This is a genomic window from Streptomyces sp. NPDC126497, assembly GCF_040302425.1.
Taxonomy (GTDB): Bacteria; Actinomycetota; Actinomycetes; order Streptomycetales; family Streptomycetaceae; genus Streptomyces.
The window spans coordinates 158,028-214,931 of the sequence record NZ_JBEORT010000001.1 but is presented as its reverse complement, the minus strand read 5'-3'; the positions used below and the strand labels follow the sequence as shown (position 1 = coordinate 214,931).

Annotated in this window: 50 protein-coding genes and 1 pseudogene (1 of these 51 cut by a window edge); 17 read left to right on the top strand and 34 right to left on the bottom strand. The window is 72.7% G+C overall.

Translation table 11 applies throughout. The annotated features are described in order from the left end of the window. The 12 genes from ABTY20_RS00885 to ABTY20_RS00830 form a co-directional block, all read right to left on the bottom strand. A protein-coding gene (locus ABTY20_RS00885; RefSeq protein WP_351994871.1) for a histidinol-phosphatase crosses the window boundary here: on the bottom strand, nucleotides 1–580 show its 5' portion. It extends 236 nt beyond the left edge of the window; 580 of the gene's 816 nt are visible here — the first part of the coding sequence; the start codon lies at nucleotides 578–580; its stop codon lies beyond the left edge, outside the window. A 4-nt stretch (nucleotides 581–584) separates the two neighbouring features. Continuing rightward, nucleotides 585–1,373: an SDR family NAD(P)-dependent oxidoreductase gene (locus ABTY20_RS00880; RefSeq protein ID WP_351994870.1), complete on the bottom strand. Its 789-nt coding sequence runs from the start codon at nucleotides 1,371–1,373 to the stop codon at nucleotides 585–587. Beyond that, nucleotides 1,370–2,371, bottom strand: a complete 1,002-nt coding sequence (locus ABTY20_RS00875; RefSeq protein WP_351994869.1) for a nucleoside-diphosphate kinase — start codon at nucleotides 2,369–2,371, stop codon at nucleotides 1,370–1,372. Before ABTY20_RS00875 ends, ABTY20_RS00880 begins: the two co-directional genes overlap by 4 nt. Then, entirely contained in the window at nucleotides 2,368–3,558 is a 1,191-nt protein-coding gene (locus ABTY20_RS00870) for a methionine adenosyltransferase (protein ID WP_351994868.1), read from the bottom strand. The genes ABTY20_RS00875 and ABTY20_RS00870 overlap by 4 nt, the downstream gene beginning before the upstream one ends. A gap of 49 nt (nucleotides 3,559–3,607) precedes the next feature. Continuing rightward, nucleotides 3,608–4,624 carry an NAD-dependent epimerase/dehydratase family protein gene (locus ABTY20_RS00865; RefSeq protein WP_351994867.1) on the bottom strand — a complete coding sequence of 339 codons (1,017 nt, stop codon included), beginning with the start codon at nucleotides 4,622–4,624 and terminating at the stop codon, nucleotides 3,608–3,610. Continuing rightward, nucleotides 4,621–5,067 (bottom strand): type II toxin-antitoxin system RatA family toxin, encoded by a 447-nt coding sequence (locus tag ABTY20_RS00860; RefSeq protein ID WP_351994866.1) that lies wholly within the window; start codon nucleotides 5,065–5,067, stop codon nucleotides 4,621–4,623. Before ABTY20_RS00860 ends, ABTY20_RS00865 begins: the two co-directional genes overlap by 4 nt. A gap of 67 nt (nucleotides 5,068–5,134) precedes the next feature. After that, entirely contained in the window at nucleotides 5,135–6,304 is a 1,170-nt protein-coding gene (locus ABTY20_RS00855; RefSeq protein ID WP_351994865.1) for an acyl-CoA dehydrogenase family protein, read from the bottom strand. 222 nt (nucleotides 6,305–6,526) lie between these two features. Then, nucleotides 6,527–7,180 carry an HAD family hydrolase gene (locus ABTY20_RS00850; RefSeq protein WP_351994864.1) on the bottom strand — a complete coding sequence of 218 codons (654 nt, stop codon included), beginning with the start codon at nucleotides 7,178–7,180 and terminating at the stop codon, nucleotides 6,527–6,529. A gap of 44 nt (nucleotides 7,181–7,224) precedes the next feature. Beyond that, entirely contained in the window at nucleotides 7,225–8,010 is a 786-nt protein-coding gene (locus ABTY20_RS00845) for an ABC transporter permease (protein ID WP_351994863.1), read from the bottom strand. Beyond that, entirely contained in the window at nucleotides 8,003–9,004 is a 1,002-nt protein-coding gene (locus ABTY20_RS00840) for an ABC transporter ATP-binding protein (RefSeq protein ID WP_351994862.1), read from the bottom strand. Before ABTY20_RS00840 ends, ABTY20_RS00845 begins: the two co-directional genes overlap by 8 nt. Continuing rightward, complete coding sequence (locus ABTY20_RS00835; RefSeq protein ID WP_351994861.1) at nucleotides 8,994–9,554, bottom strand: hypothetical protein; 561 nt, start codon at nucleotides 9,552–9,554, stop codon at nucleotides 8,994–8,996. The genes ABTY20_RS00840 and ABTY20_RS00835 overlap by 11 nt, the downstream gene beginning before the upstream one ends. Then, entirely contained in the window at nucleotides 9,551–10,591 is a 1,041-nt protein-coding gene (locus tag ABTY20_RS00830) for a hypothetical protein (protein ID WP_351994860.1), read from the bottom strand. The genes ABTY20_RS00835 and ABTY20_RS00830 overlap by 4 nt, the downstream gene beginning before the upstream one ends. Before the next feature lie 239 nt (nucleotides 10,592–10,830). On the opposite strand from ABTY20_RS00830, the gene ABTY20_RS00825 reads away from it, so the two are divergent. Both ABTY20_RS00825 and ABTY20_RS00820 read left to right on the top strand, forming a co-directional pair. Further along, the gene (locus tag ABTY20_RS00825; RefSeq protein ID WP_351994859.1) at nucleotides 10,831–12,105 is read left to right on the top strand and encodes an aspartate aminotransferase family protein; all 1,275 of its coding nucleotides are present in this window, start codon (nucleotides 10,831–10,833) and stop codon (nucleotides 12,103–12,105) included. Nucleotides 12,106–12,169: 64 nt separating this feature from the next. Then, nucleotides 12,170–13,096: a class I SAM-dependent methyltransferase gene (locus ABTY20_RS00820; protein WP_351994858.1), complete on the top strand. Its 927-nt coding sequence runs from the start codon at nucleotides 12,170–12,172 to the stop codon at nucleotides 13,094–13,096. Between the two features lie 29 nt (nucleotides 13,097–13,125). Here the strand turns inward: ABTY20_RS00820 and ABTY20_RS00815 are convergent, their stop codons facing one another. The 11 genes from ABTY20_RS00815 to ABTY20_RS00765 form a co-directional block, all read right to left on the bottom strand. Beyond that, nucleotides 13,126–13,854 carry a helix-turn-helix domain-containing protein gene (locus ABTY20_RS00815; protein ID WP_351994857.1) on the bottom strand — a complete coding sequence of 243 codons (729 nt, stop codon included), beginning with the start codon at nucleotides 13,852–13,854 and terminating at the stop codon, nucleotides 13,126–13,128. A 98-nt stretch (nucleotides 13,855–13,952) separates the two neighbouring features. Next, the gene (locus tag ABTY20_RS00810) at nucleotides 13,953–15,239 is read right to left on the bottom strand and encodes a DegT/DnrJ/EryC1/StrS family aminotransferase (protein WP_351994856.1); all 1,287 of its coding nucleotides are present in this window, start codon (nucleotides 15,237–15,239) and stop codon (nucleotides 13,953–13,955) included. Further along, a complete protein-coding gene (locus tag ABTY20_RS00805) occupies nucleotides 15,236–15,763 on the bottom strand; it encodes a P-loop NTPase family protein (RefSeq protein WP_351994855.1) in 528 nt (175 codons plus the stop codon). The genes ABTY20_RS00810 and ABTY20_RS00805 overlap by 4 nt, the downstream gene beginning before the upstream one ends. Beyond that, nucleotides 15,760–16,731 (bottom strand): phosphoenolpyruvate carboxykinase (ATP), encoded by a 972-nt coding sequence (locus tag ABTY20_RS00800; protein WP_351994854.1) that lies wholly within the window; start codon nucleotides 16,729–16,731, stop codon nucleotides 15,760–15,762. The genes ABTY20_RS00805 and ABTY20_RS00800 overlap by 4 nt, the downstream gene beginning before the upstream one ends. After that, nucleotides 16,728–17,762: a phosphotransferase enzyme family protein gene (locus ABTY20_RS00795; RefSeq protein WP_351994853.1), complete on the bottom strand. Its 1,035-nt coding sequence runs from the start codon at nucleotides 17,760–17,762 to the stop codon at nucleotides 16,728–16,730. The genes ABTY20_RS00800 and ABTY20_RS00795 overlap by 4 nt, the downstream gene beginning before the upstream one ends. Next, nucleotides 17,755–18,867 carry an inositol-3-phosphate synthase gene (locus ABTY20_RS00790; protein WP_351994852.1) on the bottom strand — a complete coding sequence of 371 codons (1,113 nt, stop codon included), beginning with the start codon at nucleotides 18,865–18,867 and terminating at the stop codon, nucleotides 17,755–17,757. The genes ABTY20_RS00795 and ABTY20_RS00790 overlap by 8 nt, the downstream gene beginning before the upstream one ends. 505 nt (nucleotides 18,868–19,372) lie before the next feature. Further along, on the bottom strand, nucleotides 19,373–20,152 hold the full coding sequence (locus ABTY20_RS00785) for an SDR family NAD(P)-dependent oxidoreductase (protein WP_351994851.1): 780 nt from the start codon (nucleotides 20,150–20,152) through the stop codon (nucleotides 19,373–19,375). Nucleotides 20,153–20,176: 24 nt separating this feature from the next. Continuing rightward, the gene (locus ABTY20_RS00780; RefSeq protein ID WP_351994850.1) at nucleotides 20,177–20,659 is read right to left on the bottom strand and encodes an NUDIX hydrolase; all 483 of its coding nucleotides are present in this window, start codon (nucleotides 20,657–20,659) and stop codon (nucleotides 20,177–20,179) included. Continuing rightward, a complete protein-coding gene (locus tag ABTY20_RS00775; RefSeq protein WP_351994849.1) occupies nucleotides 20,656–21,750 on the bottom strand; it encodes a hypothetical protein in 1,095 nt (364 codons plus the stop codon). Before ABTY20_RS00775 ends, ABTY20_RS00780 begins: the two co-directional genes overlap by 4 nt. 710 nt (nucleotides 21,751–22,460) lie before the next feature. Beyond that, complete coding sequence (locus ABTY20_RS00770; protein ID WP_351994848.1) at nucleotides 22,461–23,714, bottom strand: RNA polymerase sigma factor; 1,254 nt, start codon at nucleotides 23,712–23,714, stop codon at nucleotides 22,461–22,463. Next, nucleotides 23,711–24,073: a YciI family protein gene (locus ABTY20_RS00765; RefSeq protein ID WP_351994847.1), complete on the bottom strand. Its 363-nt coding sequence runs from the start codon at nucleotides 24,071–24,073 to the stop codon at nucleotides 23,711–23,713. Before ABTY20_RS00765 ends, ABTY20_RS00770 begins: the two co-directional genes overlap by 4 nt. Nucleotides 24,074–24,458: 385 nt before the next feature. On the opposite strand from ABTY20_RS00765, the gene ABTY20_RS00760 reads away from it, so the two are divergent. Beyond that, a complete protein-coding gene (locus ABTY20_RS00760; RefSeq protein ID WP_351994846.1) occupies nucleotides 24,459–26,366 on the top strand; it encodes an SMI1/KNR4 family protein in 1,908 nt (635 codons plus the stop codon). Between the two features lie 28 nt (nucleotides 26,367–26,394). On the opposite strand, the gene ABTY20_RS00755 is transcribed toward ABTY20_RS00760, so the two are convergent. Continuing rightward, nucleotides 26,395–26,730: a hypothetical protein gene (locus ABTY20_RS00755; RefSeq protein ID WP_351994845.1), complete on the bottom strand. Its 336-nt coding sequence runs from the start codon at nucleotides 26,728–26,730 to the stop codon at nucleotides 26,395–26,397. A 122-nt stretch (nucleotides 26,731–26,852) separates the two neighbouring features. On the opposite strand from ABTY20_RS00755, the gene ABTY20_RS00750 reads away from it, so the two are divergent. The 7 genes from ABTY20_RS00750 (at nucleotide 26,853) to ABTY20_RS00720 (ending at nucleotide 43,918) form a co-directional block, all read left to right on the top strand. Further along, nucleotides 26,853–33,215: a protein kinase domain-containing protein gene (locus tag ABTY20_RS00750; RefSeq protein WP_351994844.1), complete on the top strand. Its 6,363-nt coding sequence runs from the start codon at nucleotides 26,853–26,855 to the stop codon at nucleotides 33,213–33,215. Nucleotides 33,216–33,272: 57 nt separating this feature from the next. Continuing rightward, complete coding sequence (locus ABTY20_RS00745) at nucleotides 33,273–36,230, top strand: DEAD/DEAH box helicase (RefSeq protein WP_351994843.1); 2,958 nt, start codon at nucleotides 33,273–33,275, stop codon at nucleotides 36,228–36,230. Continuing rightward, a complete protein-coding gene (locus ABTY20_RS00740) occupies nucleotides 36,230–40,354 on the top strand; it encodes an Eco57I restriction-modification methylase domain-containing protein (RefSeq protein WP_351994842.1) in 4,125 nt (1,374 codons plus the stop codon). The genes ABTY20_RS00745 and ABTY20_RS00740 overlap by 1 nt, the downstream gene beginning before the upstream one ends. A gap of 220 nt (nucleotides 40,355–40,574) precedes the next feature. Continuing rightward, nucleotides 40,575–40,937 carry a hypothetical protein gene (locus tag ABTY20_RS00735; RefSeq protein WP_351994841.1) on the top strand — a complete coding sequence of 121 codons (363 nt, stop codon included), beginning with the start codon at nucleotides 40,575–40,577 and terminating at the stop codon, nucleotides 40,935–40,937. Nucleotides 40,938–41,005: 68 nt separating this feature from the next. Beyond that, a complete protein-coding gene (locus tag ABTY20_RS00730; protein WP_351994840.1) occupies nucleotides 41,006–41,536 on the top strand; it encodes a PASTA domain-containing protein in 531 nt (176 codons plus the stop codon). A 34-nt stretch (nucleotides 41,537–41,570) separates the two neighbouring features. Then, entirely contained in the window at nucleotides 41,571–42,059 is a 489-nt protein-coding gene (locus ABTY20_RS00725; RefSeq protein WP_351994839.1) for an excalibur calcium-binding domain-containing protein, read from the top strand. Nucleotides 42,060–42,268: 209 nt separating this feature from the next. Beyond that, complete coding sequence (locus ABTY20_RS00720; RefSeq protein ID WP_351994838.1) at nucleotides 42,269–43,918, top strand: OmpH family outer membrane protein; 1,650 nt, start codon at nucleotides 42,269–42,271, stop codon at nucleotides 43,916–43,918. Nucleotides 43,919–43,988: 70 nt separating this feature from the next. Here ABTY20_RS00720 and ABTY20_RS00715 read toward each other — a convergent pair whose 3' ends face one another. Next, complete coding sequence (locus tag ABTY20_RS00715; protein WP_351994837.1) at nucleotides 43,989–44,174, bottom strand: DUF397 domain-containing protein; 186 nt, start codon at nucleotides 44,172–44,174, stop codon at nucleotides 43,989–43,991. Next, nucleotides 44,171–45,061 carry a helix-turn-helix domain-containing protein gene (locus ABTY20_RS00710; RefSeq protein WP_351994836.1) on the bottom strand — a complete coding sequence of 297 codons (891 nt, stop codon included), beginning with the start codon at nucleotides 45,059–45,061 and terminating at the stop codon, nucleotides 44,171–44,173. The genes ABTY20_RS00715 and ABTY20_RS00710 overlap by 4 nt, the downstream gene beginning before the upstream one ends. 322 nt (nucleotides 45,062–45,383) lie before the next feature. Here ABTY20_RS00710 and ABTY20_RS00705 point away from each other — a divergent pair, with 322 nt between their 5' ends. Together ABTY20_RS00705 and ABTY20_RS00700 are read left to right on the top strand one after the other, a co-directional pair. Further along, nucleotides 45,384–45,608 carry a DUF397 domain-containing protein gene (locus tag ABTY20_RS00705; RefSeq protein ID WP_351994835.1) on the top strand — a complete coding sequence of 75 codons (225 nt, stop codon included), beginning with the start codon at nucleotides 45,384–45,386 and terminating at the stop codon, nucleotides 45,606–45,608. 80 nt (nucleotides 45,609–45,688) lie between these two features. Then, complete coding sequence (locus ABTY20_RS00700; protein WP_351994834.1) at nucleotides 45,689–46,156, top strand: hypothetical protein; 468 nt, start codon at nucleotides 45,689–45,691, stop codon at nucleotides 46,154–46,156. A gap of 256 nt (nucleotides 46,157–46,412) precedes the next feature. Here the strand turns inward: ABTY20_RS00700 and ABTY20_RS00695 are convergent, their stop codons facing one another. Beyond that, on the bottom strand, nucleotides 46,413–47,018 hold the full coding sequence (locus tag ABTY20_RS00695; protein WP_351994833.1) for a TetR/AcrR family transcriptional regulator: 606 nt from the start codon (nucleotides 47,016–47,018) through the stop codon (nucleotides 46,413–46,415). Nucleotides 47,019–47,110: 92 nt separating this feature from the next. On the opposite strand from ABTY20_RS00695, the gene ABTY20_RS00690 reads away from it, so the two are divergent. Together ABTY20_RS00690 and ABTY20_RS00685 are read left to right on the top strand one after the other, a co-directional pair. Further along, nucleotides 47,111–48,313, top strand: coding sequence for an MFS transporter (locus ABTY20_RS00690; protein WP_351994832.1), 1,203 nt, complete (start codon nucleotides 47,111–47,113; stop codon nucleotides 48,311–48,313). Between the two features lie 69 nt (nucleotides 48,314–48,382). Continuing rightward, entirely contained in the window at nucleotides 48,383–48,697 is a 315-nt protein-coding gene (locus ABTY20_RS00685; protein ID WP_502991716.1) for a hypothetical protein, read from the top strand. A gap of 40 nt (nucleotides 48,698–48,737) precedes the next feature. Here ABTY20_RS00685 and ABTY20_RS00680 read toward each other — a convergent pair whose 3' ends face one another. The 5 genes and pseudogenes from ABTY20_RS00680 to ABTY20_RS00660 form a co-directional block, all read right to left on the bottom strand. Further along, complete coding sequence (locus ABTY20_RS00680) at nucleotides 48,738–49,679, bottom strand: sigma-70 family RNA polymerase sigma factor (RefSeq protein WP_351994831.1); 942 nt, start codon at nucleotides 49,677–49,679, stop codon at nucleotides 48,738–48,740. A gap of 10 nt (nucleotides 49,680–49,689) precedes the next feature. After that, nucleotides 49,690–50,898, bottom strand: a complete 1,209-nt coding sequence (locus tag ABTY20_RS00675) for an NAD(P)/FAD-dependent oxidoreductase (protein ID WP_351994830.1) — start codon at nucleotides 50,896–50,898, stop codon at nucleotides 49,690–49,692. 196 nt (nucleotides 50,899–51,094) lie between these two features. Beyond that, nucleotides 51,095–51,180, bottom strand: a pseudogene (locus tag ABTY20_RS00670) (DUF397 domain-containing protein); the annotation flags it as partial. 27 nt (nucleotides 51,181–51,207) lie between these two features. After that, nucleotides 51,208–52,188: a hypothetical protein gene (locus tag ABTY20_RS00665; RefSeq protein WP_351994829.1), complete on the bottom strand. Its 981-nt coding sequence runs from the start codon at nucleotides 52,186–52,188 to the stop codon at nucleotides 51,208–51,210. Beyond that, nucleotides 52,185–52,853, bottom strand: coding sequence for a hemerythrin domain-containing protein (locus ABTY20_RS00660; RefSeq protein ID WP_351994828.1), 669 nt, complete (start codon nucleotides 52,851–52,853; stop codon nucleotides 52,185–52,187). Before ABTY20_RS00660 ends, ABTY20_RS00665 begins: the two co-directional genes overlap by 4 nt. A 128-nt stretch (nucleotides 52,854–52,981) precedes the next feature. Between ABTY20_RS00660 and ABTY20_RS00655 the strand changes: the two genes are divergently transcribed. Continuing rightward, a complete protein-coding gene (locus tag ABTY20_RS00655; protein WP_351994827.1) occupies nucleotides 52,982–53,614 on the top strand; it encodes a TetR family transcriptional regulator in 633 nt (210 codons plus the stop codon). 168 nt (nucleotides 53,615–53,782) lie between these two features. Then, a complete protein-coding gene (locus ABTY20_RS00650) occupies nucleotides 53,783–54,058 on the top strand; it encodes a hypothetical protein (protein WP_351994826.1) in 276 nt (91 codons plus the stop codon). 39 nt (nucleotides 54,059–54,097) lie between these two features. Here the strand turns inward: ABTY20_RS00650 and ABTY20_RS00645 are convergent, their stop codons facing one another. Then, nucleotides 54,098–55,108, bottom strand: a complete 1,011-nt coding sequence (locus tag ABTY20_RS00645) for a helix-turn-helix transcriptional regulator (RefSeq protein ID WP_351994825.1) — start codon at nucleotides 55,106–55,108, stop codon at nucleotides 54,098–54,100. 93 nt (nucleotides 55,109–55,201) lie between these two features. Between ABTY20_RS00645 and ABTY20_RS00640 the strand changes: the two genes are divergently transcribed. Then, nucleotides 55,202–55,600 (top strand): VOC family protein, encoded by a 399-nt coding sequence (locus ABTY20_RS00640; RefSeq protein ID WP_351994824.1) that lies wholly within the window; start codon nucleotides 55,202–55,204, stop codon nucleotides 55,598–55,600. 133 nt (nucleotides 55,601–55,733) lie between these two features. On the opposite strand, the gene ABTY20_RS00635 is transcribed toward ABTY20_RS00640, so the two are convergent. Further along, complete coding sequence (locus tag ABTY20_RS00635; RefSeq protein WP_351994823.1) at nucleotides 55,734–56,654, bottom strand: hypothetical protein; 921 nt, start codon at nucleotides 56,652–56,654, stop codon at nucleotides 55,734–55,736. Nucleotides 56,655–56,904 lie beyond the last annotated feature (250 nt).

The following is a 56,904-nucleotide window of genomic DNA, read 5'->3' as shown; positions in this document are numbered from 1 at the left end:
CGGCACCGGCGTCGCGGATCGCCCGGAGCATCTCGTCGGCCGCGGCCGGCGCGGGGACGGTCCCCAGCCGCGGGTGGTTGCCCTTGAGGGCGTCCACGTGCCCCATCACCTGGAAGAGCCCCGAGCGCGCGCACTCCGCCACCGCACGGAAGTACCGTCCCTTGACCGCGGCCAGTTCCTCCTCGCCGTCCTCGACGGTCTCCCAGCGGGTGGTGTCGAAGATGTCCCGGCCCTCGAACATGTGGACGGAGCCGATGACGTAGTCCAGCGGGTACCCGGCCAGCTCCCTGGAGTAGGGGTCCATCCGGCCCCGGAAGAAGTCCGCCTCGGTGGAGACGAGGATCTCGATGCTGCGGGCGAACTCCTCCTTCAGCGCCAGGGCCTCGGCGATGTACGAGGGGAACTCCGACTTGGGCATCGCCACCGGGGGCAGCGCGTGGTCGGCCTCCTCCGCGAACATGGGTGTGTGGTCGGACAGGCCGAGCACCTTGACGCCCTTGTCGAGCGCCGCCGTGACGTAGTCGCGCAGCGAACCGGTGGCGTGCCCGCACCGCTCGTGGTGCGTGTGGAGGTCGATCACCGTCTCACACCGCCAGGTATCCGCCGTCGACGGGCAGGTCGGTGCCGGTGATGAAGCTCGCCTCGCCGGAGAGCAGGAACGCGATCGGCGCCGCGATCTCCTCCGGATCGGCGAACCGCTTCAGCAGGAACTTCCCGCCGTGCTCGGGCGCCGCCTCGGCCGTCGCCCGGTCCAGGCCCAGGGCCTCGCGGTGGAAGCGCTCGTTGTTGGCGTTCCAGACGGTGCCCGGGCTGACCGAGTTGACGCGGATGCCGCGCGGGGCCAGTTCCTCGGCCGTGCACCGGGTGAAGCCCAGTACGGCGGACTTCCCCGTGTTGTACGTCAGGTAGCCGCGCTGTGAGATGTGCGCCGAGATCGAGGCCATGTTGACGACGGCCGCGTCGGCGTCGCGCTCCGGCAGGCCCGCCACGAACTCACGGGTGACGAGCGAGAGTCCGACGATGGTCGGGTCGAGCGCGGCGTGCCAGTCCTCGGCGGTCGCCTCCAGCCCCTTGAAGACGAACCCGGCAGCCAGGTTGACCAGCAGTGTCGGCCGGTCCCAGCCGTCCGGGAGGTCCGCGAAGGCGGCCTTGACGGCCGCGGTGTCCATGACGTCGCCCACCGCGAGCCGGACCTCGTACCCCTCGGCCGTCCACTTCTCGACCGCGGCCCGGCCGTGCTCCGCGCTCCTGTCGTAGACCAGGACCCGGCAGCCCTCGGAGCACAGGCGCTCGACGACCGCGGCTCCGATGCCCTGCGCGCCGCCGGTCACCATCGCGGTGCGTCCGGCGAGTCCTCGTGCCCGGCCCCTCATCCTGCCAGCTCCTTCGTGGTGGTCCATCGTCCGACGAGGCGGACGGCCTCGTCGCGGTCCAGGTTCTCGGTGGCTCCGTGCGGGGACAGCGTCCGCCCGGTGCCGTCGGTGACGTCCGGGTCGGTGGCGAGCGCGGCCACCGCGTCCAGGTCCACGCCCGCCCGGACCAGGGCCCGGCCGAAGGGGGTGCCGTCCAGGCCGTCGCCGTCCCCGGCGGTGAAGTACCGCCAGTTCTGGAACATGCCCTCCAGGTGCCCCGCGGACAGGTGCACGGCGTTGCGCCCCTCCGAGAGCTCGATGCCGTGCTCGCGGGCGAGGGCCCCGAGGGCGCCCCGCAGCGATCCGGGTGCGGCGTGGAACGGGTGCAGCGCGCCGAGCACCTCGTCGCGCAGCTCCGCCACGGGTCGCGCGCTGTGGCACTCCAGCAGGCCGACCGAGGCGTCCGGGGTGCGGTATCCCTGGTCCAGGGCCGGCAGGAAGCCGTTGAGGACCACCGTCGGCCGGCCGCCCACCTCGGTGACGGAGGCGTACGAGCCGGAGCCGAGCTTGTTGATGCCCGCCTCCCGGCAGCGGTCCTCCAGCGCGCGCGGCGACAGGCCGCCGTGCGCCATCGCCACGTAGGCCGGGAGGACGTCGCGGACGCCCGCCTCCTCCCGCAGGGCGTCGAGTTCGTGACGGGCGCCGGAGGTCAGCGCGGCGACGCCGTCGACGGCCACCCGGTGCAGGCGGGGATAGTGCAGCAGCAGACCGCCACGGGTGGCGAAGTCCGCGGCCGGGACCACCGCGCAGCGCAGGACGGACACTCCCTGGCGGCCGAGTGCCTCCACCGCCGCCTCCGCCATGTCGGCGGCGTGCGGGGCGGTCATGACCTCGGGCTTGATCACGACGGCGACATGGCTGCCGCCGTCGGGCGCCGGCGCCTGCGGCCGGCCGCTGTCGGCGCGGCGCCGGGTGGCCGGCGCCGCGGCCGACAGGGCGCGTACCTCCTCGGGTGTCACCACAGGGTGATGCCCGTCTCTATCAGTTCCGCCGTCAGGTCGCCGGAGCTCGCGACCGTCTTCTCCACCAGCTCCTTCAGCGCGGTCTCGTCCGCGTCGGGGGAGGTGACGACGACCTCGTCCGGGGCCTCCAGCGGGGCTTCCTTGGAGGTGAAGATGTGCACCTGCGAGGGGCCGCCGAACCGCTCGTGGACCTCGCGGGCCAGACGCATGGCCATCACGTTGTAGATCTTCCCGGTGTGGTCGAGCGGGTTCTTGCCGGCGGGCGCCTCGATGCTCATCGGGCGCATCGGGGTGATGAGGCCGTTGACGCGGTTGCCGCGGCCGACGACACCGACGTCGCCGGTGTCGGCGACGGAGCCGATCGCGGTGAGGTACGGGCGGCCGTTGCGGTCGGTGGCGTTCATCAGCATCTGCACGTCCTGGATGCCGAGCGAGGCCACGTACGCCTCCAGCTCCTGCTGGATGACGGACTTGCGGGCCCAGTACTGGTCCATCGTCTCGATGTCGGCCGCGAGGAACGGCATGTTGACGACGAGGCTGAACGTGTCCCGGCGGCGGCTGCCGAAGACCTTGACGTCCCAGCCGGTGTCGGCGTGGCGCTTCTTGAAGTCGGCGCCGTTGATGAGGTTCTCCAGGCCGAGCACCACCGTCTCCAGGCGCGACAGCGGCGCGTAGCCGTGCAGCAGGTTGGTGTCGTTGGAGACGAGACCGGGGGCGCGCAGCGGCACCAGGTCGGCCGCGGAGGCCGGCTGGTAGCGCGAGACGCCGCGGCCCGAGCCCTGGTGGTCGACGATGCCGAGCTCGACCACCAGGTGACGCTCGGGATCGAAACCGGTGGTGACCTCGGAGAGGACGTCGGCGGCGGCACGGAACATGATGTCGTGCACCGGTATCTCGGTGGAGCCGACGCGGTAGGCGCCCTTGCCGAACACCTTGACGCGGTACGGGGCGGTGATCTCGCCCCGCCCGAAGTCGACGTCGGCGCCGCCGCCGTACAGCGTGACCTTGTCGAACCAGTGGTGGGCGACGCCGCCGAACTCCTTCAGGCAGTGCTGGGAGTAGTAGCGGGACATGCGCTCCGCCATGGCGTCGCACATGGTGTCGGGGTGGCCGACGCCCTTGCGCTCGACGAGCTCGTAGGGGAGGTCCTCGACGGTGCGGGAGTCTCGTTCGATCGACAGCATGGCCATCTCTTCTCGGGTGATGAGGGGGAGGTGGGAGAACGGGGGGCGGTCAGGCGCGCCAGGGGCGCGGTACCCGGCGGGCGGATGCCTCGTGGGTGTCGGCCCAGCGCCGGATCGACCGGTACAGCACGTCCCGCGTGTCGGGGACCCGGACGGTGACGTCGAAGGGGTCGGTCACCGACAGGTAGCCCTGGTAGGCGCGGAAGGCGGTCACCTTCAGCAACTGCGCCCGGTCCAGGTACTCCTCGGCGAACGGCAGGTAGAAGCGGTTCCACTGCTGGGGCGTCACGTACGGCAGCCGGTCCAGCGGGGTCACGTCGTGCTCGGCGCGCCAGTCGTTCAGGGCCTCGAGGACGGTGTCGAAGGCGTCGCCGACCCGCTGGGCGCCGTCGCCCCGGCCGAGCACCGACAGCCGGTGCCCCCGCGGCGGACCGGAGTCGAGCAGCCGGGTCACGTGCTCGGCGACGTCGTCGGTGCTGACCATGTCCAGCAGGCCCTTCTCCTCCGCGACGAGCGCGGGCACGGCGCCGTTGCACATCGCGGCGGGCAGCCAGAAGAAGCCGCTGTAGCGGTCGAGCGCGCCGTCCGCCCGGGAACCCATGACGATCGGGAAGCGCACGATGTCGGCGCCGTCCCGCTCGGCGTGGACGATCCGCTCGGCATGCGCCTTGGACCACTCGTAGGAGTTGCGGTAGGCGTCGCGCGAGGGTGAGGTGATGTCGCCCTCGAGGCCCGTGACGAAGGACGAGGACAGGTGGACGAAGTGGGTCTCGGGGCCGGCCAGGGAGAGCACCGCGCGCAACGGCACGACGTTGGCGTCCTCGGCGTCCTCGTCGGGGAGGTTCCAGCGGGTGTCGGCGGCGCAGTGGACGACGGTGTCCCAGGGGCCGCGCAGCTCCCGCGGCGGCTCCTGCGTGCCGATGTGCCAGGCGGAGTGGTGCTCCCCCTCGCCGCCGCGGCGGCTGACACCGTGCGGTGCGTGGCCGGCCGCCCGCAGCGCGCGCATGACGGCGCTGCCGACGGCTCCCGTGGCGCCGGTGACCAGGATCCTCGCGGGCACGGTCACGAGACCGCCGTGATCCGCCGCTCGATGGCGTGCAGCATGTGCTCGGCGTTCTCCCGCAGTGCCTTGGTGGCGACCGGGTTGAGCATGTCGGCGAGGAGCGGGATGCCTATCTCGAAGTCGACGACGAAGGTGACGACCGAGGTGCCGTCGCCGGTGTCCTCGACGCGCCAGTACCCGTTGAAGACGTCGAGGTCCCCGGAGACCTGGTCGAAGGACATGACCCTCGCGTCGTGGTCGAGCGTGTCGGCCTCGACCCACTCCAGGACCGATCCCTTGAGCAGGACGGACCACTCACTGGTACGGGCCCCGGTGTCGGTCTCGCCGATCACGGTGACCGACTCGACGTTCTCCATGTAGGCGGCGTAGTCCTCGAGGCGGGTGACGGCCGTCCAGGCCTCGGCCGCCGGGGCCTTGATCGGCAGGTTGACCTCGACATGCGGCATGGTGGTGTGTCTCCTTGTGTGGTGCCCGGGGAGGGTTTCCGTGGCGTCCGGCGGCAGCGGCGGGGCGTCAGTCGGCCGGGTCGAAGGTGATCTCACGCCCTGTTCCGAAGCTGCCGACGACCTCGTCGCAGACCAGGAGGGACGGCGGGTGGTGGTGGGCGGCGAGCGAGTCGAGCGCGAGCGCGGCCGCCTGCTGTCCGCGTCCGTAGAGGCGGCTGCCGACGACCGGGGTGAGGAGGGACACCACCCGGTCGCGGGTGTCGCTGAGGGTGGCGCGCAGGCCCACCGCGGCGGCCATGGCCGCCGCTCCGTCCAGGGTGCCGCCGTCGATGTCCGCGGCGAGCTGGCGGCAGGCGCTGCCGAGGGTCAGCAGTTCGCGGGTGGCGCGGCCGAGCAGGGCGGTGCGCGGGCCGAAACGCCGCGAGACGTTCACACCGTGGTACGCCGTGTCCAGCAGGCCGCTGAGGACGCCGTGGTACGTGGCGGTCAGCAGCACCGAGAACCAGGCCATGCCGGAGGTGACGTTCTCGTCGATGACGTCGGCGGGGCCGCGGTGGAAGACGAGCCGGTCGTCGACCTCGACGTCCCGCAGGACCAGCCGGGCGGTGTCGGACTCCCGCATGCCGAGCGTGGGCCACTCCCCCTCGGCGTCCAGTCCGGGCGAACTGCTCGGGATCAGGGCGAGGATGGTCTCGTCGGTGCCGGTGACGCGGGCCGTCAGGCAGACCAGGGTGGCCGTGGTGGCCAGCGAGCAGGGGTACTTGACGCCGCTGACGCGGTAACCCTTCCCGGTCGGGACGGCCTCGGAGCGGCTGGTCATGAAGTTGGGGCTGCCGCCGGGCTCGGCGAACGCGGACGCCACGAGGGCGCCGGAGCGTGCGATGCCCTCCAGCAGCATCCACGTGGTGTCGCGGTGCCGTCGGAAGTAGTCGACCATCAGGCCGACCGTGAAGGCGTGCATGTTCAGGGCGACCGCGGCGGAGGGGTCGAGCCTGCCGAGCGTGCGCTGCGCCGCGGCCGTCCCGGCCAGGTTCGCGCCGGCGCCGCCGAGGTCCTCGGGGATCGGCAGCGCGGCGTATCCGCCCGCGGCGAGGTCCCTGATGCGTTCGGCGCCGGTGGCTCCCTCGCGGAGCCGGGGCGGTGTCCACGCCGTGCTCCAGCCGGCGTCCAGCAGAGCCCGGTGCGGCGGCACGCCGTCGTCGGGGTGTCCTGCCGTGTTCTCGGCAGCCGTGCCCATGGTTCTCCCTTCGCCCGTCACGGACCGGCCGGCCCGGTGGCCCGCGTGCCCGGCTCGCCGTGACGGATCGACTCTAGGCAGCGCGGAGGCCGTGGTTCAGCGGGTGTTTCTTTGTGCGGAACGCGAGATCGCGCGGAGGCGGCTCCGCCGGTCGTCACGGCTTTGGCACGGGTCCTGTCCGCCGGCCGTCACCGGTCCGGCACGGGCCCTGTCCGCCCGTCGTCACAGCCCGAGCAGGGTGAAGAACGCGTCCGGCACGGGAGCACCGGGTGTCACGCGGACGGTGTCCCAGCCGAGGGCCGCGGCGGGTACGAGGTCGAGTTCGGCCGAGTCGCCCACCATCACCCGGCGCTCGAAGTCGCCCTCGCCGATCCGCCGGAACGCGCGGGCGTCGGGCTTCTTCGGGCCGCCGTCGGCGGTGAACAGTCCCCGGTCGAAGATGTCGGGCGCCCCGGCCCGGCGCAGCAGATCCCACATCAGGGTGCCGGGCAGGTAGCAGTTGGACAGGAGCCGGAGCGTGTGGCCCGCCTGGTGCGCCCGGCGCGCGGCCTCCGCGACCGGCGCGCACAGGACGTATCCGTCGGGGTCGGCGCAGCCCAGCGCCCGCCACAGGGCCCCCTCCACCGCGGCCCGCTCCCGGACGGCGCCCTGGGCGCGCAGCGCGCCCTCCATCAGGTCGAGGGTCGCGGGCTGTGAGGCGCCCGGGTCCGTCATGACCTCGTACAGGGTGCCGTACACGGTGCGCACGACGGCGCCGGCGGACCCGGTGTCCAGCCCGAGCGCGTCGGCGAGGACGACGGTGAACCGTTCCGGGCCCGGCAGCGGCCGGGACGTGACCAGGGTGTCGAAACAGTCGAAGACGACGAGCGCGGACATGGGTGTCCCTCTCTGACGGCGTCCCGGATCCGGCGGCGCAGGGCTCAGGACCAGGAGAGTTTGCGGTGGTCGGCCCGGAAGAAGACGAGGGTGACGGCGGTGAGGCCGGCCGTGAAGGCGCAGAGGACGCCCGCCGGCAGCAGGACGTCCGCGACCCCGCCGCCGCGCAGGACGACCTCGTTGAAGCCGCGCATCGCCCAGTAGCTGGGCACGGCGGGAGCGAAGGGCTCCGCCCAGTCCGGCATCGCCGACTGGGGGGTCAGGGCGCCGCCGAGTCCCGCGAAGACCAGGGCCAGGATGTTGGCGATGACGCTGAGCTGGGAGATCGTGCGGCACAGCGCGACCAGCGCCATGCCCACCATGACCACGCAGAGCGCCAGCGGCAGCGCCACCACCACCAGGGCGAGGGGGGAACCCGTCACCCGCAGGTCGAACAGCGCTCCCCCGACCCCGAAGATGACGGCGAGCTGGAGCACCGCGGCGGCCAGCGGCACGACGACGCGCGCGGCCAGCAGCTCGACCGGGCGGGCGGTGCTCGCGCGCAGCCGGTCCCAGGTGTTCCAGCCGTGTTCGCGGAACATGGCGAAGCCGACCACGTTCACCAGGAAGAAGAGGAACATCACCGCCATGCCGGGGACGCCCTGTTCGGCGCCGTTGGCGTCGGCGGCCTCGCCGCCGGCCCGCAGGGCGGCGCGGAACAGCGGCTGCATGAAGCCCATGATGAGCAGCGGCATGACCGTGCGGACCACCAGGGGCGCGGGGTCGCGCAGCAGCAGCCGGACGTCCTGCCGGACGAGGGCGGTGATCCGTGTCAGTGCCCCGTCACGCATGCTGTTCCGCCTCGATCCTGTCCGTGCTCGCGTGGTCTTCCCCGTCGCCGCCGTGCTGCCCTCCGGTGAGCCTCAGGAAGACGCTGTCGAGGCTGGGCCGGACGACGCGCAGGGCGGACAGCCGGGCGGCGGCGTCGCCGAGGGCGGCCAGCACCTGGGCCGTGACCAGGTGGGGCTGTTCCACCCGGACGAGGAGCGTGTCCCCCTGCCGGGTCACCGGCCAGGGCAGGTCGAGTTCGGGAGGCGCGCCGGAGAAGACCAGTTCCACGGCGCTGTCGCCGTGCCGCCGGACCAGGTCGTCGACGGAGCCGCGGGCGATGACGCGCCCCCGGTGCAGGACCGCCACGTCCGCGGCGAGGTCCTCGATCTCGGGGAGGTAGTGCGTGGAGTAGCAGACGGCGGTGCCCTGCGCGGCCAGCTCCCGCACATGGGCGACGAGGCGGGCCCGGGTCTCCACGTCGACACCCGCGGTGGGCTCGTCGAGGAGCACCAGCCGCGGCCGGTGGATCAGTGCCATCGCGGTGTGCACACGGCGCTGCTGGCCGCCGGAGAGCCGGGACGCGGGGCGGTCCATCAGCCCGGTGAGCGCGAGGGGTTCGGCGACCTCCTCGGTGCGCCGCCGGGCCTCCTTGCCGCGCAGGCCGGCCAGTTCGGCGAAGAACTGCAGGTTCTGACGTACCGTCAGGGGTGGGTAGATGCCCAGTTCCTGCGGGGCCAGGCCGAGTTCGCGGCGGGCCCGGCGCGGATGCCGCGTCACGGAGTGACCCAGTACCTCGATCTCCCCGGCGTCCGGCCGCACGAGGCCCGCGATCAGGGACATCAGCGTGGTCTTGCCCGCGCCGTTGTGTCCCAGCAGGCCCACGATCATGCCCTCGGCGATCTCCAGGTCGACGTGGTCGAGGGCGATCGTGCCGCCGTAGCTCTTGCCGGCTCCGCGCACGGAGAGGGCCGGTGGCCGGCTCCGCGCACGGACCGGCCCCGACTCAGTCGGCACGGCGCGTCCAGGCGTCCGGCAGCAGCGGGGGCAGACCGACGCGGTCCATCAGAGGCTGCCAGGTACGGGCGAGTTTGAAGCCCTTCATCATGCCGCTGCCGGACCGGACGTCGGGCAGCGGTTCGGTGTACCCGAGCTGTGCCTCGGTCTCCGCGAGGTGGTCGCGCAGCCGCTGGAGCCACGCCTCGCCGCGCTCACCGGCCGCGTCCAGCCCCTCGGCGGCGAGCGCCGTCCCGGCCTGTGCCTCCTCGGCGGGAAGACCGGCGAACGGATCGAAGGCGGCCTCGTCGTGGCCGTACATCAGCTCGCCCTCGGTGCGCAGCCCGCGGATCGACAGCGACAGCTGGATCAGGTCGTGGGCCATGAGGACGGCGACCTCGTCCTGTCCGGCGGCGACGGCGCCCTCGACGTCCTCCAGGCGGGCCCGGCAGCCCAGGAGGAGACGGGCGGCGCCGTGGCCGCGGAAGGTGAGCAGCCGCCGGAGGTCGGCGGACGCGTCGGCGGGGCCGGTGGCCGTGTCGCCGGTCACGGTCGTGGGGGAATGCGTCACGCGGGAACCTCCGGAGCCGGGTGGGCGACACCGAGCCACACCATGTTGTGCGTGAAGAGCGGAAGAAGATCCTCGGGGGGCGCGGCGCCGGCCGGCCCCGACCAGACGACGCCGTCGCCGTCGGCGGCCGGCAGGCCGAGCCGCCGTACTTCCAGGGCCCGCAGCTGCCAGCGGTCCACGACCGTGCGGTCGTCCAGTTCCATGGTCCCGGCGCCGGTGGCCCAGCGCAGCACGGTGTGCAGCGTCCCGGCGGGTCCGACGAGGCGTTCGACGGCGTCGAGGCAGAACGGCACCCGCTCGCGGGGATCGGCGGGCGTCAGGACGGTGCGCAGCAGCCGCAGGTTCTCGTGGTCGCCGAGCGCCTTCAGCTTCTCGCCCGCCCACTTGGCGGCGAAGTACAGTTCCCCGCCGTCGGCCGCACGGGCGTTCAGCGCGGCGACGACCGCCTCGCGGGCCCGGACCGCGGCCGTCTGCGGCTTGGCGTCGAGCAGCCAGCGGGCGGCCTGGGCGAGCCGGTGCGCCTCGACCACCCACCACTCCCGCAGGACTTCCGCGAGCCACGGCCCGCGCAGCCCCGCGTGCCAGACGTCCCAGGGCTCGACGACCGCGAGGGGCAGTCCGAGGGCGAGCCGGGAGACGGTGCTGAGGGTACGGCGCCGGTGGTTCCAGGCGTCCTCGGTGACGCTCTCGAAGCGCGGCCACGGCTCGGCGGTCAGCGCGGCGGCACTCGCCCGGACGGTGCTCGCCCGGCGGATGCCGATGTCGATCAGCGTGCCGTGCTCGTGGGACTGGATGGGGAAGCGCTTGAGGTTCTCGTTCTCGACGAGCACCAGGAGATCGAGGTCGCTGCGCACGTTGCCGAAGCCCGCGAGCACCGACCCGGCGACGACCGCGAGGGCCGGCGTCCCCATGCCCTGGTCGGCCTCCTTGAGCACGGCGTCCCTGCTCAGTCCCCGCAGGTCGAGGAAGGCGGCGAGGCGCCTCTCCAGGACATCCGGTCCGGGGAACGCCGCAGCGCCCGGGGAAGTGGTCTCCATGCGTCGGTGCACCTTTCGGATACGGACGGCGAGGATGATCACCCTGTCAAGGGCGTCGTCCGGGTTCAACGCGTGTTCCGGCAGCCGGAACACCGCTTCACAGGGACGCGCGCGGCGGGCTAGAACCGTGTCCCGACAGCTGCGGACCGTCCGCCCCGCCGACCGGCGGCACTCCCGTGAGGGGCACCGCGTCGTGCGGTCCGCGATCCGCCGGACCACGGAAGGGGACGGCTGCGCACATGACCGCGAACACCGGCGACAGGACGGCCCGGGAGGCGCTCACCGCCATCCGGCGGCACCTCTCGCCGCAACTGGCCCTCGTCTACGGCATGAACGGCTCGGGCGCCGTCGAGGCGCGGGGCGAGGGCGCGCGGATGCACCTCTCCGACGGCCGCACCGCGCTCGACTTCGGCAGTTACGCGGTGACGCTGCTGGGTCAGCGCCACCCGGCCGTGGTGGCGGCGGTGCGTGACGAGCTGGACGCGATGCCGGTGTCCAGCCGGGTCCTGGGCAACCGGGCCACCGCGGCGCTCGCCGCGGCGCTGGCCGGCTGGGCCGACCCGGGCCGCCTGACGAAGGTGTGGCTGGGGCTGAACGGCGGCGACGCGGTGGAGGCGGCGCTGAAACTGGCCCGCCGGGCCACCGGCCGCCGGCGGGTGATCGCGGTCGAGGGCGCCTACCACGGCAAGTCCATGGGCGCGCTGGCCGCGACCTGGAACGCCCGCTACCGCGAGTCCCTGGAGCCGCTCCTCGGCGGGGTGACCCACATTCCCGCGGACGTCTCCGCGGTACCCGGCGCCTTCGAGGGCGAGGAGGTCGCCGCCGTCCTGTTCGAGCCCGTGCAGGGCGAGGGCGGCGTACGGCCCCTGGACCCCGCGTTCCTGAGGGCCCTGGCCGACGCGGCCCGCGCCCACGGTGCGTTCGTCATCGCCGACGAGGTGCAGACCGGGCTGCGCCGCTGCGGCCCTCGCCTGGTCGGCACCGACCTCGGTCTCGAGCCGGACGCCGTACTGCTCGGCAAGGCGCTGGGCGGTGGGGTGCAGCCGGTGTCCGCCGTGGTGGCGACGCCGGAGCTGTACGCGCCGCTCGCCGCGGACCCCTTCGCGCACACGACCACGTTCTCCGGGCACCCGCTCGGTGCCGCGGCCGGTGTGGCGGCGCTGCGGGTGGTGGAGGAACTCGCCCCGCGCGGCGCACGCCTGGCGGAGGTCCTCGGCTCCGGCCTGACCCGGCTGGCGGAGCGCCACGCCGGTCTGGTCACCGCGGTGCGCGGACAGGGCCTCCTGTGGGGCGTCGAGTTCGCGACGCGGGCCGCCGCCGGCGAGGTCCTGATGGAGCTCGGCCGCCGGGGCCTGGTCGTCTCGCCCTGTCTGGGCCGGCCGGAGGTGCTGCGGCTGCTGCCGCCGCTGGTCGCCACGGACGAGGACGCCGAGGAGGCACTCGCCCTGCTGGACGCCGTCTACTCGGCGGTGCCCGACGAGTTCCGGACGCCGGCCGCCGCGGCCCGGCCCTGACCGTCCGGCGCCCCGCCCCACGACCGTCCGGGCCGGGACCCGGCAGCAACGCAAGGAGGACGAGATGAGCACGGAACCCGGCGCCCCGGCCGGAACCCGGGACACACCGCAGACACAGGCGGCGCCCGACCAGACCGGCGTCCAGTACCGCTACCACCGCGACCTGTTCCCCGCGCTGCACGACTGGGAGAACACCGAGCGGGCCATCGTGGAGTTCACCGGCGAGCAGGGGCCCGACGGGCTCCTGGGCCTGGACCAGATGGGTCACTTCGGCCCCCAGGGCTGCGACGTCGTGGTCGGCGCCGTCGTCGCCCGCCTGGGCTCCGGCCGTGCGGTGGACCTGTGCGAGCTGGGCAGCGGTTTCGGCGGCGCGCTGCGCTACACCGTGGACAGGCTCGCCGCCGCGGGCGTCGAGGTGCGGCGCTCCTACGGTGTCGACCTCGTCGCCGAGCACTGCGAGGTCAGCGCCCGGATCAGCCGCGCACAGGGCCGCACCACGATGACGGAGCTGTGCGCCTCGGCCACCGCCGTGCCCCTCCCCGCCGCCTCGCTCGACCTGGTGCTGGTCACGGGCTCGATGCCGCACTTCCCCGACCCGGGCGCCGTACTGCGCGAGGCGGCGCGGCTGCTGCGGCCCGGCGGGCTGCTGGTGCTCACCGAGGAGGTGAGCCTCACGCCGGACGGCGGGGAGCCCTCGGAGGCGTTCCGCGCGATCCATCCGCGCGGCGTCTTCTTCACCACGTCGCTGACCGACCGGACGGACCAGCTGGCCCGGGCCGGTTTCGGCGACGTGGAGCGCAAGGACCTGACCGACTGGGCCGTGGCACTGCTCGCCGACCGGCTGAAGGTGGTGCGCATCTTCCGCGGGAGCGTCGCGAACATCTACGGGGGAGCCTCGGCGGACCTCATCCGGGACACCCTGACCGCGGCCCGGGAGGAGTACCTCGCGGGCAGGCTGCTGCCCACGCTGTTCGTGGCCGGGAAGCCGTAGCCGGGAAGAACGGCGGGTGCCGTACGCCGTCAGGAGGCGGTCAGCAGTTCGGGATTGCGCTGCAGGGCGCGGGAGACGGCGGCGCACGCGGCCTTGAGGTGCGCGGCCGCCAGGCCCACGTGGAACCCGGTCTGCGGCCCCGCGACCGCCAGTGCCCCGGCGACCGCGCCGGATGCCGTCAGCACCGGGGCGGCGACACCGACCACGCCGGGCACGCCGCGGACGGCCGCGAAGCCCTGATGCCGCACGCGGGCCGACTCGACCTCCCGGACGCGCGCGCCCCGGCCGGCCGCTGTGTCGTCCTCGGCGCCGAAGGCACGGAACACCCTCGTCGCGGCCCGGTCGGAGGCCCGGGTCTCCTCCGTGCCCAGTCCGCGGCCGGGTTCGTGGGCGCGCCGTACGGCGTCCACCAGGACGGCGTCCGCACCGGTGGGGTCGGCGATGAAGACGAACGCGCTGCCGTGGGTGAGCCGGTGCAGTTGTTCCGCGTGCGGGAAGGCGATGTCGCGGAGCATGAGCTGGCGGGGCACCCGGGCCCCCAGCATGAACAGGCCCATGCCGAGTCTGAGTCCCTTCTCCCCTCGCTCCAGCATGCCCTCCTTGACGAGCTCGGTGATGATGCGGTGGGCCGTCGCCTTGGGCATGTCGGCCCGGCGGGCGATCTCGGAGAGCGGGAGTTCCGGCTCGCCGGACCGGAAGGCGCGGAGGACGCCGAGACCGCGCGCGAGCATGGAGCGGGAGCTGTTATCGACGGACAAAGGGATGACCTCCATGGCGGGGCGGAACGGTGGTGCGGTGCCGGCCCGGTACGCGACGGGGCGTACCGGGCCGACGCGGGCTCCGGGAGGGGGAGCCGCTACGCGGCGAGGGCGCCGGCGGCGTGCCGGTCGCGCAGTTCCTCGGCGTGGGTGACGACCTTGCGGATGCCTTCGGCCCAGGCGTCCATCAGGTCGGGGCGCTCGTCGGAGTACGTGGGCAGCCGCAGCGCGCGGGCGATGTAGGCGTCGACGCCCGGGAACTCGTCGCCCCGGTACACGCGGTAGGTGTTGTCCCCGGGGTGGTACGTGCCGGGGTGCCAGGACGGGCTGCGGAAGGCGGCCTCGCGGTGCAGCGGGGGCGAGGTGGGCCGGGTCAGCGGGACGCCCTCGGCCCTGACGGCGGCCGTGAAGACGTCGACGGGCAGGCCGCCGAGCTCCTCGGCGACGTAGAGGGGCTGGTAGCTGACGTAGTGGGCGACGCGGTCGACGTGCCGCTGTCGCACCGGCGGGGTGATGCCGGGGATGTCGTCCAGGAGGGCGCCGAGCCGGCCGTAGTTCCGCTCGCGTCCGGTCAGCACGGTGTCGAGCCGGGCGAGGGCGCCCCGGGCGAGGGCCGCGCCGACCGGGTGGATGCGGTAGTTGAGGCCGAAGCCGGTCCGGCCGTAGGCGCCGTACTCGTCGCTGGTGACGTCCTCCTCGCCGCGGTCGATGCAGTGACCGAGCATCACCGCGCGCTCGTAGATCCTGCGGTCGTCGGTGACGAGGACGCCCCCCTCGCCCGCCGTGACCTGCTTCTTGGCCTGGAGGCTGAAGGCGGCGACATCGCCGTGGCGGCCGACCGGCCGGCCCGAGCACTCCGCTCCGTGCGCCTGGGAGCAGTCCTCGACGACCGCGAGGCCGTGTTCGCGGGCGAAGGCGGTGATGCGCTCCATGTCGGCGGGGAAGCCCATGAGGTGGGTGACCACGACGGCCTTCGTGCGCGGCGTGAGGTGGGCGGCGAGCCCGTCGGGGTCGAGGATCCCGGTGTCGGGGTCCACGTCGGCGAGGACGGGAACGCCGTTGCAGGTGAAGACCGGCATGGCGGTGGCGAGGAAGGTGTAGGCCGGGGCGATGACCTCGTCGCCGGGGCGCAGATCCAGGCCGAAGAAGGCCGAGTGCAGGGCGGACGTGCCCGAGTTGACGGCGAGGGCGTGGGCGGCGCCGAGGCGCTCCCGGTAGCCGTTCTCCAGGGCCTGGACCTCGCCCTCGCTGCCGTTGTAGGTGATCTCACCGCGTCGCAGCATCGCGGTGACCGCTCCGATGTCCTCCTCGGTGATGTTCGGCCACTTGGGCCGCTCGGCCGGGGTCAGCAGGGGCTCTCCGCCGAGGAGCGCGAGTCGCGTCATGCCCGTTCCTTACTGAGTAGTTCTCGGATGTCGTGCGGGGTCCGCAACCGCAGGCAGGGCACGGAGCGGGCCTGCATGCGGGCGAACAGTTCGGTGTTGGTGCGCCGGACCACGGGGAACTCCCGGTGGGCCCAGAGCACGAGCTGCAGGGCGCTGCCGGGGCGTTCGCGGTTGCCGTTCCACAGTTCCTCCCGCGTGCGCAGCCGTCGTACGGTGCGACGCAGCAGCCGGGCCGTGGTGGTCCCGCGGGGCGGGTCGACCCAGACGACGGTGTCGGCGAGTTCCTCGAGGACCGGGTGGGCCGCGTCGTACTGCCCGTCGGCGATCCAGCCGTCGGTGCGGTCCAGGGCGGCGACGTCGGCGAGGAACTCGTCCTCGGGACGCCGCTGCCAGCCCGACGCCCAGAACATGGCGTCCAGCTCGTAGTGGGGCAGGCCCCGGGCCTCGGCGAGGGCGCGGGCGACGGTGCTCTTGCCCGCGCCCGAGGGGCCGACCACCCACACCCGGCTACCGGTCGTGCTCACGTTCCTCGCCCTTCTTCCCCTGCCGGGGGTGGTACGGGGACGGCTCCGTCCAGGAGCCGGGTCAGCGCGGCGGTTCCGTCGTGCAGGGCGGAGAAGTCCTGCCGGAGTTCGACGCCGGGCACCCGCGCCGCCAGGCGGGCGAGGAGGTCCTGCCGGACCGCCGGCGGGACGGGGGCGAAGAACGGCAGCAGGAAGTCGGCGTGCTTGACCACGGTGGGCAGTTCGTTGGCCGTGAGCCGGGCCAGGGTCTCCTCCGGGCCGAGGGGCACGACACCGGGTTCGGGGTGGAACCGGGGGAAGACCAGGACCCCGACCGGCGCCTCGGCCAGCAGCTCAGGGCCGCCCGCGAGGTCGCGCAGTTCCGCCGGGTGGAGCAGGCGGTCGGTGTCGCCGGGCAGTCCGACGGCGGCGAAGGTGTCCCCGCGCACGGAGACCCGACGGGGCCAGCCCCGTCCGGTCCAGCCGCCGGCGTCCGCGCGGACGGAGACGTCGTCGTTGCCGACGAAGCGGAGCCCGTGACGCAGGGCGGACAGGACGGTGGAGGTCTTCCCCGCCCGTTTAGCGCCCAGCACGAGCGCGCCGTGCCCGTCGTCCCGGGCCACCAGCCCGGCGTGCAGGAAGACCTCCGGTTCCTCCGCGTGCATCAGCCGCAGCAGGATGCGGGTGAACCGGACCAGGTTGTGCCGCAGGAAGGAGCGCGGCATCGCCGGGTCGAACAGCACCTCGCGGGCCGTTCCGTCGTACCAGAGCCGGGTGGGGGGTTCGGTGGCGCTGGTGATGACCACCTCCTCCCCCGGCGGCCGCCTGCGGTCCGCGGTCCCGATCCGCCAGCGGGCGTCGTCGGGGCCGCCGGGCCCGGGGGCGACCCGGACGTAGGGGCCGAGCAGCTCCCGGACGTACGCGGCCGCGTCGCGGCTCACGTCCAACGCCACCGCGTGCCCCGGGGTGCGGCACACGTACCGCGTCATCGCGGTGTCCCCTGCGGAGCTGTGGCGATGATGTCGGAGAGGACGCCGCGGACCGCGCCGGCGCCCTCGGCCCGCCAGCCGAGATACCACTCCAGGATGCCCGGGGCGCGCCGCGCGACCTGCCGGAGGTAGTCGGGCGACGGGACGAAGTTCAGCTCCAGCACCGGGATGAGGGAGCCGAGTTCGTCCGGTGTGAGCGGCTCGCGCGCCGTCGCGGCGGCGAGGACCGCCCGGGCCCGGTCCGGCAGGACCTGGAAGCTGCCGCGGGCCCTGCGGGGCAGGAACAGCAGCGCCCGTGCCACGTCGTAGACGCGGGAGCGCAGCTGCAGCGCGTCCCAGTCGAGGACGCAGGCCAGCTCCCCGCTGTCGGAGTACAGCAGGTTGGAGCCCGCGACCTCGCCGTGGGTGAGGACCTCGGGGAGGTCCCCGTACCCGGCGAGTTCGGTGCGGGCCCGGCGCAGCACCGCCGCGTAGGCGCGCCGGGCGTGGGCGCGCACGGCGGCGCTCACGTACGGGGCGGCTATCTCGTCGACCTCGTCCAGCGCCGCGTGCGGGGGCCGCTCGGTGGTGAGCCAGAACTCCAGGTTGCGGGTGGAGCTCTGGCCGTCCGCGGGCAGCCCGTCGACCGGGACGCGGTGCAGTGCCGCCAGGAAGGCACCGGCCTGTTCGATGTCGCCCGGCCGGCCCGAGTCGAAGGGCCGGCCCTCCCGCCAGGGCCGCAGTTGCCAGACGGAGCCGTCGTGGACGGCCGAGCTGCCTCCCTCCGCCGTCGGCACGGGAACCGCGACCGGGATGCCGGCGGCGGTCAGCCGGGGCAGGGCGGCGTGCTCGAAGGCCGTCCACTGCGGGGCGACGTCCCGCCCCAGCCGCTTGAGCGCGTACTCCCCCCGCGAAGTGGTCACGCGCCACACGCTGTTGACGCTCTCCCGGTTCAGTGACCACGCCCGGTGGGTACCGAGGCCGTAGCTCCGGTCGAGGACGCGGGCCACGGCGGGGTCGCGATCGGGCAGCCAGGAGGCGGGGTCAGGCATTCCCGTCGACCGCCTGCAGCGCGTGGTGCTCGCCGGCCTTGCGCACGAAGGCCTGGAAGTCGTGCAGTGCCTCGGATTCCTTGGCCCCCGTCTTCGGGCTCTTGAACAGGAAGGCGCAGACGGGGTCGATGACGCCGACCATGCCCTGGCGGGAGGCGCTGTACGCGGTGCGGACGGCGTTGGCCAGCACCGCGGCGGCATTGGGGCTGTCCTCGACCTCCAGGCGTACCTCCATGTGCACGGGGGCGCCGATGATGCTCTCGCCCTCGATGCGCAGGAAGCACACCTTGCGGTCGCCGAGGTGCTTGACGAAGCCGTTGGGGCCCGCGGCGACCTCGCGGGAGTCGATGCCGGCGTTGGCGAGGGCCTTGCGCTTGGAGACCTGCTTCGAGCGGGACCTGGCCGGGTCGGAGAGGTTCAGGAAGTCGGTGTTGCCGCCGACGTTGAGCTGGTAGTTGTCCTTGACCTCGACACCGCGGCTCTGGAAGAGCTCGATCAGGGCGGTGTGCAGGGTGGTGGCACCGAGGTGGCTGCGCAGGTCGTCACCGAGGAGGGGGGCGCCGTGCTCGGTGAACAGGGCCACCAGCTCGGGGTCGTTGGCGACGGGCTCGGGGGTGGCGTTGACGAAGCCCGCGCCCGCCTCGGCGGCGGCCCTGGCGTACGTCTGGACGGCCTCGGTCGAGCCGGTGGGCAGCAGGCAGACCACGACGTCGGGTCGTGCGGCGGCCAGGGCGGCGGCCAGCGACTCCGGGGTCGCGACGGCGGTGGCGGGATGGGCCTCGACGGCGTCGACGAGCGCGCCGTCGAGGCCGTCGAGCAGCGGGCCGGCCTGGACGGTGACGCCCAGGTGCGGCACGTCCACGTGGCGGACGGCGGCGGTGCGCCCCGCGTACACGGCCTCCGAGAGGTCCTGGCCCACCTTCAGGGCGTCGACGTCGAAGGCCGCGACGAACTCCACGTCGCCGAGACGGTGACCGCCGATGTATTCGTGCATCACGCCGTTGGAGGGGCCGGGCCGCTCCCGGTCCAGGACCACGGACTGCACGAAACTGGAGGCGCAGGAGCCGACGCCGGCCAGCGCGACCCTGATCACGTTGTTACTCAATGTATTCCTCCGGACGTATACCTGACGATCGTCAGGGATTACTCGGCGTACTGGGGCATCTCACGCGGCGTCGAGGCATCTCACTCGGCCGAGGATCGGTGCGGACAGTGGATCCGGTCCAGCAATGTCCGCCCGGTTTCGGCAAACGTATATCAATGGACTCCATTTATCCACCAGGAGAATCCAAAGAAATGTGAGGGCATCTCTCCGGCACGTGCGACGGCGATATCTCCACACGCGCCTCATCGCGCGTCGTGCCGAATTCGGGCACCTCACGCACGCCCCGGGAAAGCGCGGAGAAAGGGAGCGTAAATGGGCGCCACGGATCGCCCGTAAACCTTCGGGAAAAGAAAGGAGGGTTTACGGCGGGTGCGGGTCCACCAGATCATCGGCGCCGGGCGAACGGCGCCGGACAAGGGAACGGGGCGGCAGCTCCTTTCGGACGGAGCAGCCCCGCCTCACGACTGCCGTCGTGCCGTGGAGGCCCTCGCACGGCACGACGGCGTCACGTCACGGTGAGCCCGGCATCGACCATGAGGTTCTCACCGGTGATGAAACCGGCCTCCGAGGAGAGCAGGAAGGCGACGGCGGAGGCGATCTCCTCCGGGTCGGCGGTGCGGTGCAGCATGTGCCGGCCGCCGATGTCCGGACGGGCGTCCGCCTCCTCGCGCGACACTCCGTACTTCTCCCGGTAGCGGCGCGCGAGGTTGTCGCTCCAGACCGTTCCCGGGCTCACCGCGTTCACCCGGATTCCGGCCCCGGCCAGGTCGGTGGCCATGCACCGGGTCATGCCGATGATGGCGGCCTTGGTGGCGCTGTAGGTGACGGACCGGGGCTGCGCGATGTGCGCGGAGATCGAGGAGACGTTGACGACGCTGCCGCCGCCGGCGGCCTCCATCAGGGGCGCGCTGTGTTTGACCATCAGGGCGTGGCCCATGATGTTGACGTCCGTGACGCGCCGCCACTCCTCCACGGTGGCCTCGATCCCGCGCGTGATGAACGCGGCGGCGCAGTTCACGAGGAGTTCGACACCGCCGAACGCGGTCCGTGTCGCCTCCACCGCGGCCACCACGTCGCCCTCGTCGGAGATGTCGCCGCGCACGAAGCCGACGTGCTCACCGCCCGGGCGCCGTGCCAGTTCCGCGACCGCCGACTTCCCGAACTCTTCGTTCGTGTCCATGATCATGACGCGGGCGCCCTCCTCGACGAGGCGCTCGGCGACCGCCCTGCCGATCCCCTGGGCGCCGCCGGTCACCAGGGCGGGCCGTCCTCGCAGTCCCTTCACGTGCTGGTCCCTCCGGTTCCGTGCTCAGCTGCCGACGACATCGGGCTCGGCGGGGGCGCCGTCGGTGAGCACGGCGCGCAGCCGGGGTGCCAGATCGGCGGGCACCAGCCGGTCCGTGGCGGCGTCCAGCTCGTCCAGCGTCCACCACCGGTGACCGGAGACCGTGTCGATCTCCCCCTGGCTGAAGCCGCTGGTGTCGACGGAGAAGTGGGAGACGCGGCAGAGGTAGAACCGCTCGCGGCAGTCGTAGGTGTTGCCGCCCCAGGAGGCGACGGCCTCCCGGTACCAGATCTGGGGGCCGATCTCGAACTCCGTGCGTCCGGTCTCCTCCTCGACCTCCCGGCGCAGGGCGTCCTCGGGGGACTCCCCCTCCTTGATGCCACCGCCCACCGGGTACCAGAAGGTCTCGCCGTTGGCGTCGTCCACGCTGGAGAACAACAGGAGTCTGTCGTCCTCGTCCAGCAGCACGGCCCGGGCGCTGTAACGGATCTGCGGGGTGGTGGTCACGAGGGGTCTCCTGTCTTCTCGGTACCGGCGCGCGGGGCGAGCCAGGCCGCCAGAACGTCGCTCCTGTAGGTGGCCGGTGTCCACGTGGCGTGCCGGGCGGGCACGGCGGCGACCAGTTCGCCGAGCCGGCCCTTGACGTCACCGGCCGGTTCGGGGCTCGCGTCCGCGGACAGCCACCGGCCGCGGTACGCCGTGTCGGGTACGAGGATGTGCTCGGCCAGGGCGGACACGGCCTCCCCCTCGGCGACCGGGCCGGACAGGGGCTGGGGGGCGCCGGTGTTCTCGAGCAGCACCAGCGTGTCGATCCGCGTGGAGGCCAGGAACTCGACACCGGCCAGACGCCGCATCTCCCCGTTGCTGAGCGAGATCTTGCCCTTGGGGTCCGGCCTGCGGACGGCCGCCTCACCGTGTCTGATCAGTCCGTCCTTCTCGCCGGGCTCGATACCGAGACCGGCCGCCGCTTCCCGGGTGAGGCGGGTGGACAGCGGCAGACCGACCACGACCCGTTCCGGGCCGTCGGCCAGCAGCAGGCACCGGTCGGTGGCGACGCAGTAGCCGCCCGCGCGGGCGAGCTGGACGGCGGCCGAGGTCTTGCCGGCGCCGGAGGGACCGGCGAGGACCACCCCGGTGCCGTCGGGCAGGACGGCCGCCGCGCCGTGCAGCATGAGCGCGCCGCGGTCGACGAAGTGCTCGCGCACCAGTTCCCGCATGGTGCGGGTGACGACGAGGCCCAGCTCGTGCTCGTGCGCGGCGACGATCTCCCAGGTGAGGAAGTCGGTGGTGATCAGGGCGTGCGGGAACTCGTGCCCCTCCTGCGAGACGAGGACGAACGCCCCGTCCTCGTTCCGGTGGCAGCCGTACCACCAGCCGGCGTAGGACTCACGACGCTCGGTCGCCGGTCTCGCGGTCAGCTCCGCGAGTCGCGACGGGGAGCTGACGGCTTCGATGTCGATCCGCGTGGCGGCCCGGTCCGGCTCCTCGCGGGCGAGACGGTGCTGGCTGCTGACGTAGTCGAGGACCTCGGGGTCCTCGGCCCGGACCCGTAACTCCAGGTCGTGCCAGACCGTCCGGGTCTCGCGTGGTAATCCCAAGGTGAAACGCCTCCATGACGCAGAAGAAGTGATCGTGCGGCACCGGCCTGCGGGTGCTCTATCTCCCTCGCGCACCGGAGCCGAAGGCGGTCACGATCGATCCTCCTGTGACGGATATCTCCGCAGGAGCTGCTTCTGCGCAGGAGCGCGTTCTCTTCAGCATTCCGCTTCTTTCTGTTGCGACAGACAGCGATCACCTCAGCGGATATCCACTGCGACACGTGCCTTCACGTCACGGCAATTATCGGTTTTCACTGACTGGACAGAGGACGAACCGGCCGGTAAGTTACTGACCCGTTGCCTTCCGGGTCTTGCTTGCTGACCCCATGGGGTTTAAGGACTGCTGGCGATCATCTCAAACATCATTGAAACTTTCAACGCTTCAGTTCCCTTTCGGCGAGGGCGAGCGGGGCAGTTCCTTGTACGAAGGACCACCGGCACGCCGATTCGGCCTCCTCACCCCTTCCGATAATGTGGCGCGAAATCGGCGCGGACTTGTCCGGTGTGGGCGGATACAACCTTTTCCGACCTCGGTCGAGGGGTGCCGGGCCGCCCCGGAGCCCACCTGACATGGCGCGGTTCTTGCCATGGACCGGCGGGCGGTGGGACGGGCGGCCGGCGGACCGACCGCGAGGCGCTGCCGAGCGTGAACTGGTGATCTCACTAGCCGGCCGTCGGACACCGGGCGCGGCGCACCGTGTGACGTCGTGTCAGGCGCGGGTCTCCAGGCGGTGGGCGCGGGCGGTGAGGTGGCGGCGCTCGGGGGCGCTGGTGGTGCGGCGGGCGGCTTCGCGGTAGGAGGCCGCGGCGGCCCCGTGGTCGCCGAGGAGTTCGAGGAGGTGGGCGCGGGTGGCGAGCAGCCGGTGGTGGCGGGCCGTGCGACGGTCGGCCTCCAGGGCCGTCACCAGGTCGAGTCCCGCGGCCGGGCCGTGGACCATGGCGACGGCGACCGCGCGGTTGAGGGAGACCACCGGGTTCGGCCCGAACCGTTCCAGGAGCTCGTACAGGGCGAGGATCTGGGGCCAGTCGGTGGTGCCGGTGTCCTCGGCCTCGTCGTGCACGGCCGCGATGGCGGCCTGCAGTTGGTACGGGCCGACCCGGCCGCGCGGCAGGGTCCGGCTGATCAGGTCGACGCCCTCGGCGACGAGCCGGCGGTCCCACCGGCCGCGGTCCTGTTCCGCCAGCGGCACCAGTTCCCCGGAGGGGCCGGTGCGGGCGGGGCGGCGCGCGTCGGTGAGCAGCATCAGCGCGAGGAGCCCCGCGGTCTCGGTGTCGTCGGGCACCAGGCGGTGCAGCATCCGGGTGAGCCGGATCGCCTCGGCGGAGAGTTCCGGCACGGTCAGACCGGCGCCGCCGGTGGTGGTGTACCCCTCGTTGAAGATCAGGTAGAGCACGTGCCGCACCTCGGCCAGCCGCTCGGTGAGATCGGTGCCCTCGGGCACGGTCAGGGGGATGCCGGACTCCTTGACGGTCCGCTTGGCCCGGCTGACGCGCTGGGCCATGGTCGCCTCGGGCACCAGGAAGGCGGCGGCGATCTGCGCGGTGGTCAGGCCGCCGACCGCGCGCAGGGTCAGCGCGATCCGGCCGGCCGGTGACAGCGCGGGGTGGCAGCACAGGAACAGCAGGGCCAGCGAGTCGTCCCGGTCCGCGTCGGGGACGGTGTCGGCGGCGTGGCCGAGCAGTTCGGCCTGCGGGGTGGCCAGGGCCAGGGCGTCCTCGCGGCGCCGGCGGGCGCTGTCGCTGCGGATCCGGTCGACCAGCTTGCGGGAGGCGACGGTGACCAGCCAGCCCCGGGGGTTGTCCGGGACGCCGGCCCCGGGCCACTGCAGGGCGGCGGCCAGCAGGGCTTCCTGGACGGCGTCCTCGCACGCGTCGAAGTCGCCGTGGCGGCGTACGAGCGCGCCGAGGACCTGCGGCGCCAGCTCGCGCAGCAGGTCCTCGACGGCATGGCGTGCGGCGGTCACACGTCCGCCGCGGACTCGTGCAGCACCGGCCACAGCTCGACCGGCTCCACGTCGGCGAACGGCATGTCCGCGGCGATCGCCTGCGCCCGCTCCGGGCTGTCGCAGTCCAGCAGGTAGAAGCTGGCGATGTACTCCTTGGTCTCCAGGTACGGCCCGTCGGTGACCGCCGGAACACCGTCCTCGCGGCGCACGAGCCGGGCGTTGGCCGCGTCCGCCAGGCCGTAGGCGCCGAGGAGTTCACCGCTCTCGCGGTACTTCCTGTTGAACGCCTCCTGCCTGGCGATCGCCTCCGGCCACGCCTCGGCCGGGAAGGAGTCCCACTTGGCCTGGTTGCCGTAGATCATCGCGACGTACTTCATCCCGGGTGTCCCCTCACTCCCGCGCGCCCCGTCGGCGCGCCGTCACCCCTCGGTCGGAGCGGGGAACGGGTCCTCGACATCCGACGACGACTTTCTTCGGAATTTTTTCCGCGCCGCCGTCGACCGGTCCGCACGCCGGAGCGGCGCGGACGATCAACCTACAACCCGGCGCCCCGGTTCCCGGCGCGGATGCGGGGTCCGGGTGGACCTGCCCACCCGGTTCGGGGCGGCGACGAGCGGGACCGACGCGAACCCGGTGAAGCGGGGCGGCGACGTCCGGCCCGGGAGCGGCTGCCGGCCGACGCGGGCCGTCCGGTGACCGCGGCACGATCGCCGGGACCCGGGTGCTCAGGGCGTTGTCGGTGGCGGCTGCCACACTCGGCCCATGACCGAGAAGACCGGTAACCACGTCGACTGGCAGCAGTTCCTTGGGCGTTGGCAGGAGGAGTGGGTCCCGGGCGAGGACGAGGCGGTGGAGCTGGCGGAGGGCGGCACGACCCTCGCCGACCTGGCGCTCTGCGCCCCGCCCGCGACCGAGGCGGAGACAGCCGCCGCCGAGGAGCGCCTGGGGGTCCGGCTGCCTCCGTCCTACCGGCGGTTCCTCGAGGCCAGCAACGGCTGGCGGTTCGACGAGGGGTCCATCCACCGGCTGGGCGCGGCCCACGAGATCGACTGGTTCGGGGACCCGTTCGACATGACCCCGGCCTACCAGCAGCAGCTGACCGGGCGTTCGACCGAGCAGGAGGTGCTGCTGGCCGGGATGTGGCGGCGGGCACTGCAGTTGGAGACCGACTCGGACATGTCCTACGCCCTGCTGGACCCGGGCGACACCGACGAGGACGGCGAGTGGGCCCTGTACGTCTACAAGGGGTGGAGCGGCGAGTTCCCGGACCGCTATCCGTCGTTCCGCGCCTATATGCAGAAGATGTACCAGGACTTCCACTCCGCCCGGGCCGGCCTTCCCGGCTTCGTGAACGACACCACCCGCGCCCTGGACGCCGACGTCGAGCGGGCACGGGAGGAGGCCCTGAGCGGGAGGTGGGAGAGCGCCCGGGAGCTGCTCACCGAGGCGCACCACTACGGGCGGCCCCGCGCCCTGGGCATGCTGCGGCAGCTGGACGCTCTGGCGCACGGCCTCGGGTACGGGCGCTACGGCTTCGGTGAACTCGTCGCCGATCCGCGCTGCACGGGTGAGTTGGTGCCCGCGATGGCCGCCGCGCACCTGCGGGACGAACGTCCCGGCAGCCCTCCCCGTCGGTTCGTGCTGGGCGCCGCGACCGACGACGAGGTCACCGCGGCCGCGGACGAGATCCTCGCCCGGCTCCGCGACGGATCCCACCGCTACGCGCCGGACGGCGCCTTCGGGGATGCGGTGGCCGAGGCGCGGGAGTCGGCGAGGCGGGGGGACACGGACACGGCGTGGCGGCTGATCCGTGCCGCGCTGCCGTCGTGGTCGCCGCCGGGGCCGGACCTGCTGGCGCCGGTCGGTCTGCTGGGGGATCCCGTGCTGGGTCCGGTGGTGACGCGGGAGCGGGGCCTGGAGCTGCTGGCCACGCCCCGGGCGGGCCGGCCGGGCCCGGTGCCCGCTCCGGTGCCGGACCTGGATCCGCCGGGGCTGTGCTGGCTGGCGGAGACCATGCGGTGGAACGCCCCGTACGGCTCCTACCGGTGCCTGTGGGTGGAGGGCGCGGAGCCGGAGGCGCTGCCCGGCCTGGTCGGGGAGGAGGGGGGTGCGGGCCTGACCGCTCCGCCCAGCCGTCCCGCCGGGTGGTTCCCCCACGACGTCCGGCGGCGGGACGACTCGGCGCCGTGGGAGGACCGGGCCGTGGTGGCGGTGGGCCGGACGGGCTCCGGGTGGGCGTTCGGCTTCGACACGGCCCCGCGGCCGTCGGAGCCCGGGACCTTCTTCGTCTCCCCGGCCGCCGCCGCCTCACGCGACGGGCGCGCGGTGGTGCTGTGGGTACGCCGCGGTCGCGACGACGCCCCGGCGGTGTTCCACCTGTCGGTCGCCGAGCGGGGCCAGGAGCGGTACGCGTACACGCTGCGCGGCACGGACGTCGCACGCACGGGCCCGGTGCCCGCGGCCCTCGACCCGGAACACGTCCTGCGCGGCGCCGACGACGCGGACCGCGAGCGGCGCCTGCTGGCCGCCGTACAGGACGGGTTCGGGCTCTCCCTGCCCCGGCACGCCCTGGCCGAGGGCATCCTGCCGCACCTGACCACCCGGTCCTGGAACCGCGCACCGCGGGAGGGCGAGGGCTACGCGTACGTCACGGTCCGCGCCGGGCGGTGACGAAGCCGCGCGCGACCCCGGCGCGGGCTCACCTTCCGCAAGGGGCGGCGGCGCTCCCCGGCCCTCCGGCACGGGCCCCGGCGCCGCCCCCGAGGGACTTCAGGAAGCGCTCCACGGCGTCCCCCGGCGGCTGGGCCGGATCGCCGGTCAGCAGGACGTGCAGGGCCCAGACCAGGGCGGCGCGACGGGTCTCCGTGCGCTTGCGCCACTCCTTGCCCATGCGGTGCGCCTCGCGCTCGGCCGTCGCGTCGATCCGCAGGACCTCACGGCCGATGATCTCGATGCCCGGCCCGGTCACCGCGTCCCCCGCCCGGTGCGCCGGCCCGCCGGGCCCCCGCTCCACCTCACACTCATGGGCGTTCACACTAGCCATAACACGTTGACAACGCCAACGTGAGGATTTCCTCTCCCGGCGGGCGTGAAGGTGTACGCTCCCTGCACGATGTACCCATCTTGCACGAGACGGGTGGAGCTGGGGAGGGGCACGTGGGGCTGGAGACGGTCGGCGGACGGTTCCGGATCACGGGGGCCGTGGGACGCGGAAACATGGGGGAGGTGCACCGGGCCGAGGACCTCGAGGCCGGCCCGGACTCCCCGCACCGCCACGTCGCCGTCAAGACCGTGCTGCGCGGCCGCACCGGGATCGCGGTGGACACCTCGGGGTCCGGCAAGGAGGTGGACCGCTTCCGCCGCGAGGTGCGGATCATGCGGATGCTCTCCCGGGGCCACCCGAACCTCACCCTGCTGATCGACGGCGGCGTGGACGACGCCCCGGGCGGCAGCGGCCTGCCCTACCTGGCCATGGAGCTGCTGGACGGCGATCCGCTCGCCGACCTCATCGACGAGGAGCCCCAGCTCCCGGTCTCCTGGGCCGCCGCGATCGGGGCGCAGATCGCGGCCGGGCTCACCGCCGCGCACACCGCCGGGGTCGTCCACCGCGACCTGAAGCCGGCCAACGTGATGCTGACCGGCGACGGCACCGTCAAGATCCTCGACTTCGGCATGGGCTCGATCGTCGACGACCCCGACCAGACGCGGCTGACCAGCACCGGCGTCAGCCTGGGCACGGCCCGCTACATGGCGCCCGAGCAGTTCCGCGCCGAGCGGGTCTCCGCCCCGGCCGACCTCTACGCGCTCGGCTGCATCCTGTACGAGCTGCTGATCGGGCGCCCGCCGTTCTCCGCGCGCACCCACTACGAGCTCTCCGAACAGCACCTGCACGAGCGGCCGCCGCGGCTGACCCTGGTGCGCCCGGACCTGCCCGCCGGTCTGGTCCGGCTGGTGGAGCGCCTCCTCGAGAAGGACGCCGAGCTGCGGCCGGAGAACGCCGCCCTGGTCCGTGAGGTGCTGGTCCCGCTCGCGCTCGCGCCGGACGCCACGGCCGCCCTGCTCGCCCCGCACTGGCAGACGATGGACCCGGTGGCGCGGCTGCGCGCCCTGCTCCCCGAACGGGCCCCCGCCGCGCCCGCGCCCGTGCCGCGCAGGCAGCCGCGGCTGCCCGAGGCGATGGACGTCTTCGGCGTCCACGCCGACCTGATCGCCGAGTACGAGAGCTTCACCAGGAGCGGGACGGTGATCCGGGACGCCCGGATCGAGGGCTTCGTCGCCGACGACCTGAGGGCGAAGTCGCAGTGGCCCGACCCGTGGCTGTCGCTGAACCCGTTCTTCGCCGACGGCGGCCAGGTCACCGACCTGGTGCGGGACGGCGTGCTGCACCCCCGGTGCGCGGAGATCTTCCAGGCGGGCAAGAGGGAGACCTCGACGCGCCCGGACGGCCGGCCGCTGACCTTCCACCTCCACCAGCGGCAGGCGATCGAGGCCGCGCGGGCCGGCGACTCCTACGTGCTGACCACCGGCACCGGTTCCGGCAAGTCGCTGTCGTACATCGTGCCGATCGTGGACCGGGTGCTGAGGGAGCGCGAGGCGGCGGGCCCGGACGCGGGGGGCCGGGTGCGGGCGATCGTCGTCTACCCGATGAACGCGCTGGCCAACTCGCAGCTCGGGGAGCTGGAGAAGTACCTGCGCCACGGCTTCGGGAAGGGCCGCGAGCCGGTCACCTTCGCCCGCTACACCGGTCAGGAGTCCGCCGAGGAGCGCCGTGAGCTGCGCAGGAACCCCCCGGACATCCTGCTGACCAACTACGTGATGCTGGAGCTGATGCTGACCCGGCCGGACGACCGGTCCAGCCTGATCCGCATGGCCGAGGGGCTGCGGTTCCTGGTCTTCGACGAGCTGCACACCTACCGGGGCCGGCAGGGCGCCGACGTGGCGTTCCTGATCCGCCGGGTCCGCGAGGCCTGCCGGGCGTCGGCGTCCCTGCAGTGCGTCGGCACCTCGGCGACCATGTCCACCGAGGGGTCCTGGGAGGACCAGCGGCGCGAGGTGGCCAGGGTCGCCGGGCGGCTGTTCGGCACGACGGTGCTGCCGGAGCGGGTCATCGGCGAGACCCTGGTGCGGGCGACCGACGAGGCGCCGGAGTCCGTGCCCGCCGAGCGGCTGCGGGTGCCGGCGGCGCCCCGCGCGTACGAGGCGCTGACGAAGGACCCCCTCGCCCGCTGGGTGGAGTCCCGGTTCGGGCTGGAGCGCGAGGAGGGCACGGGCCGGCTGCGCCGCCGCGCCCCGGGCACCGTCGAGGAGGCGGCGGCCGAGCTGGCCGCCGCGTCCGGGGTGCCCGAGGAGAGCGTGCGCGAGGCGATCCGGACGACCCTGGAGGCGGGCGCGCAGGCCAAGCACCCGGTGACGGAGCGGCCGCTGTTCGCGTTCCGGCTGCACCAGTTCCTCTCCAAGGGCGACACCGTCTACACGACGCTGGAGGACCCGCTCACCCGGCCGCTGACCCGCACCTACCAGCTGGAGCAGCCGGACAGCGGCGGCAAGCCGCTGTTCCCGCTGGCGTTCTGCCGCGAGTGCGGCCAGGAGTACCTGACCGTGTGGCGCACCGAGGAGCACGGCGCGTTCCGCTACGAGCCGCGCCGGGACACCTCCGCCTCCGGGGGCCGCGAGGGCGAGGGCTACCTGTACGTGGGCGTGCCGGGGCAGGACTACGAGTGGCCGGCCGATCCGCAGCGGGCCGTGGACGACCGGCGGCTGCCGGAGTCGTGGCTGGAGCCGGACGCGCGGGGCGTGATGGTCGTCAGGAAGTCCTACCGGCCGCGCGTGCCCAGGCGCGTCGTCGTGGACGCCCGCGGCGAGGAGTCGGGCGAGGGCCTGGTGGCGGCGTTCGTGCCGGCGCCGTTCCTGTTCTGCCTGCACTGCCAGGTCTCCTACGAGCAGACCCGCGGCCGGGACTTCGCCAAGCTGGCCACCCTGGACCAGGAGGGCCGCTCCTCGGCGACCTCGCTGATCTCCGCGTCGATCGTGAAGTCGCTGCGGGCGGTGCCCGAGGAGAGCCTGGGCAAGGAGGCGCGCAAGCTCCTCACCTTCGTCGACAACCGGCAGGACGCCTCCCTGCAGGCCGGGCACTTCAACGACTTCGCCCAGGTCACCCAGTTGCGCGGCGCGCTGTACCAGGCCGCGCTGCGGGCGGGCGAGGAGGGGCTGCGCCACGACGACCTCGCCGAGGCCGTCACCGAGGTGATGGGGCTGGCGCCCCGCGAGTACGCGGCGGGCACGGACCTGCCGCCGTCCATGGAGCGGCGGGCGGCGAAGGTCTTCCGGGACGTCGTCGGCTACCGCCTCTACCGGGACCTGGAGCGCGGCTGGCGCATCACGATGCCGAACCTGGAGCAGACGGGCCTGCTGCGCATCGACTACGAGGACCTGGGCTGGGTCGCCGCCCGGTCCGACCGCTGGCGGTCCGCGCACGCCGTGCTGCGCGACGCCGACCCGGCGCTGCGCGAGGAGATCGGCCGCACGCTGCTCGACCACATGCGGCGCGGGCTCGCCATCGACGTGCAGTACTTCCGCGACGACTTCGACGCCCTGCAGCGGGCGAGCGAGGAGCGCCTGACCGGGCCGTGGGTGCTGGGCGACTCCGACCAGCCGTCCGTCGGCACCGCCTACCCGTACGGCTCGCGGCCGGGCATGGAGCGCTCGGCGCTGTTCCTGTCGGCGCGCGGCAAGTTCGGCAAGTACCTGCGGCGCAACGTGCCCGAGCTGCGCGAGGCGTCCGCGTCCCTGGAGGACGTGCAGCGCGTCATCGAGGACCTGCTGAAGGTGCTGCGGGACGCGGACCTGGTGCGCGAGGTGGAGGCGGTGCCCGAGCGCTCGGGGCCGGCCTTCCGCCGCCGCGCGGCGGAGAAGCGCACCGGCTACCGGGTGGCGGCCGCCGCCCTGGTCTGGCGGGCCGGTGACGGCGAGCGGGGCGCGGTCGACCCGCTGGCGCGCACCTACAGCAGCGGCGAGGGCCCGCGCGTCAACCCCTTCTTCCGGGACCTGTACCGCACGGCGGCGGCCGAGCTGGCCGGCCTGTTCGCGCGGGAGCACACCGCGCAGGTCGCGCCGGAGGACCGGCTGGAGCGCGAGCGGCGGTTCCGCGACGCGGAGCTGCCCCTGCTGTACTGCTCGCCGACGATGGAGCTGGGCGTGGACATCTCCTCGCTCAACGCGGTGATGATGCGCAACGTGCCGCCGACCCCGGCGAACTACGCGCAGCGCTCGGGCCGGGCGGGCCGCTCCGGCCAGCCCGCGCTGGTGACGACGTACTGCGCGACGGGCAACAGCCACGACCAGTACTACTTCCGCCGTTCCCAGGACATGGTGTCGGGGCAGGTGGCCCCGCCGCGCCTGGACCTCGCCAACGAGGACCTGGTCCGCTCCCACCTCCAGGGCATCTGGCTGGCGGAGACCGGCATGAAGCTGGGCACCGCGATCCCGGACGTCGTCGACGTCGCCTACGACCCCGACGGCGGCGACCGCCCCGATCCGCGGATGCCGCTGCCGCTGCTCGGCGACGTCCGCGACCTGTCCCTGGACGAGGGGGCCCGCCGGCGCGCGGTGGCCGCCGCGCGCACCGTCCTCGCCCCGCTGATCGCGGACTTCGAGGCGACGACCTGGTGGTACGACGAGTGGATCGAGGACCGCATCGAGCGGGCCCCGGAGAAGTTCGACGCGGCCTTCGACCGGTGGCGGGACCTGTTCCGGGCGGCCGTCATCGACCAGTACGAGCAGAACAAGCGGGTCGTCGACCACACCCTGTCCCCCGGTGAGCAGGCGCGGGCGCGCACCCGGCGCCGGGAGGCGGAGACGCAGACGAACCTGCTGCTGAACCGCTCCACCGACAGCACGTCGGTGATGAGCGACTTCAACCCGTACCGCTACCTGGCGTCCGAGGGGTTCCTGCCCGGCTACAGCTTCCCGCGGCTGCCGCTGGCCGCGTACATCCCGCGTTCCGGCAGCCGCCGCGGCGCCGACGGCGACTACCTGCAGCGTCCCCGGTTCCTGGCGATCCGCGAGTTCGGTCCCGGCGCGCTCATCTACCACGAGGGCGCCCGCTACCAGGTCACCCGGGTGCAGCTGCCGCCGGACGCCTCGGGCGACCTGGCGACGGCGGAGGCCCGGCGCTGCGACGGCTGCGGCTACCACCACGACGTCAGGGCGGGCTCCGACCTGTGCGCGATGTGCGGCGAGCCGCTGCGCGGCAAGCGCACCGGACTGCTCCACCTGCACACGGTGTACACCACGCCGCGCGAGCGGATCTCCTCCGACGAGGAGGAGCGCCGCCGGGCCGGTTTCCGCCTGGAGACGTCGTACGCGTTCCAGGACCACGGCGTCCGCAGGGGCCGCCTCACCTCGCACGTCGCCGACGCCGGCGGCGCGCCCGTGCTGGACCTGGACTACGGCGACTCGGCGACGGTGCGCATCACCAACCTGGGCCGGGTCCGCGACAAGGAGGGCGAGCCGGACGGCTACTGGCTGGACCTGGGCGACGGCCGCTGGCTCAACGACCGGGCCGCCGCGGACGCCATCGAGGGCACCGGCATGCCGGTGGTCGACGAGGACGGCAACGAGAAGCGCCGCAAGAAGCGGGTCCTGCCGTACGTGGAGGACCGCCGCAACATCCTGGTGGTGACGCTGGACGAGCCGCAGCCCGAGCCGGTGGCGCTGTCGCTGCTGTACGCGCTGGAGCGGGGCGTCGAGGCGGCGTTCGAGCTGGAGGACTCCGAGCTGACGGCGGAGCTGCTGCCCCCGGACGACGGCCCGCGCCGCCGCCTGCTGTTCACCGAGGCCGCCGAGGGCGGCGCCGGTGTGCTGCGCCGCATCCAGCACGACAGGGACGCCCTGGCGAAGGCCGCCCGCACCGCGCTGGAGATCTGCCACTTCGACCCGGACACCGGCGAGGACCTGGGCGGGCCCACGGAGCACGAGAGGTGCGCCCGCGGCTGCTACACCTGCCTGCTGACGTACGCCAACCAGGGGCACCACCGGCAGCTCAGCCGGCACACCGCCCGCCCGCTGCTGCTGCGCCTGGCCGGCGCCCGCACCGAGCGGGAGGACCGCGGGGAGTCCCGCAGCGAGGCGTTCCGCAGGCTGGCCCCGGCGGCCGGGGGGGCGGGCGCCGCGTCCGGGGGTGCCGCGGCGGCCGCGCCGACCCCGGTGGAGACGGACCTGGCGGCCCTCGTCGCGCGCGGCGACCTGCTCGGCTGGCTGAGGGCGAAGGGCCACCGGCTGCCGGACGAGGTCGACGTCCTCGTCGGCGCCGCGGCGGCCCGCCCCGACCTGGTCTTCCGCCTGGACGGCGTCCATCTCGCCGTGTTCGTCGACGTCCCCGGCCGGCCGGCCGACTCCACCCGTGACGTGGAGGCCGGCTACCGCCTGGAGGAGGCCGGCTGGGACGTCGTGCGCTTCCCGGCGGACGCGGACTGGGACGCCGTCGTCGAGCACCACGCCGCCTACTTCCACCTGCGCTGACCGCCCCCGCGCCCCCGACCTCCCGACGTACCGACTCCTTAGGAACCGAGACATCTCATGAGCCCCACGTACACAGCCGGTTCGCTGGTCGCCGCCCGTGGCCGGGAATGGGTGGTGCTGCCCGAGAGCGCCCCCGACATGCTGGTGCTGCGCCCGCTGGGCGGGAGCGAGGACGACATCGCGGCCGTCTTCCCCACGTTCGAGGAGGTGCGGCCCGCCGAGTTCGCCGCGCCGAGCCCGGACGACCTGGGCGACCAGCGCGCCGCCGGTCTGCTGCGCACGGCGCTGCGCATCGGGTTCCGGTCGGGCGCGGGCCCGTTCCGCTCGCTGGCGTCGATCGCCGTGGAGCCCCGCGCCTACCAGCTGGTGCCGCTGCTGATGGCGCTGCGGCAGCGCACGGTGCGGCTGCTGATCTCGGACGACGTCGGCATCGGCAAGACGGTCGAGGCGGGCCTGATCGCCAAGGAGCTGCTGGCGCAGGGCGAGGCGACCCGGCTGGCGGTGCTGTGCTCACCGGCGCTGGCCGAGCAGTGGCAGGGCGAGCTGCGGGAGAAGTTCGGCATCGACGCCGAGCTGGTGCTGGCGTCGACGGTGTCGCGCCTGGAGCGCAACCTGGAGCTGGGCCAGTCGCTGTTCGACCGGCACCCCTTCACGATCATCTCGACGGACTTCATCAAGTCGACCCGCCACCGCGAGGACTTCGTCAGGCACTGCCCCGACCTGGTGATCGTCGACGAGGCGCACACCTGTGTGGCCGCCGACGACCCCGCGCAGGGCGGCGCCTCCTCCGCGACCAGCCAGCTCCGTTACGAGCTGCTGCGGAAGGTCTCCGCCGACGCCGACCGCCACCTGCTGCTGCTGACCGCGACCCCGCACTCCGGCAAGGAGTCCGCGTTCCGCAACCTGCTCGGCCTGGTGCGGCCGGAGCTGGCGACGCTGGACCTGGAGACGCCGGCGGGGCGGGCCAGGCTCGCCGAGCACTTCGTGGCGCGCAAGCGCGCCGACGTGCGCACCTACCTCACCAGGGAGGACGGCCTCACCGACGACTCGCTGGCCGAGCGGACCGCGTTCCCGTCCGACCGCTGGACGAAGGACGAGCCCTACAAGCTGACCCCCGCCTACCGGGCGCTGCTGGACGACGCCATCGCCTACGCCCGCGACCGCGTCGAGGCGGCCGGGGAGCAGGGCCGGCGGGAGGCCAGGATCGCCTGGTGGTCGGTGATCGCGCTGCTGCGCTCCATGGTGTCCTCCCCGGCCGCCGCCGCGCAGACCCTCAGGACCCGCTCCGAGTCCGCCACCGCCCGCACCGCGCACGAGGCGGACCTGCTGGGCGCCCCGGTGGCCGCCGACTCCGCCGACAACGACCGCCTGGAGGGCATGGACGTCGCGCCGGGCGCCGCCGAGTCGGAGGACGCGGGCGCGCGGCTGCTGGAACTCGCCGAGCGGGCGGAGCGGTTGGTGGGTCCGGCGGAGGACGCGAAGCTGAAGGCGCTGACCCGGCACCTGAAGGCCCTGATCGCCGACGGCTACCACCCGATCGTCTTCTGCCGCTACATCCCCACCGCCGACTACCTCGCCGAGCAGCTGGACGGCAAGCTCGGCAGGAAGACGAAGGTCGCCGCCGTGACCGGCACCCTCTCCCCGCAGCAGCGCCTGGAGCGGATCGAGCAGCTCGCCGCCGAGGCTGCCGAGGGGGGCGACGACCCGGCCGTGCGCCGCGTGCTGATCGCCACCGACTGCCTCTCCGAGGGCGTCAACCTCCAGCACCACTTCGACGCCGTCGTCCACTACGACCTGGCCTGGAACCCCACCCGTCACGACCAGCGCGAGGGCCGCGTCGACCGCTACGGCCAAAAGCGCGACCAGGTCCGCGTCATCACCATGTACGGCGAGGACAACGGCATCGACGGCAAGGTCCTGGACGTGCTGTTCAGGAAGCACCGCCAGATCAAGAAGGACCTCGGCATCTCCGTCTCCGTCCCCGACGAGACCGCCTCCGGCGTCACCGACGCCGTGGTGGAGTGGCTGCTGCTGCACGGGCGGCAGGGCAGTCAGGAGAGCCTGTTCGAGATGGACGGCCACCAGGAGTCCTTCGACCGCATCGAGCGGGAGTGGAGCTCGGCCGCCGAGCGGGAGAAGACCTCCCGCTCCAAGTACGCGCAGCGGGCCATCCACCCGGAGGAGGTGGCCCGCGAGGTCGCCGCCGTACGGGCCGCGCTCGGCGGCGCGGAGGAGGTCCGCGAGTTCGCCCTGGAGGCGCTGCGGGATCTGGACGCGCTGGTCCGCGACCCGCGTGACGGCAGCGGCGACTTCACCGCGCAGGTCGGCGGCACCCCGGCGGGGCTGCGCGACGCGCTCGCGGCCACCCTGGGCAACCGGCTGGTCGAGGAGGACCGCGAGATCCCGTTCCGCACCACGCCGGCGATCGGGCGCGGCGAGGCCGCCCTGGTGCGCACCGACCCGGCGATCGGGGCCGTCGCCTCGTACGTCCTGGACTCGGCGCTGGACGCGAAGGCGCCGGGTCCGCGCCCGGCCCGCCGCTGCGGTGTGGTGACCACGGACGCGGTGGGCGTGCGCACCACGCTGCTGCTGGTCCGCTACCGCTTCCACCTCACCCTGCCGTCCCGCACCGGCGAGCGGCAGGTGGTCGCCGAGGACGCGCGGCTGCTGGCCTACGAGGGCCTGCCGCAGCGCGCCCGCTGGCTGGACGACGACGCGGCCGCCGCGCTGCTGGGGGCCCGCGCCACCGCCAACACCCACGAGCTGGCCGCCCGCAACGCCATCACCCGCGCCCTGGACGGCCTGCCCGGCCTCGCCGACCACCTCACCGCGTACGGCACCCGCCTGGCCGCCGAACTCGACGCCTCGCACCGCCGGGTGCGCAAGGCCAACGAGGAGATCGTCCGCGGCCTGAAGGTCGTCCCGCAGGAGCCCGCCGACGTCCTCGGCGTGTACGTCTACGTGCCGCCGCAGCCCGCCGCGCCCGCCACCACCGCCCCCGGAGCCGAAGCCTGATGTCCGCCGCCGCCACCCGCACCGCCCCGGCCTTCACCGCCGTCACCACGGTCGGCGGACTCCTCCCCGCCGACATGCTGCTGCGCATCGCCGAGGCGCGGAACCTGCCGGGCACCAGGCCCGCCGACTACGGCCTGCCCGCCTCGGTGCCCGTCCGCGACGAGGCCGAGCGCGCCTGGGAGTACCTCAAGCCGCTCTGGCGCGACCTGCGCACCGCCCTGCCCTCGGACCCGGTCACCGGCGCGCCCTCCGCCGACCCGACGGGGCGGGCCGGCACCGACTGGCTCGCCCAGCTGTTCCGCAAGCTGGACTTCGGGGCGCTGACGGAGGTCGGTGCGGCGGGGATCCCCGCCGACTCCGACCCGGAGAAGCGGTTCCCGGTGTCGCACCGGCACGGGCCGGCGCTGGTGCACCGGGTGCCGTGGAACCAGGAGCTGGACAAGCGTCCGGCGGCCGGTCAGGTCCCGGCGCAGTCGATGCTCCAGGACTGCCTGAACCGCACCGAGGCCCACCTGTGGGCGGTGCTCACCAACGGGCGCCGGCTGCGGCTGCTGCGGGACTCGTCGTCCTTCGCGACGGCGGCCTACGTCGAGTTCGACCTCGAGGCGATCTTCGACGGGGAGCTGTTCAGCGAGTTCGTGCTGCTGTACTGCGTGCTGCACGCGTCGCGGTTCGAGGTGCCGGAGGGGGCGGCACCGGCCGGGTGCTGGCTGGAGAAGTGGCGGGCGGAGGCCGTCACGTCGGGGGCGCGGGCACTGGACCAGCTGCGGCTGGGCGTGCAGAACGCGCTGACCGTGCTCGGCACCGGCTTCCTGCGGCACCCGGAGAACGTCCGGCTGCGGGAGGACGTCGACCCGAAGGCCCTGCGGGACGCCCTGCTGCGGCTCGTCTACCGGCTGCTGTTCGTCTTCGTCGCCGAGGACCGCGACGCCCTGCTCGACCCGGAGGCCGGCGAGCGGCAACGGGAGGCGTACGAGCGGTACTTCTCGTCGGCGCGGCTGCGGGAGCGGGCCCGGCGGCGGCAGGGCACGGCCCATGGTGACCAGTACGAGGCGCTGCGGATCGTCCTCGACGCGCTGGGTGAGGAGGGGGGCCGGCCCGAGCTGGGGCTGCCCGGCCTCGGTGGGTTGTTCTCCCACACGGAGGCCGACGCGCCGCTGGACGGGCTGAAGCTGTCCAACGAGTCGCTGCTCGCCGCCGTGCGGCACCTCGCGCAGGTGCGGGACCCGGGGGCGCGGCGGTGGCGCGCGGTCGACTACCGGCACCTGGACGCGGAGGAGCTGGGCTCGGTCTACGAGTCGCTGCTGGAGCTGGAGCCGAAGCACTCGGCGACGGACCGCACCTTCGAGCTGATCGAGGTCGCGGGCAACAGCCGCAAGACGACCGGCAGTTACTACACCCCGTCCTCGCTGATCGAGTGCCTGCTGGACACGACGCTCGACCCGGTCATAGACGACGCCGTCAAACGCGGCGAGCAGCGGGCCACGGCGGCGGGCCGTCCCGACCCGACCGACGACATCGTCGACGAGCTGCTCTCCCTGACGGTCTGCGACCCGGCCTGTGGCTCCGGGCACTTCCTCGTCGCCTCGGCCCGGCGCATCGCCAAGCGGGTGGCGTCGGTGCGCGAGCGGAACCCGGAGCCTACGGTCGACGCGGTGCGGCACGCCCTGCACGAGGTCGTCGCGCGCTGCATCTACGGGGTCGACCTCAACCCGATGGCGGTGGAGCTGGCCAAGGTCTCGCTGTGGCTGGAGGCGCTGGAGCCCGGCAAGCCGCTCGGGTTCCTGGACGCCCACGTCAAGCACGGCAACGGCCTGATCGGCGCGACGCCGAAGCTGCTGGCGGAGGGGGTTCCGGACGACGCCTTCAAGCCCATCGAGGGCGACGACAAGAAGTACGCGGCCGGACTGGTCAAGCGGAACAAGACCCAGCGGGGCGGCCAGGACGAGCTGCTGTTCGACACGGACGTCCTGCCCGGCAACGACCGGTACGCCGCCGAGCTGGCTCGGATCACCGCCGCCCCGGCCGACTCCCTGGAGCAGGTGCGGGCGCAGGAGTCCGCGTACCGGGCCTATGTGGAGTCCGCGACGTACGTCCAGGATCTGCACGCCGCCGACGCCTGGTGCGCCGCGTTCGTCTGGCCCAAGCGGGAGGGGGCGCCGGAGGCGCCGACCGACCAGGTGTTCCGCGCGCTGCGTGGTCGTGACCAGTCAGCGGTGCCGGACGCCACGCACGCCGAGATCATGAGCCTGCGGGATCAGTACCGGTTCTTCCATTGGCACCTGGAGTTCCCGGAGGTGTTCGCGGTTCCGGAGTCGGGGGCCGGCGTCCAGCCGGGGACGGGATGGGCCGGTGGGTTCGACGCGGTGGTGGGGAATCCGCCGTGGGAGCGGGTCAAGCTTCAGGAGCAGGAGTTCTTCGCCCAGCGCTCCCCGGAGATCGCTGAGGCGAAGAATGCGGCGGCCCGCAAGAAGCTCATCGCCGCCCTGAGTAACAACCCGGACGGCATGCGCCTGTTCGCCGAGTTCGGTGCCGCCAAGCGTCGTGCGGAGGGCGAGAGTCACTTCCTGCGCATGAGCAACCGTTTCCCCCTGACGGGGCGCGGCGACATCAACACGTACGCGGTCTTCGCGGAGACGGATCGCACGCTCACGGGCCCGCGCGGCAGGACCGGCGTAATCGTTCCGACGGGCATCGCGACGGATGCGACGACACAGTTCTTCTTCAAGGACTTGGTGACGAAGGGTCACTTGAGCGCGCTCTACGGCTTCGAGAACGAAGAGAAGGTCTTCCCCGGCGTCCACCACAGCGTCAACTTCGCCCTGTTCTGCATGGCGGGCTCAGGTTCCCCCGATTCTCCGATCTCCATCGCGTTCCGGGTCCGCCAGGTGGCGCAGCTCGCCGAGCGCGCCTACACCCTGACCGGCCGCGACATCCAGCTCCTCAACCCGAACACCGGGACGTGTCCCGTCTTCCGTAACCGTCGTGATGCCGAGATTACCCTCGGCATCTACCGCCGCGTCCCGATCCTGATTGAGGAGGCTAAAGGTGCGGCGGGCAACCCGTGGGGCATTACCTTCACCCGCATGTTCGACATGTCGAACGACTCCCACCTTTTCAGACCCGACGTCCAGAACGGTGAGACCTTCGACGACCTTCTGAAGGCGGGTTGGGAGTTGCACGGCAACGTGCTCGTGCGTGACACAGAGCGCCTGCTGCCGCTCTACGAGGCAAAAATGCTCCACCACTACGACCACCGCTTCTCCACGTACAAGGGCGCCACCGAGAAACAGCTCGCGGTGGGCACGCTGCCCCGCCTCACACTGGACCAACATCAGGCCTCCGATACTGCTCCGCTACCGCGTTACTGGATTCCCGAACAGGACGTTTCCACCGGCGAGTTCGACAAGAACGGCAAAGAGAACAAGGTTCCCGGCGTGCGCAGTCGTCTGGCCGCCAGAGGATGGGACCGGGACTGGTTGATGGGGTGGCGGGACATCTGCCGGGCCAGTGATGAGCGCACGATGATCTCTGCTGTCGCACCCGCGCACGGCTTTGGCCACCCTTTCCCTCTCGCCCTCCCCTCCACACCGAACCACGCCGCGCTCCTCGCCACCGTCTGGTCATCCATGGCTTGCGATTTCGCTGTCCGCCAGAAGATCGGGGGAACTCATCTCACGTACGGATACATTGGACAGCTCCCCGTCCCCACCCCCGACCAGCTCGCGCCTCACAGCAGCACGGTCCTCCCCCGCCTTCTCGAACTCACCTACACCGCGCACGACATGACACCCTTCGCCCGCGACCTCGGCGACACCGGCGCCCCGTTCCGCTGGGACGAAACCCGCCGTGCCGTAATCCGTGCCGAGCTGGACGCCCTCTTCTTCCACCTCTACGGGATCAACCGCGACGACGCCGCCTACATCCTGGACACCTTCAACGTCACCCGTGACAACGACATGAAGGCGCACGGCGAGTACCGCACCAAGAACCTGATCCTCGCCGAGTACGACCGCATGGCCGCCGCCGGTCTGACTCTGGAGAACCCGCTCACCGAGGGCGAGTCCGGTACCTACCGCTCCACCCTCACCCCGCCCCCCGGCCAGGGCCCCCGTCACGACTGACCTGCCCCTGGGGTGGCCCCGCCTGATGGCCACCCCAGGGCACGCCCCACCGCTCAGCCAAGGGACAACGCCCGTGGTACGTCGAAGCCAGAGCAGCAACCCCCGTTCCGTCGTCGTCCTGACCTCGGGTACGGACTGGGGCACCCGTGCCGCCGCGCAGCGGAGAAGCAGCGGGGCCGAGTTGCCCATACCCAAACGGCAGCCCGGGAAGATCAAAGCCTTGCAGCGGACCATCAAGGTGGTCCGCCTGGCCATCAACACAAAGCACTGGAACGAGGCGCGTTATGCACTTAGCCGGGCCCGTGCCCTGGCCAACGCCCTCCCTGCCAACATGGCCCCGCAAGAACGCGAGCAACTCTCAGCGCTCCGGAAGAAGTACGCCGCGCGCAACACGCCGGCCGCGAAGAACGCCAAGCAGGCAAAGACGACAACGGCCAAGCGTGCCGTCGGCAAGAAGCCCGCGCCGAAAAAGTACACGGCGAAAAGCGCCCTCCAGAAGCCGAGATCCGCTCCTGTCCGCGACCTCGGCGACCGCTTCATCAACCGTGCGGCCCTCGGCTACGAGCCGACCGACAGGCCATGAGACGGCGGCAGGGCCGTCCACCTCAGCTCACATCCACACACTCACAGAGCAAGGGGGCAGCACTCACCATGAGCAGCCCGTACACACCGCCGACCGCGCCGGTGACGAAGCAGGAGCGGCCCTGGTTCAAGAAGAAGCGTGCGCTGATCCCGGGCGGGTTCGTCGCCCTGATCATCCTCGGGGGCATCGCGGGCGGTGGGGAGAGCGGCTCCGGCTCCACCGAGGCCACCCCGGCCGCCACAAAGTCGGTCACCGCTACGCCGACGCCCGAGTCGCCCGACGAGTCTCCGGACCTGCAGTCCCGCAACAAGCAGGAGCAGGACGAGCCGAAGGAGCGGACCGAGGAGGCGCCGAAGTCCGCGCAGGCTGAGGAGAGCGAGCCCGCTGTGGTCCCCGACGTCGTCGGGATGAACCACCGTGAGGCGCAGAGCCTGCTGCGGTCCGAGGGCTTCCTGGTCAACGAGGAGGACGCCTCTCCCGAGGGGCGCTGGATCCTGGACAACAGCAACTGGAAGGTGTGCCGCCAGGATCCGGGGCCGGGCGCTACGGATGCTCTGCGGGTCGCGATCTTCTCGGTGAAGCTGTCCGAGTCCTGCTGACCCACCGTCACCACCACATATCCCAGGGGGGATCATGAGTAACCCGTTCCAGCCCGGTGCAACCGGGCCTACCCGGACGCCGCGTGCTCCGGATGTCCGTCCGCTGTACAAGCGCAAGCGGGTGTGGGCCGGTGGCCTGGCCCTGCTGGCCCTCGGGGGCATAGCCGGGGGTGGTGAGGACGCCGCCACGGTGAAGACGGCGTCCGAGCCGAGGCCGACGGTGACCGCGACCGAGATGGTGACCGCGTCGCCGAAGCCGGCTCCGACCGTGACCAAGACGGCGAAGCCCAAGCCGAGACCGACCGTCACCGTCACCGTCACCGAGACGGTAACGGAGACGGTCGAGGCCGAGGACTCCGGCTACGACTACGACGACTCCGGCGACAGCGGGTCGAGCAGCGTCTACTACGAGAACTGCGCCGCCGCGCGAGCCGCCGGTGCCGCGCCGGTTCGGCGGGGCGAGCCCGGTTACGGCAGCCACCTCGACCGCGACGGTGACGGCACCGGCTGCGACTGGGGCTGAGCCCCTACACCCTCAGGGGGCCGCGTCACCTTCGGCGCGGCCCCCTCTCTCGCCGAGTAGAACACCATGAGCACGACCAACCGCGGCGAAGACCTCGATCCCGAGTACTCGCCGCCCGTCGGCAGGAAGCGGCACGGCCACCACGCCGACGGCAACCTTCAGCCCTCAGCACGACAGGCATCCCGCCCGACTCCCCACGAGGAGCGCCCATGGAACCACGCGGCTACCGCATGGTCGTCTCGACCGAACTCAATTACGTCAAGGCATGCGGCATAGCAGAGCGGCAGCTCCACGACTGGATCCGCGACAAGGGTTACGACCCGTCCGGTCTGGACGAGGGGCGGACCGAGATCGCCCCGCACGCGACCCTCGACCGTGACTCCGAAGGCGGCCGCAAGGGCGCCTACAGCCGGTGGCGCATGCGCGAGACCCCCTCCGCCACCTCGGGCACCTGGCAGTCGACGCTGATCGTGCGCTCCGGACTTGAGGAACAAGGAGACCGCCGCACATGGGTGCAGCTCGACATCGAGCACCAGCCCGCACGCGAGGGCGACTTCCTCAAGCGCGCCAACACCCCGAACATCGTGCGTCCCCTCCTGGACGCGCTGGAAGCGCGCGACGGGCGCGCCGACGTCGCCGCCGCGCCCGTCTTCATCGAGGCCGAGGACGTCGACGACGCCATCGAGGAGTTGTGCGACACCAACCGGCGGATGCCCGTCGTCATCGCCACGGTGCCGTACGGAAAGGATCCCGACGACTGGTCCCGGACGGTCGTCGAACCCCTCTTCCGCTATCTGCATGGACTGGCCGTGCTGTACGTGCTCACCCCGGAAGCACAAGCCGATTTCAACACGGCACTGGAGTACCACCCCGTGTTCGGCGGTGGCGTCCGCACCTACCTGCCAGGGGTCGACCCGGCCTGGAAGCCCGACGCGCAACGGCACCCCATCATGTCGCGCCGGACCATCGACGCCGATCTCCGCCGTGCCGCCTCCATCCTCGCGGCGCTTCCCCAGCGGCTCTCCTCCCGACAGCCGCTGCCCGCCGCGTTGCTGAGCATCCCGCGTCAGCGCACTCGCCCCCGTCTGACCCCGGCCGGCGCGGACGTCGTTCAGCTCCGCTCCGACAACGCGGCACTGACAGCCCTGCTGGACGAGGCGGAGCGAGCGGAAGCCAGCCGGGTCGACGAGATCAACGGCCTGTACGCGGAGCTGGCAAAGGCGGACCAGGCCAGCAACGAGCTACGCGGCGAGAACGAGGAGCTGTACGAAAAAGTTCAGGAGTCCCAGCGGCTCAACCGTTATCTACGCGAACAGCTGCAAGAAGCAGGCCAGTTCGCTGAGGCTCACACACCGGCCGTCGCTGCGGACATCATCTATCCGCAGTCCTTCTCCCAGCTGTTGGACCGCCTGCACGAACTGCCCGGGATTTCGTTCACCGGGAATCCCAAGACGACGCGGGCCCTCGACAGCCAGTCGGTGGACAACTGGCTGTACGTCGCCTGGGACGGTTTGCTGGCCCTGGACCACTTCGCACGGTCCTCCGCCGACGGCGCGGCCTCGGGCGACTTCCTCAGCTGGTGCAAGTCTGACCCCTCCAGCGCCTTTCCCTTCCCGGCGGCCAAGGTGGCCATGCGCGAGTCGGACACCGTCGCCCGCAAGGCGAAACTGCGCGCCGAGCGCATGCTCCCCGTACCGAAGGCGGTGGCCGCCGACGGCCGGGTCTTCATGCAGGCCCACCTGAAGGTCGGCGGAGGCAACACGATCGCCCCCCGCCTGCACTTCTACGACGACTGCTCCCGTTCCGGGAAGGTCTACGTGGGCCACCTCGGCCCCCACCTGCGCAACACCCTGACCTGACGCCTCTGCGCTCAGACAGACGTGCCGTTCGCCGCCCCCTCATCGGAGGCGGCGGACGGCACGACACGGCTCAGCGCTCGGACGCGAACCGTACGAACTGCCCCCAGCCTTCACGACCGACTTCGAAGGCCGGGCGGGTCACGTCCTTGGAGTCCCGTACGTGGATGGCCTGCTCGGTGACGGCGACCTCCACACAGTCGTCGCCCGAGCTACCGCTATAGCTTGACTTGAACCAGGCGAGTTCCGTCGTGCTCATGCCTCTCCTCGCAGTCGCTCCAGCAAGGCCCGGGAATCTTTGGGGTGCAGGGCCTGCGACCGCAGTGTGTCATAGCGCTGCTGGAGAACTCTTACCTCTTTCGAGTCGCCAATCAGCCGTCCGCTCTCCTGGCCCTCCGAGTATGCGAGTCGACGCCCTTCGGGTGTCTCCAGTAGGCGCAGAGGTCCATCCATGCACGAGTGGTACTCAGCCTCCAGCGGCATGATTTGCAACGTCACGTTGCGAGGTGACGTGCGCTCCAGAACGTAGTCCAACTGCTCACGCCGCACCTCGGCACCGCCCAATCTCCGTCGCAGGACCGCTTCCTCAACGATGAAGTGGAACGGAACTGTCGGACGCTCGTACAGCATCCGCTGCCGCTCCATCCTCGCCTCGACCTGAGCCTCCAACTGCTCATCCGTCAGCAGCGGAATCCGGTTCTCGAAGAGGGCCCGCGCATAGCCCTCCGACTGCAACAGCCCCGGAACCAACCGGCACTCATACGTGCACAGGCTCACCGCCTCCCGCTCCAGCCGGGCCCACCGCCGGAACCACGCAGCCAGTCCCGCCTCACCCCGCGTCAGGTGCCGCGCCGCCTTCCGCAGCGCACCCGTGTTGCCCAGGGCCTCCTCCGCCCGCTCCACGAACGCCTCGTCCGGCATCCGGCGCCCCAGCTCCACCGACTCCACCGTGTGCCTGGAGTACTGCACCAGGGCGCCCAGGTCGACCCGGCTCAGCCCCGCGTGCTCGCGCAACGCCTGGACGACGGCCCCGAACGTGCGCAGGCTGTCCGACGGATGCGGCTCCCGCTCCCACTCCCCCGCCGCAACCGCCCGCGCACCGCCGGCGCTCCCGGCCGCCTCCCCCTCGACCCCGACCACGTCCATCCGCCGCCCCTTTCCTCTCCTCCGCACCGCGCACCACGGCGGCTCCTCACGCCGCCCGCGTCCACCCCCAGACTGACGGATCATCAGACGTACCGTCCACTCTTCGTGTCCGTACGCTGACTCACCGTACGGGGTGCCACACTCGTCCCCGCCCCCGTCCGACCGCCACCCTGAGGTCACGGAGAGCCGGGAGAAACCCGTCCGCGTCCACCGCTCACCTGCGGAAACACCCGGGCGGCCGCCTCCCCTCCCGTGCACTCCCGCCCACCACGGGCGGCGGCGGCCGGACCCGGCCGCATCGGACGAACCGGAAGGTGCAGTCATGCAGAACGGAACCGACCTCTACGCGCTCGACATCAGCGGAGCCTCCTTCACCAAGGCGTGCGGCGGCCCCTGCACGGAAGGGTGCGTGACGCTGGCCCGGATCGGGGAGGACGCCTGGGCGCTGGGCGACAGCAAGCGGCCGGACGCGCGGCCGCTGCGCTTCACCACCGAGGAGCTGGACGCCGCCGGTATCGACCCGGCGCGCTTCGGCCTCGGCGCCTGACCCTCCTCCCCCTCCCCGCCGCCGGCCGGACCGGACCTCTCCCCGCGTCCGGCCGGTGCTCCTCGAAAGGGGAACGGCCCGTGCACCACCACGCCTACCTCTGGACCGGCCCGAAGGCACGCTTCGACGACGAGGCGCTGCGGCGGCCCCCGCACCCCGAGCCTCCCCCGGCCGACGGCAGGCCGGAACTGGTCGAGCGCTACCGCCTGGCGGCCGCGGAGTTCCGCACGTCGGACCTGCCGCCCCTGGAGACGGCGTACTGGCTCGTCAAGCCCCGCTCACTGGTGCGGGGCACCTGGGAGGAGGCGAAGGAGGCGGCGGCCTGGCTCGGTGAACGGCTGGCCGAGTACGCGCCCCGGTTCGCGGCGCAGGGCGACCGGGACACCGCGCGCCTGGCCCGGCTGGTGGACGCCGCCGCCGAGCGCCTGTGCGCGGGCGCCGACGTGTCGTACGGCTGCTACCTCGAACGCCCCTCGTACCTCTCCCTGGCCGTGGTCACCTGTTCCCCCAACCGCACGCTCCCCGAACTGCCCTGCCCCTGCGCGTAGAGCAGGCCGGCACTCGCACCCGCCCCGACCGCGCGCCTCGGCGTCAACCTCAGAGGGTTCCGTCAAACGGGTGATCACACCTCAAAAACCAACGAATGTTCTTGCTTCGCGCATAGTTTCACCTCATGCCCAACGGCAGTCACGACACCCTGCACGGCTTCCTGCTGTTGGTCTGTCAGGTCTCCACGGCTCACCGGGAGATGATGCACCGAAGGTGATCAACGCTCCGAACCGGCTCTCGCATCTCCCGCTGCCGTCAGGCAGGTTTCGCGGGTTCTTCCCCCAGAGCTCGGATCGCAAGATCGATTGCGGTGGTCAGGCGCCCCAGGTCGTGACCGGCGCGCTCCCGCACCCGCAGGCCGAGTACTGTCGTGAACAGCGACTCCACGGCTCCGTCGATGTCGAGATCGGTGGACAGTTCGCCCCGCTCCCGCCCCTCGGCCAGTACCGCATGCAGGGCCCGCCGGGTGACCGCGAACGCGGCCTCGGTCCGCTCTTGGACCTGGGCGTCAGTGGTGCCGAGTTCGGTGGCGGTGTTGATCACGAAGCAGCCGCGGCCGGACTCGCCGGCGGCTGGACAGGTCACCAGCCACAGCATCCATTCCCGCAGCACCTCGCGAACGGGGCGGTCACTGGCGTCCAGACGTCGGCGGGCCTCCGTGGACTCGGTGGCCCGGTAGTGGTCGAGCGCGCGCAGGAAGAGCGTGTGCTTGTCCGTGAACGTCCGATACAGGCTGCTGGGCGCGAGGTTCAGCTCGTCACCCAGGTCGCGGACCGAAGTGGCGTGATAACCGCGCCGCCAGAACAGCTCGGTCGCCGCGGTGACCGCCTCCTGCTCGTCGAACTGTCGTGGGCGTGCCATGACTTCACCTTACCCGACTTGTGGATCGTTCGCTCCCATACTAGGGTCCCGATTCGGGAGCGATCGCTTCCGAATTGCTGGAGGAGGATCCGTTGACGACCGCAGAACAGACCCCCACCCGGACACAGGAATCAGGGACGCCGGATCAGAGCCGCTGGATGGCGGTGGCCGTGGTGACGCTGGGCACCTTCCTGCTGGTGACCGCCGAGCAACTGCCGATCGGTCTGCTGACCTCAGTGGGATCCGCACTGTCGGTCTCCGAGGGGACGGCAGGACTGATGGTGACGGTGCCCAGCATCGTCGCCGGGTTCGCGGCACCGCTGGTCCCGATGGTCGTCGGGGCGCTGGACCGACGCGTCCTGCTGCTCGGGCTGATGGCCCTGATGACCGTCGCGAACCTGGGCTCCGCCCTGGCGCCGAACTTCGCAGTGCTGGTGGGCTCCCGAGTGCTGGTCGGCATCGCGGTGGGCGGCTTCTGGGCGGTCGCCGCCGGCTTGGCGGTCCGGCTCGTTGCGTCTGCGGACGTGCCACGCGCCACCGCCGTCATCTTCGGCGGCGTCGGAGCCGCAAACGTGTTCGGCGTCCCGCTCGGCACCCTGGTCGGCGACCTGACCGGTTGGCGCATCGCCTTCTGCGCGCTCAGCGCCCTGGCGCTGGTGATCCTGATCGCCCTGCTCGCGGTACTGCCGCGGCTGGCCGCCTCCCAGACCATCCGCCCCGACCTGCTGATGGAGCAGCTCCGCAACCCGGGCGTGCGCGTCGGCATCATCGCGACGGTGTTCCTCGTGTTCGGACACTTTGCCGCTTACACATTCGTCAGCCCGGCGCTGCAGCATCTGTCGGGGATCGATGAGCGCCATGTCGGTCCGCTGCTGTTCGGGTTCGGCGCGGCCGGCATGATCGGCAACTTCGTCGCGGGTGCGGCGCTCTCTCGCCGCGTGCACCGCAGCGTGCTGGCCATCGCCGTGGCCATGACGGCCGCGATGCCGCTCTTCCTGCTCCTGGGCCGGACCGCAATCGGCGGCGCCATCCTGCTGATCGTCTGGGGTCTGGCCTTCGGCGGTGTGTCCGTGGGGCTCCAGACCTGGATGATCAAGGCCGCTCCGCACGCGGTGGAAGCGGCCTCCTCGCTGTGGGTGGCGGTCTTCAACTTGTCCATCGGTTTCGGCGCGCTGGCCGGCGGCATCATCGTCGACACGCTCACGCTCCAAGGCTCGCTCTGGCTCGGTGGCGCCTGCGGCCTGCTCGCCGCCCTGGCGATCTGGAGCGCCCGTACCAATGACGCCGTGCGCTGACCGGGAGCCACTCAGGCTGCCTGGGCACCGGAGAAGGAATTCCAGCGCCCGGGCAGCCCGCACTCCCCCATGCAATACTCCAAACAGGCCCTGGTGTCGCCCCTCTCCGGGCTCAGTCCAGCGGCCGCAGCCGTCGAGGAGGCGAAGGAGGCGGCGGCCCGGCCCGGTGAACGGCCGGCCGAGTACACGCCCCGGTTCGCGGCGCAGGGCGACCGGGACACCGCGCGCCCGGCCCGGCTGGTGGACGCCGCCGCCGACCGGCTGCGCGCGGGCGCCGACGTGTCCTACGGCCACTACCTCGAACGCCCCTCGTACCTCTCCCTGGCCCTGGTCACCTGCTCCCCCAACCGCACCCTCCCCGAACCGCCCTGCCCGGTGGCGTAGTCGGCGGTCCGGACGCGTCACCGGATTCCGGTGGCTCCGGTCACCACGCGGCGACGACCGGTGCGTCGCTTCCGTGCTGCCGCCAGGCCTCGTCGAGACGCGCGAGCCGGTCCGCGGCGGCGATGCCGCACAGGGACGCGACCCTGCCGTCCCTGACGTCGAACGCCACGGCGCCCACGACCCGGTCGTCGACCACGGCCACGACCGCCGGGGAGCCGTTGACCTGCACGGTGTGGAACACGGGCGAGCCGCCGGCCAGCCGCCGCTTCGCCGGCGTGGGCCTGAACCCCGCCCGCACGTAGGAGGCGACGCGCTCGCGCGTCGTGAACCGCAGCAGCCGCCTGGCCCGTCCGGCGCCGTCCGAGACCGCCGTCACGTCGTCGGTGAGCAGCTCGACCAGTCGTTCGGTGCGCCCCGACGTGGCGGCGGCGAGGAACTCCTCGACGACCCGGCGCGCGGACGCGGGGTCCACCTCCTCGCTGCCGCGGCGGCGCTCGGCGGCGACCCGGACCCGGGCCCGGTGGGCGTGCTGCTGGCTCGCGGACTCGGTGACGTCGAGGATCCGGGCGATCTCGGCGTGGCTGTAGGAGAAGGCCTCGCGCAGGACGTAGACGGCCCGCTCGACCGGCGAGAGGCGCTCCATGAGGGTCAGGACGGCCAGGGACACCGATTCGCGCTGCTCGAAGGTGTCGGCGGGGCCGAGCATCGGGTCGCCCTCGAGAAGCGGCTCGGGCAGCCAGGCGCCGGCCGCCCGCTCGTGGCGCGCCTGCGCCGAGCGGAGCCGGTCGAGGCAGAGGTGGGTGACGACCTTGGTCAGCCACGCCTCCGGCACCTCGATCCGGTCGCGGTCCGCGGACTGCCAGCGCAGGAAGGCGTCCTGCACGACGTCCTCGGCGTCGGCGGCCGAGCCGAGCAGGCGGTACGCGAGCGAGGCCAGCCGGCCCCGGCCGGCCTCGAAGCGTTCGACGGCTGCGCTGTCCACGTGCGGCAGCCTAGGCGGCGGCCCGCGCGCCGGCCCGGTCGGGTGCGCCGGCCGGGTCGGGCGCGCCGGCCAGGCGGCGCCTGCGCTTCGGCATGCCGAAGGTCGGGTGGGCGACGCCCCACCCGGCCCCCGTGAGCACGCCCGACTTGATCCGTGCGGCGGTCCGGCCGCCCAGGTACCAGGACTTCGGCCGGACGTCGCCGTCCACCACCTGGATGATCGCGTCCCGCCGTCCGAGGCTGATGTGGTTGCCGTGGTACTTCAGGCCGGTGACCGGGACCTCGCCGCCCGTCAGGCGCGCGATGATCGCGGCGGTCGCCTGCATGGCGGTGGCGCCGGCCGAGGCGCAGGACATCGGCAGCGGCCGGCCGTTCCCGCCGACCGCGTGGGCGCAGTCGCCGGCGGCGTAGACGTCCGGGTGCGAGACCGAGCGCATGGTGCGGTCGACGACGATCTGCCCGGTTCCGGCGACCTCCAGACCGCTCGCGGCGGCGAGGGGGTGCACGGCGAACCCGGCCGACCACACGGTCACGTCGGCCGGGACGGACGTGCCGTCGGCGGTGATCGCCCGTGTCGGCTCGACGGCTTCGACGGGGGTGTGCGCGTGGACGGTGACGCCGAGCCGGTCGAAGGCCCGGCGCAGGTGACGGCGGGCCTGCGGGGAGAGCCGGGCGCCCGGCTCGCCGCGGGCGGCGAGCGCGACCGAGAGGTCGGGGCGGGACTCGGCGAGCTCGGCGGCGGTCTCGATGCCGGTCAGCCCCTCGCCGACGACCAGCACGGTGCCGCCCGCGCGCAGACCGGCCAGGCGTTCGCGCAGCCGCAGCGCCGAGGACAGGCCGGTCACGTCGTGGGCGTGCTCGGCCACGCCGGGGACGCCGTGGTGGGCGACGGAGCTGCCGAGCGTGTGGAGGAGGGTGTCGTACGCGAGTTCGCCGTCGCCGTCCTCGCCGGTCACGGTGACGGTCCCGCGGTCGGGGTCGACGCCGGTGACGCGCGCCACGCGCAGCCGCACCCCGGTGCCCGCGAACACGTCGGCGAGCGTGCGGGACCCGATGTCCTGGCCGCTCGCGAGCTGGTGCAGCCGCATCCGCTCGACGAAGTCGGGCACGGCGTTGACGACGGTGATCTCGACGTCTGCGGGGGAGAGCCGGCGGGCCAGGTTTCCGGCGGCGAAGGCCCCGGCGTATCCGGCGCCGAGGACGACGATGCGGTGCTTCATGGCGATGCTCCTGCCTGTCTCGTTCGCGTGCCCCTTGAACGGGACGGCGCCCCGATTCCTGACAGCGCCCGGGTGTGACGTGGGTCACCGAATCGGAACGGGTGGCCGGACCCCCTACGGACGAGACCGAGCGCCCCCGAACGCGCTGAGGGCGTGCCGTCCGCCACTCCGGCGGACGGCACGCCCTCACGTTCGCTCAGCGCTCCGGCGCGAACCGCACGAACCGCCCCGGCCTTCACGGCCGACGGCGAAGGACGGGCGGGTCACGTCCTTGGAGTCCCGTCATCCCGGGTCGCTCCGGAATCCGGGCTACGCGCCGGAGCGGACGCCGGCTGCGAGGTCGTGCAGGTGGGCGGTGGTGCCGTTGCGTCGTGCGCGGCGCAGTCCCTGTTTGGCCAGCAGGCCGTTGGCCACGGTCATGACCATCCTGCTGGGCGGCGCTGTCATGCCGACCGATGTGTGGGGGGCGTACAACGCCTCTCCGTCGTCGACGGTCAGCCAGCCGGTGGCGGTGCGCATGCTCACACCGACGCACTGCGGCCGGAATGCGTGGGCGAGGAATCCCGCTCGGCGCCCGCCCGGTGGCAGCAGTTCGGGCGGTGCGCTGAGGCGCAGCCCGGTCTCGTCGTGTCCGGTGACCGTCACCGGGAGGATGACGGGACTACCGTCGGCCCCCTCGTACGCCAGCAGACGATGCGGGAGGGCGGCGATCTGCCGGGCGAGCCTGGAGACGGGTATCCGGGGTGTCGTGCCGTTCTTCGGGGGTCGCTGTTCGGCGGGATGCCCTGGCCAGGACGGGCCGGTCACGGTCGCCGGTCCGTGTGCGGAGAGGTGGGGCCAGGTGCTGATGCGTTCCAGGTCGACGTCGACGAAGACGCGCTCCTGGTGGTACTCGCGCAGCAGCCAGTCCCACACCCTTCCGTGCTTGGTCTTCCCGAAGAACGACTCCGTGGCGTCCATCAGTTCCGCCAGCCGCTGTGCCGAGGGCCGAAGGTCCACCGATGCCTTGCCTTGGGCGAGGACGTAGTGACTGTGGGCGGCGAATCCGTGCATGCGCGTGTGATAGGCGAGGGCGACGCGCGGGTTGTTCAGGATGCGTTCCAGTTTCTTCGGGAAGCCCAGCGAGGTGGTGAAGCCGGCCTGGTTGGCCGCCCGGTTCGCGAGCCCTACCGGTGAGACGCTGGTGACCACCGCGCCTCCGGCGGGGGTGAGGTAGGCGACCGCGATGGTCAGGTCGCCCGTGATCGCCTCGTACGCCGTGTCCGGCCAGGGGAGGTGTGTGTCCGTCACGAGCCGATACCTCGCAGCACGCGCAGGTCGGTGGCGGCCTGGTCGCGCATGCCGGGCAGCAGCGACTTCACCTGCGGCGGCATGTTCACGAATATCGATTCCACCTCGGCCGGTGTGCCCACCTCGTCGAGGAGGCCGATCATCAGGTGCCCGGCCACCGGGGGTGTGGTGGCGATGACTCGTCGGGCGAACTCCTCCCACTGCGCGGGCGTGACGTGCGCCCGCAGGGCGGGGAACAGAACCGGTTCCTCGTGGGCCAGGTGGTCGCGCACGCTGTCGCGCACCGCGACGGCCGCCTCGCGCAGTGTGTGCCGGTCGTCTTTGTTCAGGTTTTCGCCGTCGTGGTCCTTCGCGCCGGCGAGGTCGATGTCGGCGAGGCGGTCGAGCGCGAGGTCCAGACGTTCGTGTTCTTCGCTCAGGTCGTCGAGGGCGCGCTTCACGTCGGGCGCCGCGGTCAGGATGAGCGGCCACAGCCATTCGTCCTCGGTCTCGTGGTGGTGACGCAGGTTCACCACGAGGAAGTCCCTTAACTGCGCGAGCGCTCGGCGAGGCACGGAGGGGTGGCCGGCGGCGTCCACGAGCAGCCCGGTGGCCAGTCTGTGTGTCTCATGGGTGAGCCGCGTTTCCACGACGGCTTGTGCGTCACGCCCGGCATTCATGTCCATAGGGTGCGAAACCTTCGAGTCGAGGGGTGCATGGTGCGTGGCCTTCCCGTCCGGAAGGGAAGCCCCATTTTGAAGTTACAGCATCTGCAATGAATACGCTTGCCCTTACCTCGGGGTAAGGTGGGGGCATGTCCGCACTGACCCGGAGTTATCGATCGCCACGGCGCGAGCGGGGCGCGGCTCAGACCCGGCAGGACATCCTGGCGGCCGCGCGTGAGCTTTTCATCGCGCAGGGCTATGCACAGGTGACGATGGGGCACATCGCTCGCGCGGCCGGCGTCGCGACCAAGACGCTGTACGCGAGCGTGGGGACCAAGACGGAGCTCCTGCACGCCCTCCTGGCCACGGACGTGGCGGACTCACGGACCACCGGGATCCATGAGGAGGTGTTCCGGAGCGAGGACCTCGCCTCGGCGGTCGCATGCCTGGCGCACGGCGTCCGCGACAACACCGAACGCTTCGCTCCGTCCATCGACCTGCTCTACTCCTCCATGGCGAGCGACGCCAAAGCGCGGGAGGTGTGGGACTACGTCGTCACGCAGTACCGCCAGGCGCTTCGCGAAGCCGCGGAGCACCTGGTCTCCATCGGCGTGGTGGCCCCGCATCTTGACGTGAACGGTGCGGCGGACCGTCTGTGGCTGTGCTTCGGGCTGTCGGCATGGCGATCGCTCGTCGTCGACTGCGGCTGGAGCTACGACGCCGCGGAGCGCCTGCTCTCCCGCCAGGCCCTGAACATGCTCGAGGACCCTGTCCCGGCATAGGCGAGGCGGGCGTTTCCTTCTCGCGCCGCCACCACGCGGCGTGGACGGCAGTCCGGGCTGACCAAGGGCCGCCAGTTTCACAGTCCCCGCTGCGGGCGTGCCGTCCGTTACTCCGGCGGACGGCACGCCCGCCTCGCCGGACAGGAAGAAGGACTCAAGGAGGGACGCGTGGAAGGGCGCGTGGCCGGAAAGGCCGAGCAGCTGCTGCGCCTGATGGAGCGCCGCGGCTTCTCGCTGACGGAAGAGACCCGACAGCGCGTCACCGCCTGCACGGACCTGCCGCTCCTGGATCTCCGGTTCGACCGCGCCATCGACGCCACCGCCCTCGACGGGGTCTTCGCCGCCCCCTCCTCCACGGACCGCGTCCCCACCCCCGCCCAGGACCCGGAGCACACCGCGGTCCCCGGCCAAGGGATGACGGACCCCAGGCCCTCGGCCGGCTGACACCAAGAGCGCACGAAAGATCGAGGCCGGTTGGCCGTCTCATGACATCGGTTCCTCGCGGTCGGGCTCGGCGGCGCAGGACCTGAGGCGATCGGCGAGCGCGACGACGAGGTCGCGGAGCTCGTCGGGGCGCTCGATGACGAACGGCCGGTCGAGCGAGGCGAGGACCGGGGGCAACCAGTCGAGCCGCTCCGCCCGCAGCTCGACGCGCAGCCAGCGCTCGGCCGCCGGGTCCCGGCCGGCCGCGGGCTCCTGCTCCTCCAGGCTCGCGACGCCGGCCGGGAGGCGGGCGCGGATCTGCTCGGCCGTCCCGTGGATCCGCAGGGTCACCTCGTGCCGGTACTCGGCCGTGGCGAACCCCGACAGCACGCGCTGCGCCGGACCGGGCCCCGCGGGCTCCTCGAACGAACCGGGCAGGGTCCGCGCGTCCGCGATGCGGTCGAGCCGGAAGGTCCGGTCCTCGCCGAGCCGGGCGTCCTCGCCCGTGACGTACCACCGGTCCGCGTGGGCGACGATCCCGTACGCGTGGAGCGTGCGTTCGCTGCGCCGGCCGTCGCGGTCGGTGTAGCGGATCGAGACCGGCCGGCGGTGGCGCACCGCGTCGGCGAGGGTGAGCAGGAGCCCGGCGTCCGGGCGGTCCGGCTCGCCGGGCCGGTCCGTGAAGGCGAGGGCTTCCAGGAGCGCGTCGAGCCGGCGGGCGATGTGCCGGGGCAGCACCCGCCGGATCTTCGCCGACGCCGTCTCGTTCGCCGTGAGCTCCGCGGTCGTCAGCCCTGCCCGGCGGCCGGCGACCAGGCCGAGCAGCACGGCCAGCGCCTCGTCGTCGCTGAACATGAGCGGCGGCAGACGGTACCCGGGAGCCAGCCGGTACCCGCCGTAGCGGCCGCGCACCGACTCCACGGGCACGTCGAGGTCGATCAGCTGGTTCACGTACCGGCGCACGGTGCGCCCTTCGACGCCGAGCCGCTCGGCGAGTTCGGCCACCGTCCGGATGCCGCCCGACTGCAGCAGCTCCAGGAGGGTCAGCACGCGGCCGGTGGGTCGGGACATGGGCGCAGCCTAACGCGCATACAGGACCGATTCTGTCCCCTATCTCTCCTAGCCTGCGACGTGCACGCCTCCAGCACAGCCAAGGGGACTTCCATGAACTTCGTCTCGATCCGCATCATCACCGGCGACGTCGCACGCCTCGTCGACTTCTACGAGCGGGCCACAGGAGTACCGGCGACGTGGGCCACCGAGGACTTCGCCGAACTCCGGACCGCGGGCGCCACCCTCGCGATCGCCGGCACCCGCACGGTCCCGCTGTTCGCCCCGGGCTCCGCCCGCCCGGCGGACAACCACAGCGTGATCACCGAGTTCCTCGTCGACGACGTGGACCGCGTCCACCGGGACCTGGCCGGCTTCGTCACCGACTTCGTCAACGGACCCACCACGATGCCCTGGGGCAACCGGTCGCTGCTGTTCCGCGACCCCGACGGCAACCTCGTCAACTTCTTCACCCCCGTCACCCCGGCGGCCGTCGAGAAGTTCGCACGCTGACGTCATGCGCCGCCGCTCCCGCGCCCCTCACACGGGGGAGGCGGGGGTCCTCCGGCGCACCGTCCACGCCCCGCGTCCGCTCGGGGGCGGCCTCACGGGTCCGCCCTCCGCGGCTGTCGCGGGCGGCCCGGCTCTACCGCGCGGGGATCCCGTGCGGCCGTCCGTACGGCACGGGCCGGCCCGTGAAGGCGTCCAGCAGGATCCGGTCGCCGACCGGCCGGTCGAGTTCCACCTCCACCGGATCGACGTCCCTCCTGCCGGGACAGGGGCCGTCCACCGCTCCGGCCACGGAGGCGGACAGGACCACGCTGCCGTCCGTCTCCAGTGCCCGCACACGGGGCCCGTCGTCGCAGGCCCCGTGGTGGGCCAGCACCGTGACGGACCGGCCGTCCCGGGCCACGTCGACCAGTGCGTCCACGGCGGCCAAGCCGCTGCCGGACGGATCACGGGCGGCGTCGATCGGCGGGTCGGGCGGTGCGGAAGGAAGGACGGCGGCGTGTTTGAGGGCCGTGTCGTACCCTTCCACGGTGAACAGCCACGCCGGCACGGTCGCCGGGCCGCGACTCGTCGCGTGGGTCATCTCGCCGAGCCTCGCCCCGGTCACCGTGAGAGCCGGTCCGTCGGGGTCACCGCGGTCCAGGGTCTCGTACGCCCGGCGGGCCCCGATCAGCGGGAGGGAGAGCGAGCCGCCCCTCCCCCACTTCACCTCCCCGTCCTCCCGCGGGAGGCCGGGGAGGTCGCCGCGCAGAGCGAAGTCGCCTCTCTCGAAGGCGCGTTCGTCGGCCTCGTCGTGGAAGCCGCCCTCGGGCGGCTCCACCACGTCCTCCACGGGGTGGTAGCCCCCGCGCCACGCTCCGGCGGCTTCGGAGCCGTCCCAGGCGTCGGCGACCTCGCGGGCGCGCGCCTCCGCGTACGCCCCACGGGTTCCGTCCGGTCCTCCGCCGTCGCCGCCCTCCGCCTCCCCGTTCCCGCACGCGGTGAGCGAGCCCGCGCCGACGACGAGGATCGCGGCCGGGAGGAGGTGGGCGAGAGTGTTCCTGCCGTACGTGGCCATGGGCTCCCCTGGGGTCGATGCGGACCGGACGATCGGAGCCGGCCGCCCGGGGCCGGCCTTCGGCACCCGGCCGGGTGCGGAGTGCTCCGCCCCCATCGTGCGTCTTCCGGGGCCGCCGGTGCCTCCGGAGCGGAACGCCCGCTCACGAGGGCGCCGCGCGGTGGGGGCCGGGCCGGGGGGGGGCCCGCACCGCGGGCCCCCCGGGGCGGGGGCGGGCGTAGGAGATTGAGTGGGGAGGGTGTATCTTAGT

Coding starts and splice junctions, on each gene's coding strand:
- ABTY20_RS00880 (WP_351994870.1), bottom strand. CDS start 1,373: ATGAGGGGCCGGGCACGAGGACTCGCCGGACGCACCGCGATGGTGACC.
- ABTY20_RS00870 (WP_351994868.1), bottom strand. CDS start 3,558: ATGCTGTCGATCGAACGAGACTCCCGCACCGTCGAGGACCTCCCCTAC.
- ABTY20_RS00860 (WP_351994866.1), bottom strand. CDS start 5,067: ATGCCGCATGTCGAGGTCAACCTGCCGATCAAGGCCCCGGCGGCCGAG.
- ABTY20_RS00855 (WP_351994865.1), bottom strand. CDS start 6,304: ATGGGCACGGCTGCCGAGAACACGGCAGGACACCCCGACGACGGCGTG.
- ABTY20_RS00850 (WP_351994864.1), bottom strand. CDS start 7,180: ATGTCCGCGCTCGTCGTCTTCGACTGTTTCGACACCCTGGTCACGTCC.
- ABTY20_RS00845 (WP_351994863.1), bottom strand. CDS start 8,010: ATGCGTGACGGGGCACTGACACGGATCACCGCCCTCGTCCGGCAGGAC.
- ABTY20_RS00830 (WP_351994860.1), bottom strand. CDS start 10,591: ATGGAGACCACTTCCCCGGGCGCTGCGGCGTTCCCCGGACCGGATGTC.
- ABTY20_RS00825 (WP_351994859.1), top strand. CDS start 10,831: ATGACCGCGAACACCGGCGACAGGACGGCCCGGGAGGCGCTCACCGCC.
- ABTY20_RS00820 (WP_351994858.1), top strand. CDS start 12,170: ATGAGCACGGAACCCGGCGCCCCGGCCGGAACCCGGGACACACCGCAG.
- ABTY20_RS00810 (WP_351994856.1), bottom strand. CDS start 15,239: ATGACGCGACTCGCGCTCCTCGGCGGAGAGCCCCTGCTGACCCCGGCC.
- ABTY20_RS00800 (WP_351994854.1), bottom strand. CDS start 16,731: ATGACGCGGTACGTGTGCCGCACCCCGGGGCACGCGGTGGCGTTGGAC.
- ABTY20_RS00795 (WP_351994853.1), bottom strand. CDS start 17,762: ATGCCTGACCCCGCCTCCTGGCTGCCCGATCGCGACCCCGCCGTGGCC.
- ABTY20_RS00765 (WP_351994847.1), bottom strand. CDS start 24,073: ATGAAGTACGTCGCGATGATCTACGGCAACCAGGCCAAGTGGGACTCC.
- ABTY20_RS00760 (WP_351994846.1), top strand. CDS start 24,459: ATGACCGAGAAGACCGGTAACCACGTCGACTGGCAGCAGTTCCTTGGG.
- ABTY20_RS00745 (WP_351994843.1), top strand. CDS start 33,273: ATGAGCCCCACGTACACAGCCGGTTCGCTGGTCGCCGCCCGTGGCCGG.
- ABTY20_RS00740 (WP_351994842.1), top strand. CDS start 36,230: ATGTCCGCCGCCGCCACCCGCACCGCCCCGGCCTTCACCGCCGTCACC.
- ABTY20_RS00730 (WP_351994840.1), top strand. CDS start 41,006: ATGAGCAGCCCGTACACACCGCCGACCGCGCCGGTGACGAAGCAGGAG.
- ABTY20_RS00725 (WP_351994839.1), top strand. CDS start 41,571: ATGAGTAACCCGTTCCAGCCCGGTGCAACCGGGCCTACCCGGACGCCG.
- ABTY20_RS00720 (WP_351994838.1), top strand. CDS start 42,269: ATGGAACCACGCGGCTACCGCATGGTCGTCTCGACCGAACTCAATTAC.
- ABTY20_RS00715 (WP_351994837.1), bottom strand. CDS start 44,174: ATGAGCACGACGGAACTCGCCTGGTTCAAGTCAAGCTATAGCGGTAGC.
- ABTY20_RS00710 (WP_351994836.1), bottom strand. CDS start 45,061: ATGGACGTGGTCGGGGTCGAGGGGGAGGCGGCCGGGAGCGCCGGCGGT.
- ABTY20_RS00705 (WP_351994835.1), top strand. CDS start 45,384: ATGCAGAACGGAACCGACCTCTACGCGCTCGACATCAGCGGAGCCTCC.
- ABTY20_RS00695 (WP_351994833.1), bottom strand. CDS start 47,018: ATGGCACGCCCACGACAGTTCGACGAGCAGGAGGCGGTCACCGCGGCG.
- ABTY20_RS00685 (WP_502991716.1), top strand. CDS start 48,383: ATGCAATACTCCAAACAGGCCCTGGTGTCGCCCCTCTCCGGGCTCAGT.
- ABTY20_RS00675 (WP_351994830.1), bottom strand. CDS start 50,898: ATGAAGCACCGCATCGTCGTCCTCGGCGCCGGATACGCCGGGGCCTTC.
- ABTY20_RS00660 (WP_351994828.1), bottom strand. CDS start 52,853: ATGGACATGAATGCCGGGCGTGACGCACAAGCCGTCGTGGAAACGCGG.
- ABTY20_RS00655 (WP_351994827.1), top strand. CDS start 52,982: ATGTCCGCACTGACCCGGAGTTATCGATCGCCACGGCGCGAGCGGGGC.
- ABTY20_RS00645 (WP_351994825.1), bottom strand. CDS start 55,108: ATGTCCCGACCCACCGGCCGCGTGCTGACCCTCCTGGAGCTGCTGCAG.
- ABTY20_RS00640 (WP_351994824.1), top strand. CDS start 55,202: ATGAACTTCGTCTCGATCCGCATCATCACCGGCGACGTCGCACGCCTC.
- ABTY20_RS00635 (WP_351994823.1), bottom strand. CDS start 56,654: ATGGCCACGTACGGCAGGAACACTCTCGCCCACCTCCTCCCGGCCGCG.